The sequence below is a fragment of the Nonomuraea zeae genome, assembly GCF_005889725.1.
GTDB classification, from domain to species: Bacteria; Actinomycetota; Actinomycetes; order Streptosporangiales; family Streptosporangiaceae; genus Nonomuraea; species Nonomuraea zeae.
Genome location: NZ_VCKX01000023.1, coordinates 1 through 55,847, shown reverse-complemented (window position 1 = coordinate 55,847; position 55,847 = coordinate 1). Strand labels below are relative to the sequence as shown.

The following is a 55,847-nucleotide window of genomic DNA, read 5'->3' as shown; positions in this document are numbered from 1 at the left end:
CCGACCGCGATCAGGGCCATCAAAAAAGAGGACCCTTCCGGGCTTTTCGCGAAAAAGTGGGACCTGTCCGGGCTGCGGTACCTGTTCCTGGCCGGCGAGCGGCTCGACCCCGACACCTACCACTGGGCCTCCAGCCTGCTCGGCATCCCCGTCATCGACCACTGGTGGCAGACCGAGACCGGCTGGCCGATCGCCGCCGACTGCGTCGGCATCGAGTTCCTGCCGCTGAAGCCCGGCTCGCCCACCAAGGCCGTGCCCGGCTGGGACGTACGCGTGCTCGACCCCGACGGCCGCGAGTGCCCGCCGGGCGTCGAAGGCGCGGTCACCGTCAAGCTGCCCCTCCCGCCCGGCGCGCTGCCCACGCTCTACCGCGACGAGGCCCGCTTCGCCCGCTCCTACCTGGAGCGCTACCCCGGCCACTACCTCACGGGCGACGGCGGCCACGTGGACGCCGACGGCTACCTCTACGTCATGGGCCGCATCGACGACGTGATCAACGTCGCCGGGCACCGGCTCTCGACCGGCTCGATGGAGGAGGTCATCGCCTCCCACCCGGACGTGGCCGAGTGCGCCGTGATCGGCGTGGCCGACGAGCTCAAGGGCCAGCTCCCGGTCGGGTTCGTGGTGCTGAAGGCGGGCGCGGCACGCGACCCGGCGGACATCGAGCGCGAGCTGACCGCCCTGGTGCGCGAGCACGTGGGGCCCGTCGCCGCCTTCCGCCGGGCGGTGGTGGTCGACCGGCTGCCGAAGACCCGCTCGGGCAAGATCCTGCGGGCCACGATGCGGGACATCGCCGACGGGAAGCCGTACACCACGCCGTCCACGATCGAGGACCCGGCGGCGCTGCCGGAGATCGCCAGGGCTGTGGAGGGGCCGTGAAGGGAATCATGACGAGCAGGTAACGAAGCCGCCGGCGCCCAGATCGTCACAGGCAAGCCGCCTGCGCGATCGCGGCGTACAGCGCATGATGGGACATCCCCAGTCCCCGGGAGAAGGCCATGATCGAAACCCCGAGCTACGCCGACGCCCTGAGGATTCTCGGATGCAAGGACGCGAGACTCGTCAAGGTGGTCGGGTTCGCCTCGGCCGCGGCACGCACCGGCTGGGCGCTGGCGGGCGGCGGGCAGCTCGTGTCCGGCCTGTCCGACATGCGCGGCGACATCGTCCGCTACGGCGAGGACGTCGTACGCCGCCTGCCGGAGCTGAAGAACGGCGTGGACCGGTTCACCCGCACGCAGCGGCTGGCCGCCGCGCACGCCGTGGTGGTCGTCGCCGCCTACTTCGAGGCGCTCGGCGAGGCCAAGCTGCCGTTCACGCTGGAGCAGCTCGACCGCGCCGGCCAGAGCTCGCCGGGCCTCGCGAAGGGGACGCCCGGCCCCGAGCGGTTCGCCAGGCTCGTCGCGGGCCTGCTGCTCGAACGGCTGCCCACGCCCGAGCCGCACCTCCCGTACGCGGAGACCCGCCTGGCCGTGGAACGTGCCTATCTGCGCATGTCCGAGGCCATGGCGGGATACGTGGGCGGCCTGACGGTCTGGGACGAGCTGCCGGTCGACGACCAGCTCCTGCTGCCGCGCATGCTCGCCGAGGGGCCGCCCGCGCACGCGCTGCGCATCTACGACGAGGACTACCGGTCGCTGGCGCTCGACAGCCACGAGTTCGAGGTCCGCAGCCTGGTCACCGACAAGCCGTCGCCGGCCACGGCGCTGTCGCGGGTGGCGTGGCTGCTGGCCGAGCTGGCCCCGCCCCGCGTGGGCGACCGCCCCTTGATCCACCAGGCCAGGATGGCGGCCAACGCGCTCGACCAGCCGCTCCTGATCGCCGGCAAGTTACCCGAGGACGTCTACCTGCCTTTGCTCGGCGAGGGCTACCTCAGCCCCCGCTTCCGGGTCGCGGAGCTTACCCGCGAGTCCGCGCCCGCGCATCGGAGCTGGTGGGAGGAGCAGCGGGTGCTGCCCGACAGCGAGGCGTTCCTGGTGGGGCACCTCACCTCGCTGCGCGCCACCCAGGCGCCCCTGCTGGTGCTGGGCGAGCCCGGCTCGGGCAAGACCAAGCTGACCGAGGTGTTCGCCGCGCGGCTGGGCAGGTCGGAGTTCCTGCCGATCAGGGTGGAGCTGCGCGGCGTGGCGGCCAGGGCGGCCGTCACCGAGCAGATCGAGCAGGCCGTCGCCGGGGTGCTGGGCGAGGAGGTGAGCTACGCCGACCTGGTGACCGCCGGGGACGGTGCGATGCCGGTGATCCTGCTGGACGGGTTCGACGAGCTCGTCCAGGGCGGCGTCAACCGCTACGACTACCTCGAACACGTCCAGGAGTTCCAGCGCAGGGAGGCCGGGCTGGGGCGGCCCGTCGCGGTCCTCGTCACCAGCCGCACGGTGGTGGCCGACCGGATCAGGCTTCCCGCCGGGCTGCTGGCGCTGCAGCTCCAGCCGTTCGAGGACGAGCAGGTGCGGCAGTGGCTGGACATCTGGGACCACGCCAACCGTGCCCTGCTGGCCAGGCGCGACCTGAAGCCGCTGCCCGCCGACGCGGCGCTCGTGCACGGCGAGATGGCCAGGCAGCCGCTGCTCCTCCTGCTGCTGGCCCTCTACGACGCGGGCAGCAACGCCCTGCAGCGCGACCACGGCCCGCTCGGACGGGCCCGCCTGTACGAGGTGCTGCTGCGCGACTACACCGAACGCGAGACCGGCGGGGCGCACCGGATCGTGATCGACCAGGAGCTGGTGCTGCTCGGCGCGGTGGCGCTGTCCATGCAGGCCCGTGGCCGCCAGGTCATCACCGACGAGGACCTCGACCGGGACCTGCCCGCGCTGTGCCTCGGCGGCGAGGAGGAGCCGTGGGAGGAGACCGAGCCGGTCGACTGGGCGCGCAGGGCCACCGAGCGGTTCTTCTTCGTGCGCAGGAAGGGACACGCCTTCCTGCACTCCACGTTCGGCGAGTTCCTGGTGGCCTGGCTGGCCATGTACGCGCTGCGCGACCTTGACCGGCGCCGCCGCCTGGCGGGCGACGAGCCGCTGGCGCTCGTGCAGGCGGTGGACGACGACCTGCTGTACGCGGTCACGTCCCACTCCTGCCTGGCCGAGCGCGGGCCGACGGTCGGGTTCATCCTGGAGCTGCTGGAGGAGGTGCCCGCCGCGGTGCGGGCCCGGTGCGTGACGCTGCTGGCCGGGCTGCTGCGGCGCTCGCTGTACGAGCGGCCCAGACGCCACTTCACCGGCTTCCGGCCGGTACGGCACACGATGACCCGCCGCCTAGCCGCCTACTCCGCGAACCTCACCCTGCTCATCGTCGCCGCCTCCGAGGAGCCGGTCAGCGTCTCCTCCATCCTCCAGGGGCCCGACCACATGGAGCGCTGGTCCGCGCTCAGCCACCTGTGGAAGGGGCAGCTCGGGCAGGAGGGCTGGAGCGGGCTGGTCACCGCGCTGTCGGCGCACCGCGTGGTGGAAGGGGACCTGGAGGACGTCGTACTCGGGGGCGGGGAGACCAGCGGGATGGGCGACGTCGTGGTCGCGGTCGCCACCGGCCACACGCCGCGCCACCGCAGGCTGCTCGACCTGCTGCTGAGCGCGCTGGGGAAGGGCCGCGACCTGCCCTTCGGCGACCGGGCCGGCCTCGTCGGGGAGCTGCTGCGGACGGTGGGGGTCAGGTCGCCGGCCATGCACCGGGCGCTGGGGGCCCTGTGGGCGGAGGAGGGGGCCGACCACGCCGAGCTGCGGCCGCTCCTGGCCGTCATGCTCGCCGACCCCGGCGACCGGCGGGCCACCTGGGAGCAGCTCGTCAAGGCGGGCATCCCCGAAGCGGCCCTGCTGGAGATCCACCGGAACACGGGCCGCGCCGGCGGCGACTGACCGGCCCGGGGGAGGCGTCCGCTGCTCGGTCAGGGGACGGCCGGGTCGGCGGGCAGCTCCACCATGATCGTCAGCCCGCCCTCGTCCCGCGGCCTGGCCAGCACCGTGCCGCCGTGGGCCTCCGTGATCACCCGTACGATCGACAGCCCCAGCCCGCTGCCCCGATCGGAGCGCAGCCGGTCTCCGTGCAGCCGCCGGAACGGCTCGAAGATCGTCTCGATCTCGTACGGCGGCACCTGCAGCCCGGTGTTGGCCACGACCAGCTCGACGTGCGCGGCCCGCCGCCGCGTCGTCACCCACACCTCGCCCTTGGGGTGGTTGTGCCGCACGGCGTTCTCCACCAGGTTCTGCACCAGGCGCTCCACCAGCACCGCCTCGCCCGTCGTCGGAGCCGAGTCGAGCAGCCGGTGGATGGTCACCTCCCGCTCGGCCGCCTCGGCCGCCGCCTGGTCCAGCACGTGCTCGGCCACGTCCGTCAGGTCGAACGGCCGCCGGTCCAGCACCGCCTGCTCGCCCTCGGTCAGCGCCAGCAGGCCGTCGATGAGGCGTTCGTGGCGGGAGTTGACCAGCAGCAGCGACTCGCCGAGCCGCTTGACGTCGTCCGTCGCGTCCGGCCGCCGCACGGCCACGTCCACCAGCGTCCTGTTGATGGTGAGCGGCGTGCGCAGCTCGTGGGAGGCGTTCGCGACGAACCTGCGCTGCCCGTCGAACGAGCGCGCCAGCCGGCCCATCATGGTGTCGTAGATCTCGGTCAGCTCCTTGACCTCGTCGCGCGGGCCCTCGTAGCCGATGCGCTCGGTCAGGTCGCCGCTCTGCGCGATGCGGCGGGCGTTCTCGGTGACCCGCTTGACGGGCCGCAGCACCCAGCCCGCCGTCCGCCAGCCCAGCCCGAACGCCGCGGCCGTCGCGGCCAGCACCCCGATCCCGCCGATCGTGCGCACGCTGGACAGCGTGTCGCGCTGGTAGACGGCGCGGGCCTGCATCACCCGCGCCCGGGCGACCTCGTAGTGGTCGCTGTATCTCGGGAAGTAGCCCCGGCCGCGCACCTCGATGTAGTCGGGGGTGACGAGGCCGGGGCGGTATTCGAGGCTCTGCCGGACGACGAGGTAGACGCCCGCGAGGACGAGCCCGCCCATCACGAGCATCACCCCCGCGCAGGCCAGGGCGAAGCGCAGGCGCACGCTCATGGGATCCGGTATCCCGAGCCCGGCACGGTCTCGATGACCTGGGGCTCGCCGAGCTTCTTGCGCAGCTTCATCATCGTCGTGCGGACCGTGTTCGTGAACGGGTCGATGTGCTCGTCCCACACCTTCTCCAGCAGGCTCTCGGCCGAGACCACCGCCCCCTGGGCGCGCAGCAGCTCGGCCAGCACGCCGAACTCCTTGCGCGCCAGCGGCACGTACCGGCCGTCGCGGAACACCTGCCGGTGCGCCCAGTCCAGCCGGACGCCGGCCCGCTCCAGCATGGGCGGATCGGCCCGCCTGGCCCGCCGCCCGAGCGCGTGCACCCTGGCGACCAGCTCCTCGAACGCGAACGGCTTCGGCAGGTAGTCGTCGGCGCCCAGCGACAGGCCCGCCACCCGCGAGCGCACGTCGCTCGCGGCGGTCAGCATGAGGACCCGGACCAGCCAGCCGCGCTCGACCACGGTCCTGCACACCTCGTCGCCGTGCACCGACGGCAGATCCCGGTCGAGGACGAGCACGTCGTAGTCGTGCACGCCGAGCCGTTCGAGCGCCGCCTCCCCGTCATAGGCGACGTCCACCGCCAGCGCCTCGCCCCGTAACCCCTCGGCGATCGAGTCGGCGAGCATCCGCTCGTCCTCGGCGACCAAAACGCGCACGTTGCCCCCAGATGATCTTAGATGCCGGACAGTGTGCCCTGACCGGCATAACGCGCACATAACCACTTCCAGCGCCGTCCAGGCTATAGCCGCCCGTCCCGGCCACCCGGCCGCCTGAGCCCGGCTGCGGCGCGGCGCGTGCGTTCACCGGTCCGGCCGCCCGCCACGACCCCGGACGACCCCGGCCGTTCGTCCGCCGGGCCCGGAGGGTGGGCTCGCCGGGACCGCCGGGGTCATTACCTCCGCGGCTACGATCATGTTTTGCGGTCCGCCGCTTTCGGGGCGTCCGACGACCGCGCGCCGCGCGTCATGAGGGCGGGCCTGGCCGCTGCGGTGCTGGTGGACGCCACTGTGGTGCGCCTGATCCTGGTGTCTGCCGCCATGGAAGTGCTTGTTGAGCGGAACTGGTGGTTCCCTGCCCTGACCTTTAGGAGGCTGACACTCCGCCGGAATGTTACGTAATATCCACCCATCGCGAGCGTTGGGGGCGCCAGGGTGCCAGGACAGAGCGTGGGTGTGGTCGTCGATCCGGGAGTACCCCCGGAAGTTGCCGGACTGCTGCGTGCCAACGCTCCCTTATTGTCCAGAGTCCGGGCCGGCTGGGTGCCGCCGGCCGCCCCGCCCCTGCCGCGCCGCAAGAGCCCCTCCAGCACCGCGCTGCTGGCCGCCACGCCCGTGGTGATCGCGCTCATGGCCGTGCTGCTGGCCTCGCCGGCGGCGGCCGCCGGGTTCGTGCTGCTGGGCACGTACGTCTTCATCGTCCTGGTCAAGATCGCCTCCATGAACGAGGTACCCGACAACGACCGGCCGCACGAGCGCGGCGTGTACGAGCAGGCCCGCTGGTACGACGGCCGCTACCTGCTCGCCGAGGACTTCGACCAGGAGGCCAGGCTGGTCCTGCTGAGGGCGCAGCGGGCCATCGGGTCCGTGCTGCGCTCCCACGTCAACGCGGAAGGGCTGCTCGACGACGCGCGCAACGCCGTGATGCTGCCCGCCCAGGAGTGGGAGATCGCCCGCCTGCTGGCCAAGCTGTCCGCCCTGCGCCTGGAGCACAGGGAGCTGCTGGCCAGGGGGATCGCCCCGGAGGTGGCGGCGGTCATCCAGCCGCTCGAACGGGCGCTGGTCAACAGCGAGGCCGCCGTGGTCGCCCGCGTCGAGGCGCTGGAACGTTACGCCAAGCACGTCGCCGAGGCCGAGCGCGCCTACCACGCCCGCGGCCAGATCGAGGAGCTGCGCGCCAGGCTGCCGCGCTACGAGGAGCTGCTCGCCGAGTCGGGCGCGGACAAGCTGGCCGTGCCCGAGATCGAGCGGCTCACCGAGGACGCCGACGTGCTGGAGAACATGCTGCGGCGCAGCGTCAAGTCCGCTCACGAGGCGTTCAGGTATCTGGAAGGCTGACAGTCGGACAGACCGGCACATAGGATCAATAACGTGCCCGGACGTCAGGCGAAGGTGATAGTCGATCCGGCGGTGCCCGACGAAGTCGCGGCCCTCTTACGTGACAACCGCAAGGTCCTCGCCCGCATCCACGCCGGCTGGGCGCCCGCGTACAAGCGGCCCCGCCCCCTGGCCGGGACCCTGGCCAGGCTGGCGGCCACCGCGACGGCCGCGGCGGCGACCGTGTACGGCCTGGCGCTGTTCGTCGCGGAACGCTACCCGCCCTTCGTCGTGATCATGACGGGTGCCGCGCTGCTGATCGTCAGCGTCCTGCTCAGGCCCGCGCCGGACGCCGAGGCGGAGCGGCGGCGCGCGCTGGAGCAGGATGTCTACGACGCCGCCCGCCGTCATGACGGCCACTACGTCCTGCGCGAGGAGCTCGACGAGCCCGCCAGGAGCCTCATGTCCCGCGCCCAGGCGGCCATCGAGCAGGTCATGGACTCCGGAGTCAACGCCGAGGGCCTCCTGGACGACGTGCGCAACGCGGTGATGCTGCCCGCTCAGGAGTGGGAGATCGCCCGGCTGCTGGCCAAGCTGTCGCAGCTGCGCGCCGAGCATCAGGAGGTCGTCTCGGAAGGTGTCACGCCCGAGGTGGCCGCCGTGGCCGAGCCCCTGGCCCACGCCCTCGACGGCAGCCAGCGCGCGGTGCTGGCCCGCGTCGAGGCCCTGGAACGGTACGCCGGGCACGTCGCCGACGCCGAACGCGCCTACCGCGCCCGGCACCAGATCGAACGCCTCAGTGCCAAGCTGCCCCGCTACGAGGAGCTCCTCGCGGAGACCGGCGCGGACGGGGCCGCCGTGCCGGAGCTGAGCCGGCTGGCGGACGACGCCGACCGTCTCGAACAGGCCCTGCGCGACAGCGTCAGCTCGGCCCACGAGGCTTTTCGTCACCTAAAGGGCTGACTTCCCCTAGGATCCGGATTCGTGGCGGATGTGGTGGTAGACCCCGGGGTGCCGCCGGAAGACGCGCAGTTGCTCAGAGAGAGCCGCCAGGTGCTGATCAAGATGCGCCACGGCTGGGTTCCCGAGCCGCAGCGGGCCGCTTCTGGCCTGCGTCCCCGCCTGCATGCGGCCGTCGGCGCGGTCATGAGCCTCGGCGTCGTCGCGGGCGCGGGCCTGCTGGGCCGCGGCCTTCTCATGCTGGCCGTCATCCTGCTCGGCATCCCGCTGCTGGTCATGCTCTTCGTCCGTGACGACCCGCCCGGCGACGAGATGGAGTTCGAGCGGGAGGTCTACGAACAACTGCGCTGGTACGAGGGCCGCTACGTCCTCACCGACGACCTCGACGAGTCCGCGGCAAGACTGCTCGCCCGCGCCCGGCAGGCCGTGGCCACCGTGAGCGGCTCGCGGGTCAACGCCGACGGGCTGCTCGACGACGTGCGCAACGCGGTGATGCTGCCCGCCCAGGAGTGGGAGATCGCGCGGCTGCTGGCCAAGCTGTCGGCGCTGCGCGGCAAGCACAGGGAGACCGTCTCGCACGGGCTCACGCCCGAAGTGGAGGCCGTGGCCGCGCCGCTGGCCAGGGCGCTGGACAACAGCGAGGACGCGGTGCTGGCCCGGGTCGAGGCGCTGGAACGGTACGCCGCCAACGTCACCGACGCCGAGCGCGCCTACCTGGCCCACCACCAGATCGAGGAGCTGCGCGGCCGGGTGCACCAGTACGAGGAACTCGTGGCCGAGACCGGCGCGGACGGATTCGCCCTGCCGGAGCTGGAGCGGCTGGCGCAGGACGCCGACCGGCTCGACCAGGCGCTGAGACGGAGCCTGAGCTCCGCCCACGAGGCCTTCCGCCACCTCGAACCCTGAGCTCGGCCCACGACGGGGCCATCCGCCACGAATCCTGAGCCCTGCCCACGAGCCACAACCCTGAGCCCCGCCCGCGACGGCGCCTGCCGCCTCGGACGCCGAGCCCGGACGGGGCCGGCCCGGGACCCGCGTCCCGGGGAAGCGGCCCGCCCGCTAGTGCGCGCCCTGCGCCGTGTGCAGCAGCACGTCGCACAGGGCGTCGGCGGCGTCCACCCGGCCCAGCTTGCCCGCGGCCTGCCCCATCGCCTGCCGCAGCTCCGGATCCGCCAGCAGCGGCATCAGCTCGGCCAGCAGCTGCTCGGCCACCGGACGCGGCTCCAGCAGCGCCCGCGCAGCGCCCGCCGAGACCAGGTAGGAGGCGTTCTTGCGCTGCTCGTCACCACCCGTCGGGATCAGCGGGATCAGCACGGAGGGCTTGCCGATGGCGGTGAGCTCCGACACCGTCCCGGCCCCGCTGCGCGCGATCACCACGTCGGCCGCCGCGAACAGATCCGCCAGCTCGGCCCCGACGTAGGGCACCGGGTGGTAGCGGTCGGCCAGGTCGGGGGGCAGGGGCACGGCCCGCATCTGCTCGATCCAGGCGGGCCCGCACTGGTGCACGATCTGCGCGTGCGGCAGCAGCCGCGGCAGGACCTCGGCGATCAGCGTGTTGATCTGCTTGCTGCCCTGCGCACCGCCCGTCACGTAGATCAGCGGCACCTCGAACGTCAGCCCGAACAGGTCGTACGCCGCCGCCCTGTTGCCCTGCAGCAGCTCGGGCCTGATCGGGTTGCCCGTCACCACCGCCTTGCTCCTGGCGGAGGCGGGCAGGTATTCCAGCGACGACTCGTGCGACAGGGCGATCCTGGTCGCCAGCCTGGCCAGGATCCGGTTGGCCAGGCCGACCACGGTCGTCTGCTCGTGCATCACCAGCGGGCGGCGGATCAGCTTGGCCGCCACCCCGATGGGCACCGCGACGTAGCCTCCGGTCGACAGGACCACGTCGGGCAGGTAGCGGGCGGCGTGCCCGACCGCCTGGAAGACGCCGATCGGGATGCGGAACACGTCGGCGATGTTGGTGCCCAGCTCCTTGATGTTCGGGCGGCGACGCAGCTTTCCCGTCGTGATCGCCTTGAACGGGATGCCGTGCTCGGCCGTGATCCTGGCTTCGAGGCCGTTGGCCGTGCCCACCCAGAGCACGTCGTGCGGCACCTGACGTCGCTGAACGGCCGACAGGGTCGTCAGGGCAGGATAGGTGTGACCGCCGGTGCCGCCGCCGGTGATCAACAGTCGCAGGGTTCGTGACATGCGATCAGAGTATGGCCGCGCAGCGGAAACCGGTGTGCCCGGTCGAGGAGTCCGGCGTGTTCGAGGTGCGGGCGGCCACGCGGTAGCGGTTGCAGTAGGAGTCGTGGCACATGTAGGAGCCGCCGCGGATCACCTTCGCCGTGCCCTCCCCGGGCCCGGCGGGATTGTCGGCGTACGGCTCCCAGGTCGTGCCCCACCAGTCGGCCGTCCACTCCCAGACGTTGCCCGCCACGTTGTAGAGCCCGTAGCCGTTCGGCTGGAACGACTTCACCGGCATCGTGCCCCTGCTCGGCGAGGTCGGGAAGCGGCCCTGGAAGATGTTGCAGCGCTGGCGGCCCTTGGGCGCCAGCTCGTCGCCCCACGCGTACCGGGCCTGGACGAGCCCGCCGCGGGCGGCCATCTCCCATTCCGCCTCGGTGGGCAGCCGCTTGCCCGCCCAGGCGGCGTACGCGACGGCGTCGTTCCACGACACGTGCACGACGGGATGATTCTGCCGGTCGCCGGACGACGATCCCGGGCCCTCGGGGGAGCGCCACGTGGCCCCTTCGACCCCCGCCCACCAGGGCGCGCCCGGCACGCTCGCGTCCATCACCCCGGCCTTGGTGAACTGGTGGAACACGAACGACCAGCCGATCCGCTCGGCCTCGGTGACGTAGCCGGTCTCCTTCACGAACGTCGCGAACTGCGCGTTCGTCACGCACGTCGGATCGATCATGAACGGGTCGAGCCGCACCTCCCGCACGGGCCCCTCACCGTCCTCGGGGCGGCCGTCGGGGTCGTCGCCGCCCATGAGGAACGTGCCCCCGGGAATGCGGACCATCCCGCGCGGCACCGCCCGCCGCCCACCGGCCCCGGCGGCACTCCCCGCAGCGCTCCCGGGACCACTTCGGGCGGCACTTCCGGGCCCACTTCCGGGCCCACTTCCGGCGGCACTTCCGGCGGCGCCGGAAGGGATCCCGGCGGGCTCCAGGATCGGGCCGGCACCGGCTTCCCTGCTCGGACCACAGCAAGCGCTCAAAGATCCCCCCAAAGTGTCACGACACCAAGGAAGGGTAGTCCCTGGTACATGCCCACGATCACGCGGCTGCCCCGGGTGACGACCGCGCAGAGTCTGGCGCTGGCCTCCACACTCGCACTCCCGGCGCTCGCGCAGGGCGTCATCGTGCGCCGCCCGCTGGGCGTGCGCCTGGCCGCCGTCACCGGCGCCGACGACCGGGCGATCAGGCTGCTCACGCGGCTGCGGGCCGAGCACGGCGACGGCCCCCTCCTGGTACGCCTTCCCAGACGCGGCTGGGCGGTGCTGCCGCTGGCCGCGCGGGACGTGCGCGCGGTCCTGGACGACCGGGCGTTCACCCCGGCGAACAAGGAGAAGCGCGGCGCGCTCGGCCACTTCGAGCCCGACGCCGTGCTCATCACCCCGGAACAGGAGCTGCGCGACCGGCGCCGCGCGCTGAACGAGCAGGTGGTGCGCACCGGCTTCGAGCCCTTCACCCGGGTCGTGGAGGAGGAGAGCGCCACCCTGCCCCGCGACGGGGTGCTGACCTGGCCGCGCTTCCACGCCGCCCACTGGCGGATCGTGCGCCGCATCGTGCTGGGCGACGGCGCCCGCGACGACGTGCGGCTCACCAGGCAGCTCGACCGGCTGCGCCGTGACGCCAACTGGTCCTACCTGGTCGGCCGCCGTACCGACGTCCACAACGCCTTCAAGCGCCGGCTGGCCGGGCACCTGGCGCGGGCCGAGCCCGGCAGCCTGGCCGCCGTCCTCGCGCGCACCCACGCGGCGGCGGACGTGCACCCCGAAGGGCAGGTGCCGCACTGGCTGTTCGCCTACGACGCCGCCGCCATCGCCGCCTGGCGGGCGCTCGCGCTGCTCGCCGCGCACCCGGGGCCGCTCGACCACGCCCGGCTGCGGGCCGCGGTCCTGGAGTCGGTCCGGCTCTGGCCCACGACGCTGGCCATCCTGCGCGACACCACCGGCCCCACCGCGTGGGACGTCCCCGAGGGCACGGTGGTGGTGATCTACAGCCCGTACGTGAACCGGGCGGAGCCGGGCCACGGCTACCGGCCCGAGCTGTGGCGGGAGGGCGGGTCCGGCGGCTCCGGCGGCGAGGGGACCTGGGCCGGCGTGCCGTTCAGCGCCGGGTTCGCCCGCTGCCCCGGAGAGGACCTCGTCCTGTTCACCGCGACCACGCTGCTCGGCGCTCTCCTGCGTGGCCGCTCAGTCGAAGCCTCCGTGAGCTTGGCGGATCCGCTGCCGGCCACGCTCGACCACTTCCGGCTCAGTTTCACGATAAAAGCCGCAGAACGGTAGCGTTTTCCCATGCGACTCGGCGTGCTGGACATCGGCTCGAACACCGTCCATTTACTCGTCGTCGACGCCCACCGGGGCGCCCGGCCCATGCCCGCCTACTCCCACAAGGTGGACCTCCGCCTCACGCAGTACCTCGACGAGCACAACAGGCTGGCCGACGAGGGGATCGAGCGGCTCGGCGCGTTCGTCGAGGAGGCGGTCCACCTGGCGGAGGACAAGGGGGTGGAGGACCTGCTGGCCTTCGCCACCTCCGCCGTGCGCGAGGCGGCCAACGGCGAGCAGGTGCTCGCGCAGATCGACGACCGCTGCGGGGTCCACATCGAGGTGCTGTCCGGGCGCGACGAGGCCAGGCTGACGTTCCTCGCCGTGCGCAGGTGGTTCGGCTGGTCGTCGGGGCGGCTGCTGGCCTTCGACATAGGGGGCGGCTCGCTGGAGATCGCCGCGGGGGTGGACGAGGAGCCCGACGTGGCCGTCTCGCTGCCGCTGGGCGCGGGCCGGCTGACCCGCGACTGGTTCACCGGCGACCCGCCGTCCGCGGACGAGGTGCGCAAGCTGCGCAAACACGTACGCGCCGAGATCGCGCGCACGGTCGGCGGCGTCGTCAGGTTCGGCGAGCCCAACCGGGCGGTGGCCACCTCCAAGACCTTCAAGCAGCTGGCCAGGATCGCCGGGGCCGCGCCCTCCAGCGACGGCGAGTACGTCTCCCGCTCGCTGTCGAGGCAGGACATGGCCGACTGGGCGATCAAGCTGACCACGATGGGCTCGCAGGAGCGGGCCGAGCTCTCCGGCGTCTCCGAGGGGCGGGCGGCCCAGCTCGCGGCCGGGGCACTGGTCGCCGACGCGGCCATGGACCTGTTCGAGGTGCACCGGCTGGAGGTGTGCCCGTGGGCGCTGCGCGAGGGAGTGATACTGCGCAGGCTGGACGTCCTGCCCGGACGGCTCGATCAGTCCTCAACCTCAGCAGAGTAAGTTGATATATCCCCAAAAAAACGCATGAACCGCTGGTCCTGGGGCATCTTTCGCCAAATGTTGGCTGTGCTGGGCATCATCGGCTCCCTTGTGGTCATCGTCGTCCTCGTCCTCCTGGCCGTGCTTCTCATCTCCGTGGCCGTGCTGGTGGCGCTCGCCGTGCTGGCCGGATCGATGGCCGACTGGCGGGCGGCATGGCGGCGGCTGACGTACAGGCAGCGGCCGCTCACTCTGAAACTGAGCGGGAGCACCGTGCCCAAGCGGCGGCGCGCGGCGCTGAGCGGAAGCACGCCCCGGCTGCGCCGCCGCTTCCGGCTCGGCGGCGCGCCGCCGGGCGAGCGGCGGCCCGGGGGCGCGGAGCCGCATCGCGCGAGAATCCGCGAGCCCCGGCTGGTGGCACGACGCTCGAACCACTGAGCGAGCCGGGGGCCGTGTCCCCGGCGACAGGGCCGGGGACACGGCCTGGAACGCACGGCCCCGACACACGGCCTTGGAACACACTGCCCGGGACACACTGCCCGGGACACACGGCCCGGGACACACGGCCCGGGACACACGGCCCGGGACACACGGCCGGGGCCCCTGCGACGGTGTCGCAGGGGCCCCGGTTCGCCTTTCGGGCCGCCCGTGGGAGAGCCGAGCCGTTTCCAGGCCGCGTGGCGCGGACCCGGGGGCCCGGCCTCAGGTCGTCATGAGATGCGGGCCGGCTGCGCCTGGCGCGTATCGCAGCCGTTTCTCCAGACAGACCACCGCCCCGTTCTCGCGTCGATTGGTGAAGCGGATGTCGTCGGCGAGCGCGCGCATGATCTGCAGTCCGCGGCCGTGCTCGGCCCCGGGCTCCGGCTCGTGCACCTTGCGGGGGTCGAAGCCGCCCCCTGTGTCGATCACCTTGATGATGCACAGGTGATCGTAGACGGCGGCGGTGACGGTGTACTCGTCGCTCGGCGCCGCATGCCTGATGACGTTGGAACACGCCTCGGAGAGCATGAGCTCGATGTCGTCGCGGACCTGTGGCTCGACGCCGAGCGACCGCAGCGTGCCGTCCAGCATCTGCCTGATCAGCGGGACGCTCGCCGCATCCCTGGGCAGTCGGAGCGCTATCGTGGCCTCCACTTGCCTCCTCCTGGTTCCGGATGCGTGCCGAAGCTTCTGCCCACGATCCGGCGGTCCAATCGCGCACGACCGGGGCGGCCGGCTCCCGGAGCGGCCCGGCCCGGGCGCCGCTACGGCTCCAGCAGCCGCAGGGCCACCTCCATGGTGGCCTTGCTGATCTCCTCCTCGGTGAGGTCGCCCTGCTGCGTCAGCCACTTGCCCGCGTGCAGCGCGAACAGGGCCAGCGAGTGGCTGATGCGCTCGGTCGGAGTGGCGTCCGGCGGGCTCATCTCGCTCGTGAGCGCCAGCATGGTCTCGCGCATCCGGCTGATGTTCGGATGGTCGCGCAGCGCGGTCTGGTTGCGCTCCAGGAATCTGGTGACCTCCAGGTAGCGGGCCTGCTTGAGCCGCTCGGCGTAGCGTTCGAGCAGCTCGCGCCGCATCTCCGGGGTCTTGGGGCTGCTCCTGGCCCACTGGAGCAGCTCTTCGAGCTCGGCGACCCGGAGGTCGGCGAGGCTCGCCACGATGTCGTCCTTGGTCTTGAAGTGGTAGTAAAGGGCGGCCTTCGTCACGCCGAGCTCCTCCGCGATCTCTCGCAGCGAGGTCGCCTCGTAGCCCTGCTCCGTGAAGAGCCTCAGCGCGATCTCCTGGATCCGGGCCCGCGTGTCTTCCCGCACTCTGCACCAATTTCGACTTGACGGCCGACAAGTAAGTACTTAGCTTATTCTATGCTTGCCGGTCGGCAAGTAAGCAAGATCTGAACCATGGGGGTGCGTGGTGGCGGAGGCAGTCGGGCGGCGCCGCGAAGTAATGATCATCTTACCGGGGCTGCTGCTGGCGATGGCGCTGGCGATGCTGGACAACATGATCGTGGGCACGGCCATGCCGCGCATCCTGGTCGAGTTCGGCGGCCTGGCGCACATGTCGTGGGTCGTCACGGCGTACGTTCTGGGCACCACCGTCTCGACCCCGATCTGGGGCAAGATCGGCGACCTGTACGGCCGCAAGAGCATCTTCATCATCTCGATCGTGATCTTCATGATCGGCTCGGCGCTCTGCGGCATGGCGGGTTCGGCGATGCTCGGGGGGCCGGAGAACGGCATGGCCCAGCTGATCGCGTTCCGTGCCGTGCAGGGGCTCGGCGCGGGCGGCCTGATGGTCAACGTGATGGCGATCATCGGCGACCTGGTGCCGCCCCGCGAGCGCGGCCAGTACCAGGGCATCATGGCCGGCGTCATGTCGCTGACGATGATCGCGGGCCCGCTGGTCGGCGGGTTCATCACCGACAACCTGGACTGGCGCTGGGCCTTCTACGTGAACCTGCCGGTCGGCGCGATCGCGCTCGTCCTGCTGGTGCTGAAGCTGCACCTGCCGCCGCTGAGCCACTCCGGCAGGGTGCGCATCGACTGGCCGGGGGCCGTTCTGCTGTCGATCAGCATCACCTCGATGGTGCTCATCACGACGTGGGGCGGGAACGACTACGCGTGGGGCTCCTGGCAGATCCTCGGCCTGGCCGCGCTGGCGGTGGTCACGCTGGCCTGGTTCATCCAGGTCGAGCGCAAGGCGGCCGAGCCGATCATGCCGCTGCAGCTCTTCCGCAACCGCAACTTCACGCTGATCTCGGCGATCGGGTTCCTGCTCGGCTTCGCGATGTTCGGCGCGATCAACTTCCTGCCGGTCTTCCAGCAGCTCGTGCAGGGCGCCACGGCCACCAACTCGGGCCTGCTGCTGCTGCCGATGATGGCCGCCGCCATGGTCGTGTCGCTGTTCGTGGGCCGGGCCATCACCAGCACGGGCAAGTACAAGATCTATCCGGTGATCGGCGGCGTCGGGATGGCCGTCGGCATGTGGCTGCTGTCCACGATGGACGTCAGCACCCCCGCCTGGCTGACCGGCGTCTACATCGCGGTGCTGGGGCTCGGCATGGGCTTCCTCATGCAGACCACGATGCTGATCGCCCAGAACAGCGTCGAGCAGCGCGACCTCGGCGTGGCCAGCAGCGCGAGCACGTTCTTCAGGTCGATCGGCGGCTCGTTCGGCGTGTCGCTGTTCGGGGCCGTCTTCAACAACCAGTTCCTGTCGGAGCTGACCGCCAGGTTCGGCCCGGAGGCGGCGGAGAAGCTGGCCAAGGGCGGCGCCAGGATGGACGCCTCGGCGCTCGGCCAGATGCCGGCCCAGCAGCGCACGGGGCTGCTGGAGTCGCTGGCGACCTCGCTGTCCGGCGTCTTCTGGTGGGCGATCCTGTTCGCGGTGGTCGTGCCGGTGCTGGCGGCCTTCGTCAAGGAGATCCCGCTGCGCGGCGGGGCCCCGGCGGACGGCCCGGACGGTCAGGACGGCCCGGACATCCAGGACACCCAGGACGGCCCGGACGGCCCGGAGAAGGAGCGCGTCACACCGGCGGCAGGCTGAACAGCCGGTCGAGCGCGGTGATCTTCAGCAGCGTGCGCAGATAGGGCGTCAACGCCACCACGTGAACCACGGCGTTGGCGCCCTCGGCCTGCTGGTGGAGGCGGACGAGGGCGGCCAGGCCGGAGGAGTCGATGAAGCTGAGCGCGGACAGGTCGACGTCGAGCCGGCGGTAGCCGTCGGCGAAACTGAGTCCGGCCAGCTGCTCGGCCGTGTCGTAATCGAGATCGCCGCTGAGCGCGAGCGCGACCGTGGTCGCGTCGGGCGTGGCGATCTCGATGTGCAGCGGCGTCCTGTCGAGCACGCGTCCAGCTTAGCCACCCCAGCCCGGCAGCGCCGGGGCTGGGGTGGCATCAGTGGGCGAACCGGGCGATTCCCGGACGCTCGGCGGCAGGTGGGGGCGCGGAAAATGGGAGGCGCCGAGAGGCTCGTTTGTGGACAATCCTCACCATGCACAGCATCTCCCGGCCGCGCGTGGAAGACGCCGAGACCATCTTCGAGCTCGTCTCCGCCTACGGCACCTCGGTGCTCGGAGCGCCGGACATGACGCTAGAGGACGTCCAGGACGAGCTGGCCGAGCCTGACTTCGACCTCGGCGCGGACGGCTGGCTGGCCTACGACGCCGGCGGCCGGCTCGACGCCTCGGCGTGGGCGTGCAGCAACGGCGACAGCGACCTCGTGGACGTCGAGGTGATCGTCCGCCCCGGCGTCGAGGGCCTGGCGGAGAAGCTGTGGCCGATGGTGCTCGGCCGGGCCCGCGAGCTGGGCGCCGCGCGCGGCCACGACGCCGTCACCGCGCATGTCGGCATCTACCGCGCCGACCAGGCCAAGCAGGCGCTGGCCGGGGAGCTCGGCTTCGAGCCCGGCACCGGCTTCCACCGCATGCGGATCGACCACGAGGGGCCGGTGCCCGAGCCCGGCCGGCCGGCCGGGCTCACGCTGCGGACCGGCGAGAGCGAGGAGGCCCGGCGCGCGGCGCACCGCGTGCACCAGGAGGGCTTCGCCGAGCACTTCGGCTTCGTGCCGATCGACTACGACCTGTGGTACGCGCGCAGGCAGGCGCAGAGCTCGACCGACTGGAGCCAGCTCACGCTCGCCGAGCTCGACGGCCGCCCGGCGGGGCTGCTCATCGGCAACAACCAGTTCGTGCCCGACCAGGACTGCGGTTACGTGGCCACGCTGGCGGTGCTGCCCGAGTTCAGGGGGAGAGGGCTCGGCCGGTTCCTGCTGCGCCACGCCTTCGCCGCCGACGCCGCCCGCGGCCGCAAGGGCACGATCCTGCACGTCGACTCCAACAACACGACTCCGGCGCTGGGGCTCTACGAGTCGGCGGGGATGCGCCGGGTCATGGTGATCGACGTCTGGCGCCGCCGGCTCTGATCCCGCGCGTCAGACCAGCGCGTCAGACGCGGTGCCTGGACAGGTGCTCCAGCACCGACTGGTTGGCCTCCCACCCGTCGGGGAACTTCACCGGCACCCCCAGCTGCACCGGCTCGGCCGACGGATGGGCGTCCAGGAGCTCGGCGATGCCCGCCCTGGCCACCACCACGCACGCGTGCCGGTGCCGCGAGGCCAGCACGCACAGCCGTCCCGACTCCAGGTGGAAGGCCGTGGCGTCGCGCCGGCCCGACAGCGGGTGCAGCACGAACGTGACGTCGTACTCGCGGCCCTGCAGCCGGTTCGCGGTGTCCACGGTGATCTCCGGCGGCAGTCCCGCGTTCCTGATCGCGGCCACCTGGTCCCGGTGCGCCGCGCCGACCGCGATCCGGTCCGCCGTCACCGGCCGCTCGCCCTGCTCCGAGGTCGCCAGGGCGCCGCGTTGCAGCAGGCGGGCCGCCAGCAGGGCCACCGCCTGCACGGCCTCCCCGTCGGTACGGACGGTGTGCCGGTTCGGCAGCTCCAGCAGCGCCCACCCCGACCTGGCCGCCTCCTCCAGCGCCCGGTCGTGCACCGTGCCCATGCCGCCCGTGACGAGCTCCAGCCGCCTGTCCCCGTGATCGGTGCCGGAGCGGAACCCGGTGAACGGGTAGAACGCCCGCGACACCACGGGCGCGGCCGAGGCGGGCAGCCGCCACGACACCGGCAGCCGGTGCACGGGCAGGTCCGGGTTGTGCCGCAGCAGCACCGACACGGCACTCTGCAACGGATCCCAGGACAGCCCCGACCAGCGGTCGCCGTCCACGATCGAGAACGGGTCGAGCTGCCCGGGATCGCCCACGAACAGCGCCCGCTCGAACAGCCCCGCGATCCGCAGCAGCTTGTCCGAGCGCATCTGGTACGCCTCGTCCACGATCGCCCAGGGCCACACCCGGCCGCTGATCCACGCCCATTTGTCCGCCGTGGCGATGACGACGTCCGGATCGCCCAGGTCCTGGATCCGCGTCCCGACCCGTACGCCGGGCAGCTCCAGCAGCCGCAGCGGCGGCACGTACCCGCCGGCCGACAGGCGGCCCACGGTCAGCCGCGGATGCTTGGCGGAGATCCTGCTCACCAGGTCGTCGACCTGCTCGTTGGTCTGGGCGACGATCATCAGCGGCTCGCCGGTGGCCGCGATGTGCGCGGCGGCGCGTACGACCAGGGTGGACTTGCCCGCTCCGGGCGGGGAGTCGACCACCACGCCCCGATGCCGGGGCAGGTCGGCGAGGACGTCCCTGATGACCTGCTCCGGGCTCCTGGCTTCGGCTTCGGTCAGGGCGGTCACGACCACTCCTCCTGCGCGTCCTCGTCGTCGGGCACGTACTCTTGCGGCGGCCCGCCGTGGGTCCACGGCGTGGCCTCGGAGTCGGGCAGGTTCGGCGAGCCCTGGAAGTCGTCGGTCAGCGAGGTGTAGCAGACGCGCTCGCCCACCTCGGGCACGGCACCGGGCGCCGCCGTCTTGCCCCTGCCCATGCCTTTGGTGATCTTCAGGGTGACCAGCCCCTCGCCGGCCGACACGAGCTCGGCGCCCTGGGCGCGGCGTTGCGGGGTGCCGAGGGAGGTGCCGGGCGCCAGGCGTACGGGGTCGTCGGTCTTGACCACCACCAGCGGGCGGAGCTTGCGCGAGCGGCCCTCGCCCTCGGTGTTGCCCGGGTCGGTCTCGACGACCTCGCCCGCGAACGCCTCGCCGGTCAGCCGGTACTCGGCCATGACGAGCGGGTCGTCGTAGGCGCGCTGCACGTCGTAGGCGGCCTGGGCGCGTTCCATCCGGGCCAGCTTGGCCGCGGCGGTGACGGCGCCGTCGCGGCGGGCCTGCGGCGGCGCGCCCTCGGCGATGTGCGCCGCCATGGCGCTGAACGAGCCGCGGTCCTGCTCCCACCGCTGTGCCGCGCTCGGGCCCTCCTCAAGGCCCGCGAGCAGGTCGGCGGCCTGCCACATGAGCCGCCACGTGGGCTCGAGCTGCGTGCGCAGCGCCTCGGTGATGCGCTCGGGCGACTCGCTCTCGATCGCGGGCGCGAGCACCTCGGCGTCGAACCCCGGATCGGTCGCGGGCCCCGCGGGCGGCCAGATCAGCGGGTCCTCGGCGTCGTCGCCCGGCCCCGTCGTGATCCAGCCGAGCAGCGCGGCCAGGTTGGCGTCCTCCAGCGAGCTCTGCCCGCTGGCCCAGTGCCGGCCCAGCTCCTCGGTCGCCGACAGCAGCAGCGACGAGCCGGGGTAGGCGGCCCGTTCGGCGAGATAGGTCAGCCACCGCCCCAGCAGCGGCACCGACTCGGGCACCGGATAGGGGCCGTCGGCCCGGCGAAAACGCGTCGAGCGGCCGAGCAGCCTGGTGAAGGCCACGCCGGCCGGGTTCGGCACGAGGAGCTGCGGCGCGTCCAGCGTCCGCTCGTAGGGGTCGGAGTTCTTCCGCTCCACCGTCTCGGTGTCGGCCAGGAACCCCTCCAGGTACGGCAGCAGCACCCCGGCCAGCTCGGCGGCCCAGGCGAAGCGCAGGTCGCGGTTGCGCGGCTGGGTCACCACGAGCAGCCGCGGGCGCTCCCTGTCGGTGCCGAGCATCGCGGCCAGCGGCGCCGCGGCCTCGCCGGACAGCTTGAGCGGGATGAACATCATCGGCCGGTCCGCCAGATGGCAGTGCCGGACGGTCGCGACGGGCTGCGCGCGGCCCTCCTGCAGGGCCCGCAGCCGCGCGAGCGAGGTCAGCAGGCTCACGTCGGGCACTCCCCGCGCGGGGCGTTCGGCATCAGCGGGCTCAATTCAGGCACTCCCTGCGCAGGCGTTCGGCGTTGCGGAGCAGCCGGGCGATCTCCTCCTGCCCCTCGGCGGGGTCGCGGGCACCGTCAGCCAGGCCGAGCGCCTCCGCCACCGAGGCCACCCCGCCCAGCTCGTCGCGCACGTTGCGGCCCAGCAGGTCGGACGCGCCCTCCTGGCGGGCCTCGTCGCGGCAGAAGAAGCACATGTCGCACGCCGACAGGCAGTCGGGCGCGTAGCGGGCCGTCGCCCTGCGCAGCGCGTCGGCCAGCTCGGCGACGGGCCTGGTCGGCCGGCCGTCCTCGCCGGGCCGCAGGTCGAAGGTGAGATCGTCGGGCAGCTCCGCGAGCAGCCGGTCGAGCGTGGTCATCCTGGTGAGCTGGCGCCGCAGCACGGCGAGCTGCTTGCGCACGTCGACCAGGGTCGCGACCGGGCGGTTGGCGAAGTTCTCCGGGCAGACGAGGACCACGTCGTGCGAGACCTTCAGCGGGTCGTGGCCCAGCTCCTCCAGCAGGCCGCGCAGCGCGAGCACGTACACCGCCGCCTGCCGGGCCGCCGCGGCCACCGCCGCGGGGTCGGCCTGCCCGTCGATCACCGCGAAGGACTTGATCTCCACGATGTGGAAGCGGCCGCCGAGCTGGAAGGCCACCACGTCGGGCTCCAGGTACGCGGTATGGCCGGCGATCTCCAGGCTCAGCAGCGGATGGTCGTACAGGGTGCCCGAGTCCTGGCCGTCGGCCGCCGCGCGGTCGATCAGCGCCCTGGTGTGGGCGTGGCGCAGGTGGGCGCCGACGTTCTCCACGTCGTGGTAGGCCACCTCGGCGACCGGCAGGCCGAGCAGCTCGCGCAGCATCCGCAGCAGCTCCGCGCAGCCGTCGGCCTTGACCAGCGACTCGAACACGTTGCCGCGCGTGATCGCGAACGGCGACTGCCCGAACGGCGCGGGGAAGCCCAGGTGCCGGGCCGCCGCGTCCTTGTCAAGGCCGGCCCCGTCGAGCAGGGCGCGGCGGGTGCAGCCGGGGTTGGCGGCCAGCGCCGCGATGGCGCGGGCGTCATGCGGCTTCTGTGGCGTGGTGCCGCGCAACGCGTCGAGCCGGTGCACAGGGTCGCCTTCGCGCTTCAAGCCGCTCACTTCGCCTTCTCCTTCTTGATCGTGCTCAGCGTAGCGGCGCCGAACAGCCGGGCGGCGTCACCGAGCTGCGCCACGGCGCGTCCGGCCAGCTCGGCGCGGTCCCGCGTGTCGCGTTCGGCGTGCACGGCCAGCTCGGCGCGGGCCGCCTCGATCACCCGGGCGGGGTCCGGCGGCCCGAACGTGGCGTCGGTGGCGCCGGGGATGTTCCTGGCCATCCTGACCAGTAAGCGGGCCGCCCGCCCGTCGTCGCTCTCGTGCTCGGCCACCGCGATGGCGCAGGTCAGGAAGTCGACGCGAGGGCTGAGCGGGCCGACCACGCGCCGCTCGATCGGCCAGGAGCTGAGCGTCAGCAGGCCGCGGGCGGGGGAGAGGCGGTCCGTTAGCGCGGCGCACAGATAGTACGGCCGCCCGAACGGCGAGGACCTGAACGAGCGCTCCTCGTCCCTGCGCAGGCTGGTGAGCTGGCTGCTGCGGATCGTGCCGCCGAAGAACGCGTCGCTGACGGCCACGACCAGCCTCGGCTGGGCGGACGCCCCCAGGAGCCGCAGCCCCTGGTGCACCTGCTCGCGCACGGTGACCAGGCGCGGCGGCTCGGGCTTGGGCCTGGCCGGCTCGCCGCTCACCAGGGCGTCCCAGGCGCGCTCGGCCGAGCGCAGCTCGGCGCGCAGGGTGCGGGCGGTCGCGCTGTCCCTGACCCGCATCGCCGTGCGCACCCCGGCCCGCAGCTCGTCGATCCGTCGCTCAAGATCGTCCAGCTGGTCACTCATGGCGCGAGCGTACCAACAGTCCCAGCATTTTCCAGTAATTTTCGCGACATCGAGGCGATTATGTGATCTACAACGTAAAGGCGCTCACGCGGGCACCGCCAGCAGCCACATGCGGTCCTCGGTCAGGAACCGCTCCAGCCGCAACCCGGCCCCGGCCAGCTCCGCCGCCAGCTCCTCGTCGGTGAGCCGCTTGGAGGCGAACGACTGCGTCCACACGCTGCCGCCGGCGTCGCCGGGGCCCTCGTGGGCGTACCGCATCGTCGCGTGGAAGATCCCCGGGGACGTCTCCTCGACCGCCGTCATCGTGATCGTCACGGCGCCGTCCTGCCGGCCGGTCCCCGCGCGCCACCTGTCGTGCCCGTCGGCGGAGATCCACTGGATCAGCACCGCGCCGCCGGGTTTGACGTGCCGCGCGCAGGCGGCCAGGAAGTCGCGCCTGAGCGTGTCGTCCACGGTGTTCACGAGCTGGGAGGCCAGCATGACCGTGTCGAAGCGCTCGTCCAGCCGCAGCTCCTGGACCCGGCCGAGGACCGTCCGCGCGCCGCGGACGCGGGCCAGCATCTCGGGGGACTCGTCCACGGCCACCACGTCGAAACCGCGCTCGACGAGCGCGTGCGTGACCCGGCCTGCGCCCGCGCCCAGCTCCAGGATCGTGCCGCCGGAGGGGGTCACCCGGGCGGCGATCTCCGGCTCGGCGCCGGGTTCGAGCAGGCTGTAGAAGTCGACAGGGGAGCCGTCAGGAGTGATGGGGCCTGGCCCCGTACCGCTGTTCGTCATGGAACGACGCTAACGCCATGATCCGTTTGCCGCGTGGATAGGTATTTTGACATAGCTATGTTTACATACCTATTCTGGACGGCGTGCCCGCTCCCGCCCCTGACGGCCCGGCCGTCACCGCCTCCCCCGAGGTCGTGTCCCGGCTGGGCGCGCTGCTGCCGCGCCTGGCGCGGGCCGTGGAGCGGCGCGTGCGCCTCGAATTCCCGCATCCCCTCCTTCCGGAAGGCCAGCTCGCGCTGGTGCGGCTGGTGAAGGAGCGGCCGGGGATCACCGTGCGCGAGGCGGCGGAGGAGCTGCTGATGAAGCCCAACAACCTCAGCGCCCTGGTGACGCAGCTCGTCGCCCAGGGCGAGCTCGAACGGGTTCCCGACCCGGCCGACCGCCGCCTGGCCCACCTGCACACCACCGAGGAGGCCGACCGGCGGTTCGCGGTCGCCGACGCGCTGACCTCCGGCGTCCTCGGCGACGGCCTGAACGGTTTGAGCGACGACGAGGTCGCGGCCATCGGGCAGGCCCTGCCCGCACTCGACGCCCTGCTCCGCAGGGTGCACCCCGCCGCCGGATGACGCCTCCGGCGGCAGTCAGCTCGTGAGAGCCGTACCGAAGAACAAGGATCTCCCCTTTCATGACACCTCCATCCGTGGACCGTCATAGTGCTCCCTCCACGGACGGCGCGGCCCCCGCCGCGCACCCCGCACGCGTCAATCCCTGGCTCACCCTCGCCGCCGTCTGCTTCGGGCTGTTCATGGTCAGCCTCGACAGCAGCGTGGTGTCCATCGCCAACCCGTACATCAGCGCCGACCTGAACGCGTCGCTGTCGCAGCTGCAGTGGGTGACCAACTCCTACCTGCTGGCGCTCGCCGCGCTGCTGATCCTCGGCGGCAAGCTGGGCGACCGGTTCGGCCGGCGCACCTTCTTCCTCGCCGGCATGGCCGGCTTCGTCCTGTCCTCGGTCGCCATCGGGCTGGTCGGCTCGATCGGCGGGGTCATCGCCTTCCGCGCCGCCCAGGGTGTGTTCGCCGCGCTGATGATGCCCAACACCCTGGGCCTGATCCGCGCGGTCTTCGCGCCGCGGAAGTTCGGGATGGCGGTGGGCCTCTGGGCGATGGTCTCCTCCGTCTCCACCGCGCTGGGCCCCATCGTCGGCGGGCTGCTCGTCGAGCGCGTGGGCTGGGAGTGGGTCTTCTACATCAACGCACCGATCGGCCTGGCCGGCCTCGTCTTCGGCCTGCGCGTGCTGCCCAGGACCAAGCCGGCCGGCGGACGGGAGCGCTTCGATGTCACGGGCGTGATCCTGCTCGCCCTCGGCATGCTCATCCTGGTCTTCGGCGTGGTCAAGGGCGAGACCTGGGGCTGGGGCTCGGCCGCCACGCTCGGCTGCCTGGCGCTCGGCCTCCTGGTCCTCGCCGGGTTCGGCCTCTTCGAGGCCCGGCGCCGGCACCCGCTGCTGCCCATGCGGCTGTTCAGGAACCCGTCGCTGACGGCCGGCACGATCATCACCGCGCTGAACTTCTTCGTGCTGCTCGGCGTGATCTTCCTGCTCATGCTCTACCTGCAGAACGTGCGCGGATACAGCGCGGTGATGACCGGCGTCTACACGCTGCCGCTCAGCCTCGCCTCCATCGTCGCGCCGCCCATCGGCGCCAAGCTCACCGAGCGCTTCGGCCCCCGGCTGACCATGCCGCTGGGCATGGCGTCGCAGGCCGTGGCCGCGTTCTCGCTCCTGGGGGCGGGGACGAGCTCGTCCTACCACTCCCTGTGGCCCGGGTTCGTCCTGCTGGGGCTGGGGGTCGGGCTGGTGATGTCCGCCTCGTCCGAGGCCGTCGTCGGCAACGCGCCGGTCCGTGACGCGGGCGTCGCGGGCGGCCTGCAGACCACGGCGCTGCAGCTGGGCGGCGCGCTGGGCACCTCCGTGCTGGCCTCGATCCTGGCGGGCAAGGCGGGCGCCACCCTGTTCGGCGCGCTCACCGGCGCGGGCACCCCCGCCGCCACCGCCCGCGAGCTGGAGGGGGCCGTGAGCGCGGTCGCCCAGGGCGTCGCCCCGGTCACCGCCGCCATGCCGCAGGCGCTGAAGGCCGCCGTCATCGAGGGCAGCCACCAGGCGTTCGTGGCCGGGTTCCACACCGCGCTGACCGTCACCGGCGTGCTGTGCGTCGCGGGCGCGGTCGCGGCGGCGCTGACCGTCCGGCGCGGCCAGGCCCCCGCCGACGTCCCGGCCGCCCACTGACAGTCCCTCTCGTACGGGCCGGCCCGGTTGACAGCGGGCCGGTCCTGGCACGAGAGTCGGGCGCCATGATCGGACGAAGAGCCTTATTCGGCGGCACGGCGGCGATGCTGGCCGGGCACGCGTTCACCCGGCCCTCGGCACTGCCCGCCTACGTGGCCGGCTCCAAGATCCAGCAACTGCTGAACGCCGCGAGAGACGGCCAGGGGACCAAGGACGCGGCCGGCCGGTACGTGGCCAAGGTCCCCAAGGCCACCTACCTCCTCACCCAGCCGCTGATCGTCTACCGCAACACCCACCTGGACGCCACGGACGCCAGGATCGTGGCCAGGTTCCCCGCCACCGGCGTCAAGCACACCATGGTGCTCAACGCGGTCGGCGCCACCACCGGCGGCTACGCGGCCGCCGGCAACATCGCCGTCACCGGCGGCAGCTGGGACCCCGTGTGGGACTTCGTCCAGCGCGGCGTGCCCGGCCAGGCGCCCGCCATGAACGGGATCACCTTCGTGCACGCCAGCGACGTGCTCATCCAGGACGTCACCATGTGGAACGTCAAATGGTGGCACGGGATCGAGCTCAACGCCGTACGCCGCGGCACGGTGCGCGGATGCGCGCTCAAAGGCTGGATCGCCGACCCCGGCCAGGGGCTGTGGCACGGCGAGGCCGTCCAGCTCGACCTGCCCGCGGGCGGCAACACCTGGGGCGGCGCCAGCGACCTGACCCCCTGCACCGACATCCTGCTGAGCGGCAACACCTGCGACACCTCCGGCTCGCAGGCGGGGTGGGGCCAGTTCACCGGCTCCCACACCTCCGACCCCGCCCATCCGCACACCCGCGTGCGGATCGAGGGCAACGTCGTGCGCAACACCCGCTGGGACGGCATCGCCACGCTCAACGCCCAGAACGTGCGCATCGCCGACAACGAGCTGGACTCCTGCGCCGGCGGCGTCTACGTCAAGTCCGTCGACGGCGCCGCCCTGCGCACGGTGGAGATCACCGGCAACCGCGTGAGCAACACCGGGGCGCGCGACGCCATCGCCGTCCGCGCCGACGCCGCGCCCATCACCGACGTGGTGGTGACCGGCAACGTCGTCACCGGCGGCCAGGACCCGTGCGGCAAGGTCCGCTACTACGGCGCGGTCACCGCCCGGCCGGGCACCCAGCTCGACTGCCAACCCTGACGCGATCCACCCGCGCACCCGGCCCGCGCACCCGGCCCGCGCACCCGGCCCGCGCACCCGGCCCGGGGACGCGAACCGCCCCGCGCGCCGCGCACGATCCGGGCGAGGGGCGGCCGGCCACCCGGCCGCGCCGCCCTTCCTCACCGGACCGGCGTGCCGCCCTTCCCCCGGATCGGCGTGCCGCCTGTGCTCACCGGACCGGCGGCCGTGCCGCCTTCTGAGCGCCGAAGAAGCCGGCCAGGGCGGCGGCGAGCTCGTCCGGAGCCTCCTCGGCCATGTGGTGCCCGGAGTCGATGCCGTGCCCGCGCACGTCCTCCGCCCAGTCCCGCCAGATCCGCAGCGGGTCCCCGTACAGCTCCTCGAGATCGTCCTTGAGCGACCACAGGATCAACGCGGGACAGCGCAGCCGCGCGCCGGCCGCCCGGTCGTCCTCCTCGTGGCGCCGGTCGACGGTGAGCCCGGCCCGGTAGTCCTCCAGCATGGCCCGCACCACCTCGGGGTTCCTGGTGGCCGCGCGCCATTCGTCGTAGTTCTCCTGCCCCATGCTCAGCGGGTCGCCGTGGTACCAGCCGTCGGGGTCGGCGTTGATGACGCGTTCGGGGATGCCGGGCTGGGCGAAGAAGAACCAGTGCCACCACCGCGTCGCGAACGACGGGGTGATGCGCGAGAGGTGCTCGCTGATCGGGATGGAGTCCAGGAGCGCGACGCGCGAGACGCTCTCCGGGTGGTCCAGGGCGAGCCGCAGCGCGACGTAGCTGCCCCGGTCGTGCCCGGCGAGCGCGAAACGCCGGTGGCCGAGCGCGCGCATCACCGCCATCAGGTCACCCGCGACGGCCCGTTTGGAGTGCGCCGAGTGGTCCGGGGCGGGCGCCGGGCCGCGGGAGCGGCCGTATCCCCTCAGGTCGGGGCACACGACGGTGAAGCCCTCGGCCACCAGCCGGGGGGCGACCCGGTGCCACGTGGCCGAGGTCCGGGGGTGGCCGTGGAGCAGCAGCACGGGCGGCCCCTCGCCGCCGTGGCGGGTGAAGACGTCCGCGCCCTCGACCCGGATCAGCTCGGCCTCGAAGTCCTCGAACAACGTCTCAGCCCCTTACCGGGGTCGCGCGGCGCGATGGCCCGATCCTCATGATGACCTTCTCCTCACTGCGGGCCGCACGGAGCGGCCGCACGCGGGCCACTTCCCCGTCCGGCCCGGTGAATGCCTCCCCGCCCGGCGCGCCGGAGGCCCGGGCTCATGGGGACGGCGGCGTCCGGCGGGCGGCGGCCTCGAAGAGCAGGTGCTCGCGGCCGGGGCGGCAGATGAGCTGCAGCCCCACCGGCAGGCCGTCCACGGTCCCGGACGGCACGGTCAGGGCGGGGCGTCCGGTCAGGTTCCACGGGCTGGTCAGCGCGAGCAGGGCGGCGCGCACGGCGACGATCTCGCCGTCCAGCTCGATCTCCCGCACCTGGAGCAGGGGCGCGGTGATCGGCACGGCGGGCAGCGCGATCACGTCATGGTGCTCGAACAGCGCGGCGACGGCCGCGGCCAGCCGCGGCCGCGCCTCCATGGCCTGGACGTACTTCCAGCCGGGCACCTCGGCGGCGGCGCGCAGCCGCTCGGCCACCTCGGGGTCGAACAGCTCCGGCGCCCCTGCCAGCCGCGGCCCGTGCACGGCCGCCGTCTCGCAGCTCTGGATCACCGTGTACGCCTCCCTGAACGCCTCGGCGGTCCCCGGAAGCAGCCGGACCTCCTCCCGCGCCCCCGACGCCGCGCGCACCACGCTCGCCACCCGCGCGGCGGCCGCGGAGAGCCCGGCGGGCAGTCCGGCGAGCAGCCCGGCGGGGTCCAGCCACGCCACGCGCACGGCGCAGGCGTCCTGGGCCGGCTCGGGGAGGGCGTCCTCCGGGATCCCGGCCAGGCAGCGGTAGGCGATCAGGCAGTCGCGCTCGTCGCCCGCGAGGACGCCGACGTGGTCGAGGCTGCGCGACAGGGGGAAGACGCCCTCCTCGGGGATCGCCCCGTAGGCCGGCTTGAACCCGGCGACCCCGCACAGAGCGGCCGGGATGCGGACGGAGCCGCCCGTGTCCGTGCCGAGCGCCAGCGGCACCATGCCCGCCGCCACGGCCGCGGCGCTGCCGCCGCTGGAGCCGCCCGACATGCGGGCCGGATCCCAGGGGTTGCGCGACGGGCCGTTCGCGGAGCGGTCGCCGGTGGGGCCGTAAGCGAACTCGTGGGTCGTGGTCTTGCCGACGACCACCGCCCCGGCGCGGCGCAGGCGCGTGACGCACACGGCGTCGGCGTCCGGGACGTGACCGGCGAAGTGCCGCGAACCCCTGGCCGACGGCAGCCCCGCGACGTCGATGAGATCCTTCACCCCGACGGGCACGCCGTGCAGCGGGCCCCGGTCGGTGCCGGCGGCCAGCTCGTCGTCCGCCCGCCGCGCCGCGGCCCGCGCGCCGTCGGCGTCCACGGTGACGAACGCGTTGAGCGGCGGATCGAGCTTGGCGACGGCGTCGAGCGCCTGCTCGACCAGCTCGGCCGAGCTGGTCCGCCCTTCGCGCAGGTCCTGGGCGAGGCCGGTGACGGTACGGCCGGTGAACGGGCCGGGGGAGACGGGCATGGAGTCCTTTCCCTGCCTTCACGACGTTCGGAACAGGTCCACTGATATCACTACGGCGGCCGGTGGGGTCGGCCGCCCCGGCCCCGCCCGCACCGCCCGGCCGCGCGGCGGGCGGCTCCCGGGCGGGCCCGAGAACCTCGGGCGAACCGGCTCTCCGGCCGCCGCCTTCGCATTACTGTGGACGGTGAACGGCACCATGACATCGCAGTCCGGCCGGACTCCACGGGGGACACCATGCTCGTGATCGTCGCGCAGCGTCACGGCCCGCTGCGCGCCGTAGCGAGGGTGATATGTCCCCCTTGAGTGTGGACGAGCGCCGGCTGGTCACCGGCGTCCTGGTCACCGTGGCCGGTGAGGCCGACTCCACGAACGCCGACTGGCTGGAGTCCTCCGTCGAGAGCGCCCGCAGGCCGGGGGAGCCGCTGGTGCTCGATCTGAGCGGGCTGACGTTCATGGACAGCAGCGGCCTTCAGGTGCTGCTCCGGCTCAACGCCGCCACCCGCGTGCAGGGCGGCGTCCTGCACCTGGCGGCCGTCCAGGATCTGCCGGCCCGCGTGCTGCAGATCTCCGGCGTCTGGGACGCCCTGAACATCCACACCGGCGTCGAGGAGGCCGTCGCCGTGGTGTTGCACGATCACGAAACCCGTCTTCAGGAGCGCCAGTGATCCTCACCAGCCGCCATCTCGCCGGCGCGACGCTGATCTCCGTGTCCGGCGAGGTCGACACCACCACCTCCGCCGAGCTGGAGTGCTACATCGACCAGGTGCGCCGCCGGCTCGACGAGCACCTGATCGTGGATGTGAGCCGGCTGACCTTCATGGACAGCTCCGGCCTGGCCGTCCTGCTCGCCGCCGCCGCGCTGGCCCGCGTCCACGGTGTCGCCCTGCACGTGGCCGGGCTGCAGCCGAGCCCGGCCCGGCTGCTGGAGATCACCGGCGCGAGGCAGGCCATGGTCGTGCACGACGACGTGGAGCAGGCGATCGCCGCCGCCCAGCGCGCCGCGGCGTTCCCGGCCCGGCTGATCGCGCCGCCGGGCGACGGGTCCTTCCTGCGCGAGGGATGACCCGGCCGCACCACGTGCCGTGACCGTTCCCGGGCTGCTACAGCCGGGCGGCGCGGTCGAGGAGCGCGCGGCGCTCGGAGCCGGCGGAGCTGAGGCCGGCGGCCCGCCGGAAGAGGGCGGCGGCGCGGGCGCGGTCGCCGAGCCGGGCGGTGAGATCGGCCTCGGCGGCGACCGCGTGGGGGTGGTCGTCGAGCGTGCCGCCGGTGCGGGCCGCGGCGAGCAGTGCCAGCCCCGCCGCCGGTCCGTGCGCGTAGCCGTGTGCCACGGCCCGGTTCAGCTCGATCACGGGGGAGCGCTGGAGTCGGGCGAGCCCGTCGTACCATCGCGCGATCGCCGCCCAGTCGGTGGCCTCGGCGGACGCGGCGGTGGCGTGGCAGGCCGCGATCCTGGCCTGCAGCGCGTACGGGCCGTCCGGCGTCGTCCTGGCCAGCACGCCGAGCCCTTCGGCGATCGCGGCGTGATCCCAGCGGGACCGGTCCTGCCGGTCGAGGGTGAGCAGGTCGCCGGCGTCGTCGCGGCGGGAGTCGCGCCGCGAGTGCTGGAACAGGAACAGGGCCAGCAGCCCGGAGACCTCGGACCGGCCGGGCAGGAGCCGGTCCAGCAGCCGCGCCAGGCGGATGGCCTCCTCGGCGAACGCGGGCTGCCCGTCGGCGTCGTACCCGCGGGTGAACAGCAGGTACAGCACGGCGAGCACCCCGGGCAGGCGCTCGGCGAGCGCCGGGCCGGCCGGCACCCGGTACGGGATGCCGGCATCGGCGATCTTCGTCTTGGCGCGGGTCAGGCGGCGGGTCATGGCCGATTCGCTGACCAGCAGGGCCCGCGCTATGTCGGCGGTCGGCACCCCGCAGACCGTCCGCAACGTCAGGCCCACGCGCGCCTCCAGCGGGAGCGCCGGGTGGCAGCAGGTGAAGATCAGCCGCAGCCGGTCGTCCACGACGTCCTCCTTCGCCGGCGCGGGGGCCGGATCGCCCGGATCGGTGAGCGAGAGCAGCGCCACCTCCCGCAGCTTGCGCCGCTCGGTGGAGGCGCGCCGCAGCACGTCGATCGCACGGTTGCGGGCCACGGTCATGAGCCAGCCCCCGGGGTTGGCGGGCACGCCGTCCTCGGGCCAGCGTTCGAGGGCGAGCGCCAGCGCCTCCTGGGCGCAGTCCTCGGCCAGCGTCCAGTCGCCGGTGACCCGGATCAGCGCGGCGGCGATCCGGGCGAAGGTTTCCCGGCCGGCGGCGGCGACGGCCCGCGCCGCGTCGCCGTCGGCCGGGGTCGCCTCAGTCACGCGGCGCAGCGTCCTCGACGTGGAACGGGCGCAGCTCCAGCCGCCCCGCGCGGGCCATCGGGTGGGCGCGGGCCACCTCGATCGCCTCGTCCAGATCGGCGCACTCGAGCACGTCGTAGCCCACGATCACCTCCTTGACCTCGGCGAACGGGCCATCGGATACCAGCAGCTCACCCTCGCGCACCCGGACGGTGGTGGCCGCCGACGTGGGGGCCAGCCGGTCGCCGTGCAGGCGGCGGCCACGGGCGTCGTTCTCGGCCACCCACACCTCGATGTCGGGCCAGCCTGCGGTGTCGGTGTCCGGCGCGGTGTCGGTGCAGACGAACATCATGTACTTCATTCCTGTGCCCCTTCTGTCGGAGTGTCATCAGGATGACGAACGGGCGCGGCCGTTCCGGACACGGGCCCGGCGGGAATGTCTCCGGTCGTCCTGGGGGCGGGGCGCGGGGCCGCCAGGTCGGTGACGGTCCCGGCCGTGCTGGTGGCCGCCAGCGCGGTGGCCAGCAGGATGAGCTGATTGAGCACCTTGAGGAACAGCAGCATCCCGGCGGCCCCCGCGACGACCTGGTAGGCGGGGTTGGCCACGGTGAGGTTGACGTAGGCCTGGCCGAGGGACTTGAGGATCTCCAGGCCGACGGTGATGACGAGCGCCGGGCCGATCACGCGGCGCAGCGGCAGCCGCAGCCGGGGCGGCGCGGTCAGCAGCGCCATGGCCAGGAGGGTGTTGACGCCCAGCCCGAGCACGATCCCGGCCGCGGTGAGCACCCACTGGGCCGGCAGGGCCTCCGGGCCCACGGTGAGCACGGCCAGCCAGGTGAGCAGCCGCTCGGCGGCGAACGCGACGGCGAGCGACAGGGCGAGCAGCAGCCCGAGACCGGCCACCACGCCCAGGTCGATGAGCTGGCGCAGGAAGAAGTTGCCTGGATACTGCTCCACCCGCCAGATCGCCCGGGTGGCCGAGCGCAGGCTGTCCATCCAGAACAGGCCGGTGAGCGGCAGCGCGACGAACGCCACCGCGCCCGCCGTGCCCCGCGCGTCCCGCAGGGCCTGGACGTCGAGACGCGGGAAGTTCTCGCTGAGGTACTGCTGGACCGTGGCCAGCACCGTCGGGTCGTCCAGGACCCGGCCGAGGATCGCGAAGGCCAGCAGGGCCAGCGAGAACGTGGCGAAGAAGGTGTAATAGGTGAGCGCGGCCGATAACCGGCCGGCGTCGGCCTCGTCGTAGCGGACCACGGCGCGTACCAGGTGGTCCAGCCAGCCGTGGCGGTCGCGGGCGCGCCGCCAGCCTGCCGCCAGCCCCTTGGCCGATCGCCGGATCGGCCCGGTGGCGTTCATGATGGATGGTCCTTCCGCGGGGCTCGCGTGAATGCCGGCAAACGGATGCCGTCGTGACGTCACGGTTCACCGTATCGCTCCGCTTGAACCACATGCATGATCGTTTAAGGCATTGTGCCGGACATGTCGGATCCAGCGGGGTTCCGCGTCAGCGGGCTCTTTCGCAGGCGGGTGCCGGAGGCGCCCCGGGGCCGCCCGCCGTACCGGAGATGGCGCCGCATCCGGCGGCGAGGAGCACGGCGAGAGCGGCGGCCAGGACGAGGGTCCGGAGTCCGAGGAGAGCTCCGCGTGGTGTCAGTGGTGTCATGCGTTCACCTTCGCGCCGGAAGCGAAGGGTTTGCTCCCCCGAAAGAGGCACGGCTCGGCGCTCATCGGGGGACCGCTTCGCCCATAGACCGGGCACGCGGGCGGCGAGCCGCTACGCTCCACATGGCCACGCACAGTGACCATCAGGCGCCAATCCCGGGTCTCCCCCCGAGACCGGCCGGGAGAGATCGTGGGGAGACCGGCGACGCCGGCCGAACCGGAGTCCGCCCGGCACCACTGATCACCCTGGGAGGCAGAGATCAACGAGCGCGTACACCAAGCGATGAGATGGGCCCGCACCCGCCGCCGCCTGCCCCGCGAGGCCCGCCGGCTGCTGGGCGCGGTCGCCGGCCTCGGGGCACTGCTCCCCGTCTACTACCTGACCGAGGCCGCGGCCAGGGCCCTGCGCACCGGCAACGCCGCGTTCGGCCCCGCGCCGGCGGGCCTCGGCTACCTGCTGGGCGCGGCCGTCCTCGTCACGCTCCTGACCGCCTGGCCCCCGGCGGCGCTCGCCTGCGGCCTGCCGCTGGCCGCCGCGGGCGTGCTGTTCGCACTCGACCTGGACGCCGCGCTCGGCGTGGCGGCCAAGCTGCCCTGGTCGGCGGCCGGCGGCCTGCCGTGGTCGCAGCCGGACGGCCTGGCGTGGGCCGAGCTGGGCGAGCCCCCGGGCACGCTGGCCGGGATGACCGGGCTCTACACGATCATCGGTGTGGTGCTGGTGCTCTCGGCGCTGCTGCCCGGCCGCCTGCGATCTATCCTTGACCCGTGAGTGGACGGGATCCGGATCGGCGCAGGACGCTGCTCGACGCGGCCGACCGGGTCATCCTCAGCGAGGGCCCCGAGGTGTCGATGGCGGCCATCGCCGCGGAGGCCGGCATCACCAAGCCGATCCTCTACCGTCACTTCGGCGACAAGAGCGGCCTGCTCCAGGCGCTGGCCGACCGGCATGTCCGCACGGTCATCGCCCAGCTGCGGCCCAAGCTCGCCGAGACGGACGCCGACCTGCGCAGCAGGGCCAGGTCGGCGATCGCCGCCTACCTCGACCTGATCTCGGCCAACCTCAATCTCTACCGGTTCCTGTTCCACCGGGCCAGCGCCGAGGACACCAGGATCCGCTCCCACATGACCTCGCTCGTGCGCAGCCTGGGCGAGGAGCTCGGCGCGATGCTGGCCGCCGAGCGCGTGGTCCCGGACCCGGTGCGGGCGCAGGTGCTCGGGCACGCGTTCGTGGGCATGGTGCAGACGACCGGCGACTGGTGGCTGGAGCATCCGGAAGTGGACCGGGCGCAGGTGGTGGAGGGCCTGGTCGACGTGATCGCCGCGGCGATCAGTCCCCGAACCTCGAGAGCCTCCCACACCGCCGGGCGTGGCTGAGCGCCCAGGCGAACAGCCCGAGCGTCGCGGCCAGATAGCCGGCGTCGAGCGCGGCGGCCCAGGCGAGCCGGTCCCACGGCACCGCGCCGCCCGCCATGACCGTGCGCATGCCCTCGAAGACGTGCGAGGCCGGCAGGAGCCACGACACGGCCTGCAGCGGCGCGGGCAGCACCGAGACCGGGTAGAAGATCCCGGCCAGCGGTTGCACCACGAACACCAGCGACCAGGCGATCACCTGCGCGTTCTCGCCGAAGCGGAGCACCGCCGCGATGCCGACCAGCCCCAGCGACCAGCCGAGCACGAGCAGCACCGCCATGAACGGCACCAGCCCAACGCCGAGGCTCGTCACCCCGAACCCGTAGAGGGCCAGGGCCAGCCCGGCCATCACCGTGACCGCGAACGCCACCTTGCCCAGCGAGAACAGCACGAGCCCGACCAGGTATTCGACGCTGGACAGCGGGCTGACCTGCACGTTGAGCAGATTGCGCGACCAGATGTCCTCCAGGAAGGCCAGCGAGATCTCGTTGCTCGCCTTCTGCAGCACCTGCCACAGCAGCACGGCGCCGAGCAGGAACGACACCACGAACGGCACCCGCTGCGTCTGCAGGAAGACCGTGAGGAACCCCCACAGCACCAGCTCCACGGTCGGCCAGAACAGGATCTCGAACGTCCGGATGGGGCTGCGGCGCAGCGCCGCGAAGTCGCGCCGGACGACGCCGAGCACCCGGGCGCGCCGCGCCGCCAGGCTCAGGGGCGGCAGGAGCAGAGAAGCAGGGGGAGTCGTCATCCGCGTGCCACCTTCAGGAAGACCTCTTCCAGGTCCTCGGCCTCGTAGCGCCCGGCCAGCTCCTCGGCGCTGCCGGTCGCCACGACCAGGCCGTCGGCCATGAAGTGGATCCGGTCGCACATGCGCTCGACCTCGCGCATGTTGTGCGAGGTGATCAGCATGGCGCTGCCGTTCTCCCTGGCCAGCCTGGACAGCAGGCCGCGGATGCGGTCGCCCGCGTCGGGGTCGAGGTTGGCCGTGGGCTCGTCGAGCACCAGCAGCCTGGGCGCGTTGAGCAGCGCCTTGGCGAGCTGCACGCGGGTGCGCTGGCCGGACGACAGGCCCAGCACCCGCCGTCTGGCGATCGCGCCCAGCTCGAACAGCTCGATGACCTCGGCCACCCGCTCGCGGGGGCGGCGCAGGGCGTAGAGCCGGGCGAACACGTCGAGCACCTCGTGCACGCGCAGCACCCCGGGCAGGTCCACGTAGCTGGCGGCGAAGTTGACCTGGCTCAGCGCCTCGGTCCGGTGCCTGGCCAGCTCCAGCCCGAACAGCTCGATGCCGCCCGCGTCGGGGGTGATCAGGCCGAGCAGCATGTGCAGCGTGGTCGACTTGCCCGCGCCGTTGGGGCCGAGCAGCCCGACGACCTCGCCCTCGCGCACGGTCAGGCTCAGGTCGCGGACCGCGGTGACCGCTCCGAACCGCTTCACCAGATGGGACGCCTCGAGGATGGCCACCGGTCAAGAGTGCGTTCACAGGGGACGCTGAGGCAACGGGTTTTCCGCGCGCTCGCGCAGCATCCCGAGCAGGTCCCATTCGTTCTCGCACACCCGGCGGCCGATCGCCGCCAGCTCCACGGAGGAGGCGCCGCCGCGCAGGTGCCGCATGGTCTGCATGACGCAGATGATCCCCCACTTGAGCACCCCGAAGGTCTCCCACCAGCGCAGCGCGTCCCGGTCGACCGGCTGCCCGGCGGCCCGCTCGTAGGCGCCGACGAGGTCGTCGTAGCCGCCGAAACCGCCCACCGGCAGCGGCGAGCCGAACCGCCACGCCTTCACGCACAGCCACCCGAGGTCCTCCAGCGGGTCGCCGAGGTGGGCCAGCTCCCAGTCGAGCACCGCCCTGATCCCCTCGGGCCCGACGATCAGGTTGCCGTTGCGGAAGTCGCCGTGCACGACCGTACGCCGAGTGCCGGGCGGCCGGCAGGCCGCCAGCCGCCGCAGCGCCAGCTCGAACACCGGGTGCGGCTCGCCGAGCAGGTCGAGCACGTCCCGCCAGCGCTCCAGGGGATCCTCCGCCGCCTCCCCGGGCACGCAGGAGAGCGGCATCCGGTGGATCGCGGCCAGCGCCTGCCCGCACTGCGCGGCCAGCAGCGGCCGGGCCGCCGCGTACGCCTCGTCCCTGAGGATCTTGCGCGGGATCGTCTCGCCGGGGACGCGGGTCATCAGGATGTGCGACTCGCCGCACGCGACGATCCGCGGCACCGGCACGCCGGCGTCGTATGCGGCCCGCATCAGCGTGGCCTCGGCGGCCAGCCCGGCGCCGGTCTCCGGAGCGGCGCCGGGGGAGTCGAGCCGCAGGACGAGCTCGTGCGTGCGCCCGTCGGGGGTGACGACGTCCAGGGCCCACGTCTCCCGGGACGCGCCGCCCGGCAGCCGCACGCTGGACGTGACCACCGCGCCGGCGCCGAAGGCCGCGCCGGCGATCGCGTGGGGATCCGTCATCGCAGGCCGAACTCCCAGGTGCCGCCCGCCGCGTACGTGCCGAGGATCCGCCGGCCCACGGAGTCGATGTGCACCTCGTCGGGACCGTCGTAGATCCGGCCGGCCCGCGCGTGCCGGTACATGCGATCCAGCGGCGTGTCCGGGGTCAGGCCGGCGGCGCCGTACACCTGGATGGCCCGGTCGATCACGTTGTGCAGCATGCGCGCGCCCACCACCTTGATGGCGCCGATTTCGACCCTGGCCTGCGAGCCCGCGTCGATGGCCTCGGCGGCGTGCAGCGTCAGCAGCCTGGCGGCCTGGATCTCGGTGTAGGAGTCGAACACGTGCTGGCGCATGAGCTGCTTGGCCGCCAGCGGCTCGCCGAACGCGGTCCGCTCGTGCAGCCTGCGGCACATCAGGTCGAACGCCCGCTGCGCCTGCCCCAGCCAGCGCATGCAGTGGAAGATCCGGCCGGGCCCGAGCCGCTTCTGCGCGATGACGAACCCCTGGCCCCGGCCGCCGAGCAGGTTCGAGGCGGGCACGCGGACGTCCTCGTAGCGGACCTCGCAATGCGCCCCGCCGAGCCCCAGGACGGGCGTCTCGCGGACGATCGTGTAGCCGGGGGTGTCCGTCGGCACCAGGATCATCGAGAAGGCCAGGTGCGGCGGCGCGTCCTGCTCGGTCCGGCACATCACGGTCGTGTACGCGGCCAGGGACGCCCCGGTCGTGAACCACTTGTGCCCGTTGATCACCCATTCGTCGCCGTCCAGCACCGCGGACGTCGTGATCTGGGTGGGGTCGCTGCTCGACACCGCCGGCTCGGTCATCGCGAAGCTCGGCGAGATGTCACCCCGTACCAGGGGCTCCAGATACCGTTCGCGCTGCCCGGGCGAGGCGTGCTCGTAGAGCATCAGCGAGTCCTGCAACGTGAACGTGCCCAGCGCGAGCTGCCCGAACTCGCTGCGCCCCTGCACCTCGTTGACGTAGACGTAGTCGAGGAACGGCAGCCCGCCGCCGCCCAGCTCGCGCGGGTGGCCGAGAGCCCACAGGCCCTCCTTCTTCGCCTCGGCCCGCAGCTCCTCCATGGCCGCCGCGGCGGGCGCGCCGCCCTCGTGCAGCACCGGCTCGGCGGGCTCGACCCGCTCGGTCATGAACGCGTGTACGGCGTCGCGAACCGGTCGGACGCTGTCAGGCACGGCGAAGCTCATGAAGCGATCTCAACCCCAAACCGTTGTCCAGTCAACGGTTTCAGGGCAGCCAGCTCACCCGACCGTGCAGGAAGGCGTACCCGACGAAGGCGACGGAGTCGATCAGCGTGTGCGCCACCACCAGCGGCGTGGTCCGGCCCCACCGCTGGTACAGCCGCCCGAACACCAGCCCCATCACCACGTTCCCGACGAACCCGCCGAACCCCTGATACAGGTGGTACGACCCGCGCAGCAGCGACGAGACGACCACCGCCCGCCACGGCGACCAGCCGGCCTGCCCCAGCCGGTGCAGCAGATATCCGGCGACGAGGACCTCCTCCAGCACGCCGTTCTGCGCCGCGGCGAGCAGCAGCACCGGCACCTGCCACCACACCTGCGGCAGCGCGCCGGGGACGACGGTCAGGTTCACCCCCGCCGCCCACACCGCGAGGTAGAAGGCCAGCCCGGAGCCGCCGATCGCGGCCGCGAGCAGCGCCCCGCGCAGCAGGTCGCGGCCCGGCTCCCTGGCGTCGGCGCCGATCGTCCGCAGCGACTCGCCCGAGCGCACCATCAGGTACGCCACCAGCGCGACCGGCGCCAGCGAGATCGCGATCTCGACGAGTTGCAGCGTCAGGTCCAGCCAGGGCCGCCCCGGCGCCATCGACCCGACCAGCACGGCCTGCTGGCCCTTCAGCTCCTTGGGCGCCGTGAGCGCTCCGATCAGCCGCACGAACGCCACCAGGCCGCTGGCGCCGAGCGAGACCGACATCACGACGAGGACCTCGGCCCGGATGAGCCTGGGCCCGAGCACCGGGACCGGCGCGGGAGGAGACTGTGTCGTCATGGCCGCAGATTAGCTCCTCGATGATCGGACCCGGATAAAGCCCCCACGGCGTCGCGGATGGCACAGTAGACGCCACGGGGAGGCCACCGGCAGCAGAGCGAGGATGGTATGACGACAACCGACCCGCACGACGTCCCGACGGCGGCGCAGCTCGTGGCCGCCGTCCGCGACTTCCTCCAGACCGACGTGCTGCCCGGGGTGGAGGGCCGGGTGCGCTTCCACACCCGGGTGGCGATCAACGTGCTCGGCATGGTGGAGCGGGAGATCGAGCTCGGCCCCGCGCAGGCGGCGGAGCACGCGCGGCGGCTGGCGGACCTGGGCGTGGCGGACGACGCCGAGCTGGCCGCGGCGATCCGCGACGGCCGCCTCCAGGACGGCGCCGCGCTCACGGCGGCCCTGGAGGCGGCCGTCCGGGCGAAGCTCGAAGTGGCCAACCCGGGCTACCTCACGTCCGGCTGAGACCGCCGGCGCGGGACCTGGCGGACCTGAACGAAGGCACGGCCCGCCCTCTCACCACGGAAGGGCGGGCCGCGCCGGAACTTGGAGCTCAGTGCGAGCCGGCCAGGTCCAGGTCCTTGACGTCCGGGTCGCCCTCGTCGGCGAAGTAGTCGTGACGAGCGGTCGCGTCGTCCCCGTCGGCCACCTTGGCCGCCCGGAACGCCAGCGTGCCGAGCACCGCGACGATCAGGTTGACGGCCAGCGCCAGGAACCCGGCGTAGATCGTCATCTTGGTGTCGAAGCCGAGGTTCGACAGCCCGAACGCCGAGCCGCCGAAGTGCAGCTTGCCGTTGGCCGGGTTCGGGATCAGGTACAGCATCCACATGCCCGCCGCCAGACCGGTCGCCCAGCCGGCGATCAGGCCGCCCTTGTGGAACCAGCGCGTGTACAGGCCGAGCGCCACCGACGGCAGCGTCTGCAGGATGATCACGCCGCCGATGAGCTGCAGGTCGATCGAGAACTGCGGGTCGAGCAGCAGGATGCACAGCACCGCGCCCACCTTGACGACCAGCGACGTCACCTTGGAGACCCTGGCCTCCTGGGCGTCGGTGGCGTTCTTGTTGAAGTACTCGCGGTAGATGTTGCGGGTGAACAGGTTCGCCGCCGCGATCGACATGATCGCCGCCGGCACGAGCGCGCCGATGCCGATGGCCGCGTACGCGACACCGGTGAACCAGTCGGGGAACATCTGGTCGAACAGCATCGGCACGACCGTGTTCGTATCGGCCTTGCCGTTCATCGTGACCGGCTTGGTGCCCGCCGCGATGGCCATGAAGCCGAGCAGCGCGATCAGGCCGAGCACGAAGCTGTAGGCGGGCAGCGCCGACATGTTCCGCTTGATGACGTTGCGGTTCTTGGAGGCCAGCACGCCGGTGAGGCTGTGCGGGTAGAGGAACAGCGCCAGCGCCGAGCCGAAGGCCAGCGTGATGTACTGCAGCTGGTTGTTGGCGTTGAGAATGATGCCGTCGTTCGGCGCCGGCGTGGCGTCGAACTTGGCCTTGGCCGCGTCGAAGATCGAGCCCCAGCCGCCCAGCTTGGCCGGGATGTAGATGACGGCCGCGAGGATCACGATGTAGATGAGCGCGTCCTTCACGAACGCGATCAGCGCGGGCGCCCGCAGCCCCGACTGGTAGGTGTACGCCGCCAGGATCGCGAACGCGATGATGATCGGCAGGTGCCCGGTGATGCCCATCGACTTCAGCACCGCCTCGATGCCGACGAGCTGCAGGGCGATGTACGGCATCGTCGCCACCAGCCCGGTGATCGCGATCACCAGCGCCAGCGTCGGCGACCCGAACCGGGCCCGGACGAAGTCGGCGGGCGTGACGAACCCGTGCACGTGCGACACCGACCACATCCGGGCCAGCACCAGGAACACCAGCGGATAGACCACCACGGTGTACGGCAGCGCGTAGAAGCCCAGCGCGCCGGAGCTGAAGACCAGCGCGGGCACCGCGACGAACGTGTAGGCGGTGTAGAGGTCGCCGCCGACCAGGAACCAGGTGATCCACGAGCCGAAGCTGCGCCCGCCCAGACCCCACTCGTTGAGGCTGGCCAGGTCGGTGGGCCTCCGCCAGCGGGCGGCCACGAAGCCCATGCCGCTGACCAGGGCGAACAGCAGGATGAAGACGACCAGCTCGGTCGTGTGAGCGCTCACTTGGTCATCCTGTAGACGATGGTCGTGGACGCGACGCCCACCACGATGAAGGCGAGCTGCAGCCAGTAGAAGAGCGGGAAGCCCAGCAGGCGCGGCTCGTCGGCGTTGAACAGGAACGTCAGCAACGGCAGCACGATAGGCAGGACCAGCAGCCAGTTCCAGGGGCTGCGGTCGGTGCGTGGCTGCCCGGGTTCCCCGGTAGTCATCGACCCTCCGATGAATGGATCAGCAGCCGGCTGTCACCGGCCCCTGACGGTTCGTCAATGGAGGGAGAGTAACTTTGCGGCGGTATTAAACCCAATGTCGGCAATGTTACGGTTTGGCCTAAATGTTGAGATGACTGCCCGTCAGGTGAGACCGCATACCGAAGAAAACCCTAACGACGGCTGTGGCCCATGGTGAGTACTGGATCGCCGAATGGTCGGTAGCCCGCGGCGAACGGTCATCCGGCCAGTAAGGCCCGGTCAGGCCCGGTCGGACTGGTCAGGCCCGGTCGGACTGGTCAGGCCCGGTCGGACTGGTCAGGTCAGCTCGTCGGCGATGTCCCGGGTGCCGTACCCCTCGGGCGCCGGCACCTCCACGATCGGATCGGGCCGGTCGTCGAACTCCAGCCGCAGCGCCCGCGCCATCGTCGCGTGCATCTCGTACAGGCATGTCACGTACGTCAGCTCCAGGATCTGCTCGTCCGGCAGCCGCCCGGAGAGCGCCGCGAACACCTCGTCGTGCACCCGGCCGCCGTCCAGCACCAGCGCGTCGGTGTAGGCCAGCACCGCCCGCTCCAGCTCGTCGAACTGGTCGCTGACCGGCCAGCAGGCGACGGCCCGCACCTTCTCCTCGGGCACGCCGAGCGCCCGCAGCTGCTTGCAGTGCTGCGAGAACACGAACTGGCTCTGCCGCGACCATCCAGCCCTGGTCTGCGCCAGCTCGCGCAGCACCGGGTCCAGCGCCGACTCCCGGTAGAGCTGGAAGCCCTTGACGCAGTGCCGGAAGATCTTCGGGTCGAGCGCGAACACCGTCCACCAGTCGCCCGGCGATCCGGTGGCGGTGCCCTCCCTGCCGTCGGCGAACAGGTGGTCGTAGAAGAACTGCACGACCGGGTCGGTCATCTCCTCGCGCGGGACCTGCCGCAGCCGCGGCATCAGACGGTCCGGTCGGCCGCGGTCTTGGGCTCGTGCCGCACGTCGCCGGGCTGCCCGACCTGGCGCGTCCACGCGGCGAACTCGACCAGCACGCCGTCGGGGTCCTTGAAGTAGATGGACCTGACGAACACGCCGTCGTGCAGCTCCGACGCCACGCCGAACTCGCTGTCGTCGTGGTTGAGCAGCACGCCCACGTCGATGCCCTTGGCCACGAGCCGGTCGCGGTACTCCTCGATCTTCTCCGGCGGCACGTCGAAGGCGATGTGGTTCATCGAACCGACGGCCGAGAGCAGCTCGCCGCGGTCCGGCAGGTTCTTCGGCGCCGACACCCCGGGCACGCCGTCCGGCGCGTCGGGGAACCAGAAGAAGGCCAGCGCGTTGCCGCCGCCGCAGTCGAAGAAGAAGTGCTGGCCCCAGCCCATGGGCAGCTCGATCGTCTTGATCAGCGGCATGCCCAGCACGCCGGAGTAGAAGTCGACGGTCTGCTTCATGTCCGAGCAGACCAGCGCGACGTGGTTGACCCCGCGGAGCTCGAATTCGCTGTTCATAGTAACTCCCTACTTATCACAGGGTTTCGGGTAAAAACATGACAACAGGTGTCGGGTATTCGCGACACGATCGCCGCATGATTGCTTTGGTGGCGGGGGCGACCCGCGGAACGGGACGCGGCATCGCGGTCGCGCTGGGCGCGGCCGGCGCGACGGTCTACTGCACGGGCAGGAGCACGAGGGAGAGCCGCTCGGAGATGAACCGGCCGGAGACCATCGAGGAGACGGCGGAGCTGGTCACGGCGGCCGGCGGCACGGGCATCGCGGTCCGGGCCGACCACCTGGACCCGGCCGCGGTCGCGGACCTGGCCGGACGCGTACGCCGCGAGCAGGGCCGGCTCGACGTGCTGGTCAACGACATCTGGGGCGGCGACCACCTGTGGGAGTGGGACACGCCCGTCTGGAAGCACGACATGGACAAGGGGCTGCGGCTGCTCAGGCTGGCGATCGACACCCACATCATCACCAGCCGCCACCTGCTCCCGCTGCTGATCGAGCACGAGGGCGGGCTGGTCGTGGAGGTCACCGACGGCACCTGGGCCTACAACGAGACCCGCTACCGGGAGAACGTCTACTACGACCTGGCCAAGATGTCGGTGAACCGGCTGGCCTTCGCCTGGTCGAACGAGCTGCGCCCGTACGGCGGCACGGCCGTGGCGATCACGCCCGGGTTCCTGCGCTCGGAGGCCATGCTGGACAACTTCGGCGTCACCGAGGAGAACTGGCGGGAGGCCAAGGCCGACAGCGCGTGGATGGTCTCCGAGACCCCCGCCTACGTCGGCCGCGGCGTCGCCGCCATCGCCCAGGACCCGGACCGGAGCCGCTGGTCGGGCCGGTCGGTCGACAGCGGCGAGGTGGCCGAGGCGTACGGGCTCACCGACGTGGACGGCAGCCGCCCGCAGGTGTGGCGCTACCTCACCGAGGTCGGCGAGAACGGCAGGGACACCGGCTGGGAGGCCTACCGGTAGACCGGCTCACCCGTGCAACCGGGACAACGGCTCTCACGAGCAGACCGGCTCACTCGTACAACCGGGACATGCGGGCGGCGGCCTCGGCGACCAGGGCCCGCAGCCGTGGCGGTTCGAGCACCTCGGCCTCCGGCCCGAACCGCAGCACCTGGGAGAAGGCCACCTCCACCGACTCCACCGCGAGCCGCACGACCCCGCCGGGCTGGAGCGAGGCGAGCGCGTCGTCCAGCGCGGCCGGGTCGGCGATGTGCCGCAGCATCCGCAGGCCGCGCTCGCTGAGCCGCAGCGTGATCACCTCGCGCAGCAGCGAGCGGGTGAACGCCGCCGACTGCTCGCTCCAGAAGGCGGCCAGGTCGAAGTCCTGGTCCCGGTCGAAGGACTGCGCGAGCACGGTGACCTCGCCGAAGCGGTGCACCCGGAAGATCAGGAACCGGGTCCCGAGCCGGGCCGCCAGATACCAGGCGCCCGCCTTGAGCACCAGCCCGTAGGGCTCCAGCGTCCGCGTGCTGTCCTTGTAGACGGCCTGGACGCGCAGGTCGTTCCAGACGGCCCTGGCCAGCGGCGCGAGCGCGGCGGGCGGCGGGTCGCCGCCGGCGAACCAGCCCGGCGCGTCCAGATGGAAGCGCTGCGCCGCGACCGACGGCGCGTCGCGCAGGCCGGGGGAGAGCGCGGCGGCGGCCTTCAGCCGGGCCGTCGCCGCCACCTCCTCCAGCCCCATCTCCCGCAGCGCGGCCGGCACCCCCGACAGGAACAGCGCCTCGGCCTCGGCCCGGTCCAGCCCCGTCAGCCGCGTGCGGTAGCCGTCGAGCAGCCGGTATCCGCCGCCCCGCCCGCGATCGGCGTAGACGGGCACGCCCGCCTCCGCCAGCGCCAGCACGTCGCGGTGCACCGTGCGCTCGGAGACCTCCAGCTCCCTGGCCAGCTCCGCCGCCGTCATCCCGCCCCGGCCCTGCAGCAGCAGGACCAGGGACATCAGCCGCGCGGCGCGCACAGCGGCAGCACCACGGCGGAGGGCCGGGCGGGGGAGTGGAACACCTCGACGTCGGCGGGCACCATCGCGCCGGGCGAGCCGAGCGGATCGCCGGTGCCCGGGTTGCGGGCGATCGTCGGGTACGCCCCGGCGGCCACGTGCACCCTGATCCGGTGGCCGCGCCGGAACCTGTGGCCCATCGGCCACAGATCCACCTCCACCCGGCGGACGCCGTCACACGCACCCTTGCCCGCCTGGCGCGCCGCTTCCGCGGCGGGCGGCCCGAGCCGGCGCACGCCCTCGCACACGTTCAGCGAGCGTCCGTCCGGCCGCACGTCGCACACCCGCACCACCACGTCCACGTGCGGCGTGCTCGACCGCACGAACAGCTCCGCCCGCACGGGCCCGATCGCCTCCACCGGCGACTCCAGCGCGGCCGAGCTGTAGACCAGCACGTCGCGGCGCTGCTCCAGCCGCCGCTGGTCCCGCGGCCTGGAGTCGCCGAGCAGCACGGGACCGCCGATCACCGGCGTCGGATGGGCGGGGTGGTAGCGGAAGCGGTCGGGCCCGTCCTCCTCCGGCGGCCCGGTGCCGAGCCCGAACCCGCGCTGCAGGTGCCAGCGCTGCTCCCGGGTGCCGGGCACCGGCCAGTCGGGGTAGTCGCGCCACTCCTCCGCCCCGGTCACGTAGAGCCGCACGGGGTCGGGCCGCAGCCTGGAGAAGTCGCCGAGCAGGTGCGCGCGGAACCAGGCCGTCGCCTCGGCCATCGAGGGCCGGCCGTGCCGGCTGTCCACGTGGTACCACGGCCCGATCGTCAGGTACGGCCGCCGCCCCGCCGCCCGCATCGCCGTGTAGTCCTTGAGCTGCCACGGCAGGAACACGTCGTACCAGCCGCCCAGCATGGTCACCGCCGCCTCGACCTCGCCCACCTTCGGCGAGAAGTCGCGCTTGATCCAGTACGGGACGGCCGGGTCGGCGTGGTGCGCGAGCAGGTCCTGGTAGAAGCGCAGCTGCCGGCCCGCCGAGGCCCGGTCGAGCTCGGCCACCGGGCGGCCCGACAGGACCGCGCGGCGGGTGAGCCTGGGCGCGGTCAGCACCGAGGTGCCGCCGAAGCGGCGGGACATGCCGTCGGTGAGCGTGGTCCAGCTCAGCGCCGACTCCAGCGCGAACGCGCCGCCCACGTAGGCCGCGTCCCTGAATTGCGAGGCGGTGATCTGCGTGGCCATCGCCTTCAGCTCGGGACCGGCGTAGGGCGCGATCGCCCACTGCGTGTAGCCGAGGTAGGAGGGCCCGAACATGGCGAACGAGCCGCCGTACCACGGCTGCTCGCGCAGCCAGGCGACGGTGGCCAGCCCGTCGTCGTGCTCGTCGCCGAGCGGGTCGAGCAGGCCGCCGGAGCCGAAGCCGCCGCGGCAGCTCTGGATCACGACGTGGAAGCCCTGCCGGGCGAAGCCCCGGCCGAAGACCCAGCCGAGCAGGCCGCGCCGGCCGTACGGCGAGCGCATCAGGACGACGGGGGCCGGCTCGCCGCCGGGCGGTGCGTAGTGGTCGGCCAGCAGCGTCACGCCGTCGGGCATCCGCACCGGCAGATCGCGCTGGAGCCGAACGCGTTTCATGTACTTACCAGTAACAGATGCCGCCCGGTGTGCGGTAGCCCGGGGGCACCCCTTGCGCAATCAGCCGAGCTGAACGGCGATGTCGCTCACCTGGCGGTTCGACGGGAACGTTCCAACGACCTCCGCGTTGCCGGTCAGCCCGTTCACCGTGTAGAAGCGGTAGACGCCGCCGGACTTCAGCGTGGCGTAGGCCGTGTTCGAGACCGTCACGCCCTTGCTGAGCCGGCTGTAGACGTCGAATCCGGCGTCGAGGTCGGCGTCCAGGCCCAGCTTGCCGGTCGGGGCCAGGCTGCCCGCGTTCGCGGGGGACTGCAGCGAGACCTGGTCGGCCGTGGTGTCCAGGTCGAACAGGGTCGTCGCGGTGGCCGGGTCGAGGTCGTTGTTGGTGTAGCCGGCGCCGGTCACGCCGAGCGCGGTCGCCCCGGCGGTGGCCGGCGGCACGGGGGGGTTGGTCAGCGTGCCGTCGGCGGCGGTGGTGCCCGCCGCGGGCGCGCCGTTCGGGTCGTCGAGGTTGTGCCGCAGGTTCTGGCCCGCGTCGCTGATGACGCGCAGCCGGTTCGCGGCGGGGTTGAAGTCGACGCCGAACGTCTTGCCGCTGAGCGCCACGGTGAGCTGGGACACCTTCGTGGCCCTCGCCCTGCCGTCCACGGTGTAGATGCCGCCCTTGTCGCCGACGGCGTACAGCTTGCCGTTCTGGACGCGGTAGTCGATGCCGACGACCTTCATGTCGTTCCTGAGCCCGCTGATCCGGCCGAGCCGGTCGACGTTCCTGGGATTGCCGGCGTCGAAGACGACCAGGTCGCCCATGGTCGTCAGGCCGGTCACGCGCGGGCCGTCGTACCGGTGGGCCTGCGCGGGCGAGGCCAGGACCGCGCCCGCGCCGAGCACCGCCGCGGCGAGCGCCAGTTGCTTACGCATCAGATCTCCTTGTGTGGGTGTTGCCTTGCCCCTTTCTTCGCTGGAACGCCGCCGGCGGATGGTACGGGGCTCCGGGCCCGCCCCTGAGCGGGGCGGGCCCGGGCCGTTTACGGGGTGACCTTGTCGGGGCGCTCGGAGATGCGCAGCCCGTTGACGATCGTCGCGCCCTGGCGGGTCGCGAAGCGCACGTTGAGCTGGCCGTCGGTGACCTTCACCGTGTACTGCCTGCTCACGGCCGTGTACGTGCCCGACTCCAGGGCCAGGTCGAGCGCCGGTATGGCCAGCTGCCCCTCGACGAGCACGTCGAAGACCCGCTTGCCCATCTGCGTGTTCTTGATCTCGGCGAAGTCCAGCTCGACGGTGTACGTCCCGTTCGGGACGTTGTCGAAGCGGTACTCCAGCATGCTCTCCCTGGCCGTCCTGAACAGCGCCTGGTCGGTGGTGCCGCTGATGGTCCTGGAGGTGCTCGACGTCCGGTTCTGGCCGGCGAGGTAGCCGTAGGAGCCCGCGGCGTACTTCTTGTCCGGCGTCCAGGTGTCACCGGCGCTGTCGGTCAGGCTCTTCGAGCCGCCCACGTCGATGGCCACCTGGTGCTTGGGCACCACGACCGTCACCTTGATCTCGATGGTCGGCTGCCGGCCGCTGGCCGACTTGACGACCAGCTTGCCCTCGCGCAGCGTCCCCGGTGCGACGCCGGCGCTGGAGACCGCGATCTTCAGCGTCACCGACTGGCCCTTGGCCAGCTCGCCCGCCGCCGGCGTGACGACCGCCCAGGGCTCGCCCGCCACCGTGTACGCCGTGGGCGAGCCCAGGTTCGACAGCTCCAGCGTCCTGGTGCGGGAGGACTCGCCCGGCATGACCACGGTCACCTCCGCGGCCGAGGCGCTCACCCGGCCGGTGATCAGGGCCGTGTCCAGCCGCGTCACCGAGGCCGGCGCGATCGTGACCGCCTGGGTGAACGTGCCGTAGTGCTCCTTGGAGACCACGACCTCGTAGTCGCCGGCCAGCACCTGCCCGTAGAAGGCGCCGTTCTCGCCGGTCGTGAAGGTGGCCACGTCGCCCACCTTCACCGTCGCCCCCGCCAGCGGCTTGCCGTCGTTGGCGTCGGTGACCGCGCCGGTCAGCAGGCCGTGCCTGCTGGCCGTGAACGCCAGGCTCTGCCCGCTGGACAGCGCCGCCTCCTCGTAGGAGTACAGCAGCGCGTCGGTGCCGCCGGCGTTCTCGATGCCGATCGTGGCGCTGGTGCCCCGGTCGCGCTCGCTCTCGATGTCCTTGTAGCGGAAGGCGATCGAGCCGTCCTCACCGAGCAGCGCCTCGAACGACACCCGCTGGTCGGCCTCGCTGTAGAAGGAGACGTTGCGCCACTCGACCACGTACTGGCGGTGCGGCGCGGTGCCCGTCACCGCCGTGTAGATCCCGGCCTCGGCGTCCACCTTGAGGTCGTCCCAGTACGGGTAGAGCGCGTTGTTGGGCGTGCTCGTGGTCGGGAGCCTGCCGTTGCTGGCGGTGACGATCCGGTCGGCGGCGAACGTGATGAACCCGTTCGTGCCGATCCACGCCCTGCTCTGGCCGGTGCCGTAGAACGGGACCGGGAAGGGCAGCGTGACCTGCGCGGCCTCGTCGTCGCCCGTCAGGGCCAGCTTCTCGGTGCCCGGCACGTACGCCTCGGCGCCGCTCTTGCAGGTGTAGCCGAAGTTGTCGCCGCGCAGCGGCAGCTCGACGTCCTTGACCAGGTCGCCGGCCACCGTGACGGCCGCCGTGGCGGCGCTGGAGCAGCGGGAGACCGGCGTGATCCGCAGCTCGTAGTCGCCGTGCGGCAGCGTCAGGCTGTAGCGGCCGGCGGCGTCGGTCACGCCGCTGACCGGGGTGCCGGCGGCCGCCACCGTCGCGCCCGGCTCGGGCGTGCCCGCCGTGGTGACCGTGCCGGACACCACGCCGGTGGCCAGCTTGGTCATGGGCACGTCCGCGGTGGTGGACTGCTCGGCGGTGATCGTGGCGGTCGCGGTGGCGCGCTCGTAGCCGAACTTCGCCGCGCTGAGCTCGTAGTCGCCGGGCAGCAGGCGTGGGACGGCGTACGTGCCGTCCTGGCCGGTGGTCACGGTGCGGCTCAGCGGGCCCGTCAGCGTGATCGTCACCCCGGGCACCGGCGCGCCGCCCGCGGTGACCGTGCCGGCGAGGTCGCCGAGCCCCTCGGCGGGCGCGGCCTGCACGGCGGCGTAGGTGTCGAGCCGGCCCTCGCCCCATATGTTGTTGTCGGCCGCGGTGCCGCCGCAACTGGTGTCGGAGACGTCGATCGCGGTGCTGTCGAGCAGCGGCCTGGTCGCCTCGACCTTGCCCTGCAGCCCCGGCGAGCCCGACCAGATGAGCGCCACCGTGCCCGCCACGTGCGGCGAGGCCATGGACGTGCCGGTGTAGCTGCTGTAGGTGTTGCCGGGGGTCGAGGAGCGCACGTTGACGCCGGGGGCGGCGATGTTCGGCTTGGTCTCGCCGTTCTCGCCCTCACCCTTGCTCGACCTGGCGTACAGCGCGTTGTTGATGTCGAAGCCGCCCGCGCTGTAGCTGATCACGTACTGGCCGGGGGAGCCGGAGGTGTCGCAGGCGGGGCCCTCGTTGCCGTTGGAGAAGGCGGGGAAGATCCCGGCCGCGACCCAGGCCTCGACCGTCTCCTTGTACCAGGGGTCGTACCCGTCGCCGCCCCAGGAGTTGTTGACGATGTCCGGCGCCAGGTCGGGGCGCGGGTTGCCGCCCGACAGGTCGGTCGGCGCGAGGACCCACTGGCCCGCGGCCAGCAGCGAGGCGTCGGTGCAGGTGTTGATCTCGCAGCCCTTGGCGGCGATCCACTTGGCGCCGGGCGCGACGCCGATGCCGTTGGCGCCGACCATGGTGCCCATGGTGTGCGTGCCGTGGCCGTTGTTGTCGCACGGCGCGGCCGTCGGGCAGACGTGGGCGGGGTCGAACCAGTTGTAGTCGTGGCTGACCGAGCCGTCCGGGTTCCTGCCCCGGTAGGCGGCGGCCAGCTCGGGGTGGTCGAACTGGGCGCCGGTGTCGATGTTGGCCACCACGATGCCCTCGCCGCGGTTGCCCAGCTCGCTCCAGACGCGCGGGGCGTTGACGCGGTCGATGTTCCACTCGTTGGCGTTCACCTTGGCCTCGGCCTTGCCGGGCACCGGCTTGGGCACCGAGACCGTGCGGACCGGCTCGATGCGGTCCACCTCGGTCAGCTTGGCGATCTCGCCCGCCAGCTTCTCGTCGGTGGTGACCCGGACGGCGTTGACGATCCAGTACGAGGTGTAGTCGGCGCCCTGCGAGTCGAGAAGCTTGCGCAGGCCCTCCTGGGAGGACTCGGCGCGTTCGGTCTTGGCCTCGAAGACCAGCTCGGCCTTCGCGTCCTTGGAGACGGCCCGGCGGGCGCCGCTCAGGTCGGCGCTGCCCTTCATCCGGACCCAGAAGGTGGCCTTGTCGTCCTGGGCGAGCTGCGCCTGGACGGTTGTGTCGATCTTGCCCGGGTCGGGCGCCGCGGCGGCGGCGGCCTGCGGGACGAGTAAGCCGGCGGCGGTGACGATCCCGGTCAGGATCGCACGCCAGCGGGGGGTGTACGGCACGCGGTCTCTCCTTCGCGACAACTGGGAGAGGTGATCTTTACGCCTCTGTCGAGAAGGGTGAAGAGATCTTGTTCGGAAAGCAATACTTGTCGTAAAACGTTACTTAACGAACAGAAATGTAATCTGGTCAGCTGAAATGCCGCCACAAAGGCCAGGTAGCGGCCCAGGGCCGGTCGAGTCCCCTGCACACGTAGACCGGCAGGCCCTGCTCCTCGTTGCCGACGCCGGCGCCGTTGTCGATCCTGGCCCGCTCCTCGCAGGCGCCGAACAGGTCCCGGCCGCCGGGGCCGATGTTCACCAGGATCGCGGTGGTGCCGGTCTCGGGCGGAGGGCCGTACTCCCAGAGCTGGTTGTGGCCCGAGTAGACGCGCGGGACCCCGGCCTGCGCCAGCGCGCCGTGCTCGCCGTAGCTGCCGGTCACCACCACCGCCCGCGCCCGCTCCTCGGCCGGCAGCGCGTTCCTGACCCCTTCCACCGCCGCGACGAACTGCGGCCAGCCGACCGATTCGCGGGCCACCTCGTTGATCGCCGGCACCGGGCTCTCCGCCAGCGCGGAGACCGGCAGCAGCGGCAGCGCGATCACCGCGGAGCCCGCCGCGCCCGCCGCCAGGGCCCACGCCGCCACCCGCACCCGCCCGGCGCTCGCCGCGCTCACGCAGCCCGCGGCGAACAGCAGCAGGATCAGCCCGGCCGCGTAGTCGAAGCGCCCGCCGCTGATCAGCGTCAGCGCCGCCGCCACGGGATAGGCGATCGCCAGCGCCCGCACCCGCCGGTCCCGCCACAGCCGGACGAACCCGAACGCGGCGATCACCGACACCACCGGGCCGAACAGCGTCAGCTGCATCGGCACGAACAGCAGGCGCATCTCCGCGCCCTTGTTCGCGCTGAGCGCCGCCGCCATCTTCAGCTGCGGCCAGTCACCGGCCACCTGGTAGAGCAGGTTCGGCACGGCGATCGCCGCCGCGAGCAGCGCGCCGCCCCACAGCCACGGGCTCGCCAGCAGCCGCCGCGGCCCGGCCAGCAGCAGCCCGGCCGCCAGGCCCAGCACCAGCAGCGCGATGAGGTGCTTGTTGTAGGTGGCCAGGCCGATGACCGCGCCCGCCGCGAGCCACCAGCGCGGCCGCTCGCGCAGCAGCGCCTTCAGCATGAACAGGATGGCCGCCGCCCACAGCGGCAGATCGAAGCTGAGCGTCAGCATCGAGTGCCCGGCGATCAGCGTGTACGCGCCCGTCGCCGTGCCCGCGGCGGCCAGCACCTGCGCCGCCCGGCTGCCGTCCAGCTCCCGGGCGATCAGGGCCATCAGCACGACCAGGATCGCCACGGACAGCGCGGGGAAGACCCTGATCCCCGTGACCGTGTCGCCGAACAGCGCGATCCCGGCCCTGGCCAGCATCGGCGTCAGCGGCGGCTGGTCGACGTAGCCCCAGGCGGGATGCTCCGACAGCACGCGGAAGTACAGCTCGTCGCGGTGATAGCCGTAGCCGGGGCTCAGCGCGAGGAGGATCACGAACAGCAGGACCGCGATCGACGTGACCGACCGCCACGCCAGGGGCCGTTCCATGGACGCTAAAACTAGATCCTTCAACGCTTCCTTGTCACGGGCGGCCGGTGACCGAGCTGCCGCATGATCTCCATGAAATACCGCTTGACCGTCTCGGCGCTCTCGCCGTCGCGATGGGTGCCGAGATGGTTGAGCACCGCGCCGCTGAGCAGCTCGCTCACCACGTCCACATCGATGTCCGGCGGGAGCAGCCCGAGATCGCGGGTGCGGGTCAGCATCTCGCGCACCAGCGCCGCCCTGCGCCCGCCGTTGACGCTGCGGTAGGTGGTGATCAGCTCGGGATAGTCGTCGACGCTGCCGTACAGCCGGCGCAGCAGGCGGCGGTTGCGCGGATCGGCCAGATGCTCCGCCCAGTCGCCGAACATGTGGTCGAGGTCGCGCCAGCCGGTGAAGTCGGGGTCGTGGTCGTGGTTGGCCCACTCCAGGGCGCGTACCAGCAGCTCGGTCTTGTCGGCGAACCTGCGGTAGACCGTCGCCCTGGTCACCCCGGCCCGCCTGGCCACCTGCTCGATGCTCGTCTGCGCGGCGCCCAGCTCGATGAGCAGGTCGAGCGCGGCGGTCAGGATGGCGGTGTCGGCCTCCTGGCTGCGCGGCCGGCCCGCCGGGCGCTGCGCGGGCGTGGCGCCGGTCATGCCGGCCGTCCCCAGGTCGTCTGCTTCATGCTCGTCGGGTCACCAGTTTGTCGTAGAGGCGGTCCGGCAGGAGTCTATTGACCCACAGCAGCAGGTCGGCGAGGTAGCCGACGGAATAGCGCGGCTTCGGGTCGGCCGCCGCGACGACGTCACTGACGCATCTGGCCACCACGGCGGGGTCGGAGCCCTTGGAGCCGGGGCCGGTCGCCTCCTCGGCCCGCCGGGCCATCCACTCCGCCGTCTCCGCGTACGGCCCCCGCCCCGAGATCTCGCGCAGGTCGCGCGGCGTGTCGTCCTCGAACCCGGTCCTGATGATCCCCGGCTGGACCACCACCACGCGCACCCCGAACCGCCGGACCTCCTGCCGCAGCGTGTCGGAGTACGCCTCCAGCGCGTGCTTGGAGGCGTAGTACCAGGCGCCCATGGGCAGGGTGATCTCGCCGCCGATCGAGGAGATGTTGACGATCGTGCCCGAGCGGCGCGCCCGCATGCCCGGCAGGACGCGGTGGGTGAGCGCGGCCAGGCCGAACAGGTTGACCTCGAACACCCGCCTGGCCCGATCGAGCGGCACCTCCTCGGTGGCGCCGTGCACGGCGGTGCCGGCGTTGTTCACCAGGACGTCGATGCGGCCCCGCTCGGCCAGGACCGTCCGGACGACCCGGTCGAGGTCGCCCTCCCGGGTGACGTCCATCCCGATCGGATGGCCGCCGGCCGCGCGGATCTCCTCCATCCTCTCCACCCTGCGCGCCAGGCCGTACACGGTGTGGCCGGCCCGCAGCAGCTCCAGGGCGATGGCCCGGCCGATGCCCGCCGACGCTCCCGTGACCAGGCACACCTTGCCCGGCATGTCCGTCATATCTGTCGTGCCCGTCGTGCCCGTCATGGCCGTCCGCCCGGTGTCGGCGCGGCGTCCCAGGTGACCGGGAGGCTGTGCACCCCGTAGATCAGCATGTCGGTGCGCAGCGGCACGTCGCCCGGGTCCGCGGCCAGGCGCAGGGACGGGAACCTGGCGAACAGGGCGGGGTAGGCCGCCTGCATCTCCACCCTGGCCAGCTGCTGCCCGAGGCACTGGTGCACGCCGTGACCGAAGCCCAGGTGGCCGCCGCTCGCCCGGTGCGGGTCGAGCGTGTCGGGGTCGGGGAAGCGCTCCGGGTCACGGTTGGCCGCCGGGATCGAGACGGTGACCGCCTCCCCGGCCTTCACCAGCTCGCCGCCCAGCTCGACGTCCTCCAGCGCGGTGCGGACGAGGAAGGGGATGATGCTCAGATAGCGCAGCAGCTCCTCGACCACCTGGCCGGCCTTGTCCGGCTCGGCGCGCAGCACGGCGATCCGGTCCGGGTGGCGCAGCAGCGCGAAGGTGCCCAGGGCGAGCATGTTGGCGGTGGTGTCGAGCCCGGCGCCGAGGAGCATGAAGCCGATGTTGGCCAGCTCCTCGTCGGTGAGGTCGCTCCCGGTCAGGCCGCTGAGCAGGTCGTCGGTCGGCCGGGCGCGCTTGGCCCGCACCAGCTCCTTCATGTGGGCCTGGAGGGCGGTGAAGGCGGCGTACTTCTCCTCCGGCGGGGTGTCGGCCCGCATCAGCTTGCCGCTCCGGGACTGGAAGCGCTCGCGCTCCTCATCTGGGACGCCGAGCAGCTCGCAGATCACCAGGGCGGGGATCGGCGCCGCGAACGCCGCCACCAGGTCGGCGGGCGGGCCCTGGCGCTCCATGGCGTCAAGGTGCGCGGTCGTGATCTCCTCGATGCGCTCGGCCAGCCGGCGCATCCTGCGCACGGTGAACTCGCCGGTGAGCAGGTGGCGGTAGCGCGTGTGCACGGGCGGGTCGGTGGAGATGAACATGCCGGGCGGGGCCGGCTGCCTGGGCTGCCCGGCGGGCTGCTCGATGGGGATGTGCCGCAGCTCGGAGCGCGCGCTGAAGCGCCGGTCGGCCAGGACCTCGCGGACGAGGGCGTATCCGGTCACCAGCCAGCCCTGGTGGCCGTCGGGGTAGGACAGCCGGGCGATGGGCCGCGTCTCGCGCAGCTTGGCCAGGTCGGCGGGCGGGTCGAACGGGGT

53 protein-coding genes (1 of these 53 running past the window's edge) are annotated in these 55,847 nt (G+C 72.5%); 19 read left to right on the top strand and 34 right to left on the bottom strand.

Annotated features, from left to right (window positions below):
• Positions 1–879 carry the end of a propionyl-CoA synthetase gene (locus ETD85_RS10470; RefSeq protein ID WP_138689437.1) on the top strand. 987 nt of this gene lie to the left of the window's left edge, so the window shows 879 of its 1,866 coding nt (coding positions 988–1,866); the start codon falls outside the window, past its left edge; the stop codon is at positions 877–879.
• A gap of 119 nt (positions 880–998) precedes the next feature.
• A complete protein-coding gene (locus ETD85_RS10465; RefSeq protein ID WP_138689436.1) occupies positions 999–3,842 on the top strand; it encodes an NACHT domain-containing protein in 2,844 nt (947 codons plus the stop codon).
• A 29-nt stretch (positions 3,843–3,871) separates the two neighbouring features.
• Here the strand turns inward: ETD85_RS10465 and ETD85_RS10460 are convergent, their stop codons facing one another.
• Together ETD85_RS10460 and ETD85_RS10455 are read right to left on the bottom strand one after the other, a co-directional pair.
• The gene (locus ETD85_RS10460; protein WP_138689435.1) at positions 3,872–5,029 is read right to left on the bottom strand and encodes a sensor histidine kinase; all 1,158 of its coding nucleotides are present in this window, start codon (positions 5,027–5,029) and stop codon (positions 3,872–3,874) included.
• Positions 5,026–5,682 (bottom strand): response regulator transcription factor, encoded by a 657-nt coding sequence (locus tag ETD85_RS10455; protein ID WP_138689434.1) that lies wholly within the window; start codon positions 5,680–5,682, stop codon positions 5,026–5,028. Before ETD85_RS10455 ends, ETD85_RS10460 begins: the two co-directional genes overlap by 4 nt.
• Positions 5,683–6,261: 579 nt before the next feature.
• Here ETD85_RS10455 and ETD85_RS10450 point away from each other — a divergent pair.
• From ETD85_RS10450 to ETD85_RS10440, 3 genes are read left to right on the top strand one after another with little or no spacing between them, the layout of a single operon-like run.
• Positions 6,262–7,080 carry a hypothetical protein gene (locus ETD85_RS10450; protein ID WP_240779069.1) on the top strand — a complete coding sequence of 273 codons (819 nt, stop codon included), beginning with the start codon at positions 6,262–6,264 and terminating at the stop codon, positions 7,078–7,080.
• A gap of 33 nt (positions 7,081–7,113) precedes the next feature.
• On the top strand, positions 7,114–8,022 hold the full coding sequence (locus ETD85_RS10445; RefSeq protein WP_240779068.1) for a hypothetical protein: 909 nt from the start codon (positions 7,114–7,116) through the stop codon (positions 8,020–8,022).
• Positions 8,023–8,043: 21 nt separating this feature from the next.
• Complete coding sequence (locus ETD85_RS10440; RefSeq protein ID WP_240779067.1) at positions 8,044–8,925, top strand: hypothetical protein; 882 nt, start codon at positions 8,044–8,046, stop codon at positions 8,923–8,925.
• Positions 8,926–9,078: 153 nt separating this feature from the next.
• Here ETD85_RS10440 and ETD85_RS10435 read toward each other — a convergent pair whose 3' ends face one another.
• Positions 9,079–10,212, bottom strand: coding sequence for a UDP-N-acetylglucosamine--N-acetylmuramyl-(pentapeptide) pyrophosphoryl-undecaprenol N-acetylglucosamine transferase (locus ETD85_RS10435; RefSeq protein WP_138689433.1), 1,134 nt, complete (start codon positions 10,210–10,212; stop codon positions 9,079–9,081).
• A gap of 4 nt (positions 10,213–10,216) precedes the next feature.
• Positions 10,217–11,032, bottom strand: coding sequence for a formylglycine-generating enzyme family protein (locus tag ETD85_RS10430; protein WP_138689432.1), 816 nt, complete (start codon positions 11,030–11,032; stop codon positions 10,217–10,219).
• A gap of 246 nt (positions 11,033–11,278) precedes the next feature.
• Between ETD85_RS10430 and ETD85_RS10425 the strand changes: the two genes are divergently transcribed.
• From ETD85_RS10425 to ETD85_RS10415, 3 genes are read left to right on the top strand one after another with little or no spacing between them, the layout of a single operon-like run.
• Positions 11,279–12,523 (top strand): cytochrome P450 family protein, encoded by a 1,245-nt coding sequence (locus tag ETD85_RS10425; RefSeq protein WP_138689431.1) that lies wholly within the window; start codon positions 11,279–11,281, stop codon positions 12,521–12,523.
• 9 nt (positions 12,524–12,532) lie between these two features.
• Complete coding sequence (locus tag ETD85_RS10420; protein ID WP_138689430.1) at positions 12,533–13,492, top strand: Ppx/GppA family phosphatase; 960 nt, start codon at positions 12,533–12,535, stop codon at positions 13,490–13,492.
• 57 nt (positions 13,493–13,549) lie between these two features.
• Positions 13,550–13,909: a hypothetical protein gene (locus tag ETD85_RS10415; protein WP_138689429.1), complete on the top strand. Its 360-nt coding sequence runs from the start codon at positions 13,550–13,552 to the stop codon at positions 13,907–13,909.
• A 264-nt stretch (positions 13,910–14,173) separates the two neighbouring features.
• On the opposite strand, the gene ETD85_RS10410 is transcribed toward ETD85_RS10415, so the two are convergent.
• Together ETD85_RS10410 and ETD85_RS66745 are read right to left on the bottom strand one after the other, a co-directional pair.
• On the bottom strand, positions 14,174–14,605 hold the full coding sequence (locus tag ETD85_RS10410; protein ID WP_138689428.1) for an ATP-binding protein: 432 nt from the start codon (positions 14,603–14,605) through the stop codon (positions 14,174–14,176).
• 110 nt (positions 14,606–14,715) lie between these two features.
• The gene (locus ETD85_RS66745; RefSeq protein ID WP_138689427.1) at positions 14,716–15,261 is read right to left on the bottom strand and encodes a TetR/AcrR family transcriptional regulator; all 546 of its coding nucleotides are present in this window, start codon (positions 15,259–15,261) and stop codon (positions 14,716–14,718) included.
• A 97-nt stretch (positions 15,262–15,358) separates the two neighbouring features.
• On the opposite strand from ETD85_RS66745, the gene ETD85_RS10400 reads away from it, so the two are divergent.
• Positions 15,359–16,993, top strand: a complete 1,635-nt coding sequence (locus tag ETD85_RS10400) for an MDR family MFS transporter (protein WP_338087133.1) — start codon at positions 15,359–15,361, stop codon at positions 16,991–16,993.
• Here ETD85_RS10400 and ETD85_RS10395 read toward each other — a convergent pair.
• Complete coding sequence (locus tag ETD85_RS10395; protein ID WP_138689425.1) at positions 16,974–17,294, bottom strand: STAS domain-containing protein; 321 nt, start codon at positions 17,292–17,294, stop codon at positions 16,974–16,976. The two genes, ETD85_RS10400 and ETD85_RS10395, sit on opposite strands and share 20 nt — an antisense overlap.
• 146 nt (positions 17,295–17,440) lie before the next feature.
• Between ETD85_RS10395 and ETD85_RS10390 the strand changes: the two genes are divergently transcribed.
• A complete protein-coding gene (locus tag ETD85_RS10390) occupies positions 17,441–18,370 on the top strand; it encodes a GNAT family N-acetyltransferase (RefSeq protein ID WP_138689424.1) in 930 nt (309 codons plus the stop codon).
• A gap of 22 nt (positions 18,371–18,392) precedes the next feature.
• Here ETD85_RS10390 and ETD85_RS10385 read toward each other — a convergent pair whose 3' ends face one another.
• From ETD85_RS10385 to ETD85_RS10365, 5 genes are all read right to left on the bottom strand, one after another.
• Positions 18,393–19,691 (bottom strand): AAA family ATPase, encoded by a 1,299-nt coding sequence (locus ETD85_RS10385; protein WP_240779065.1) that lies wholly within the window; start codon positions 19,689–19,691, stop codon positions 18,393–18,395.
• A complete protein-coding gene (locus tag ETD85_RS10380) occupies positions 19,688–21,115 on the bottom strand; it encodes a hypothetical protein (protein ID WP_138689423.1) in 1,428 nt (475 codons plus the stop codon). The genes ETD85_RS10385 and ETD85_RS10380 overlap by 4 nt, the downstream gene beginning before the upstream one ends.
• Before the next feature lie 40 nt (positions 21,116–21,155).
• The gene (locus tag ETD85_RS10375) at positions 21,156–22,286 is read right to left on the bottom strand and encodes a hypothetical protein (protein WP_138689422.1); all 1,131 of its coding nucleotides are present in this window, start codon (positions 22,284–22,286) and stop codon (positions 21,156–21,158) included.
• A complete protein-coding gene (locus ETD85_RS10370) occupies positions 22,283–23,053 on the bottom strand; it encodes a hypothetical protein (RefSeq protein ID WP_138689421.1) in 771 nt (256 codons plus the stop codon). Before ETD85_RS10370 ends, ETD85_RS10375 begins: the two co-directional genes overlap by 4 nt.
• 84 nt (positions 23,054–23,137) lie before the next feature.
• Positions 23,138–23,830 carry a class I SAM-dependent methyltransferase gene (locus ETD85_RS10365; RefSeq protein ID WP_138689420.1) on the bottom strand — a complete coding sequence of 231 codons (693 nt, stop codon included), beginning with the start codon at positions 23,828–23,830 and terminating at the stop codon, positions 23,138–23,140.
• An 83-nt stretch (positions 23,831–23,913) separates the two neighbouring features.
• Between ETD85_RS10365 and ETD85_RS10360 the strand changes: the two genes are divergently transcribed.
• From ETD85_RS10360 to ETD85_RS10350, 3 genes are all read left to right on the top strand, one after another.
• Positions 23,914–24,396: a MarR family winged helix-turn-helix transcriptional regulator gene (locus ETD85_RS10360; RefSeq protein WP_138689419.1), complete on the top strand. Its 483-nt coding sequence runs from the start codon at positions 23,914–23,916 to the stop codon at positions 24,394–24,396.
• Between the two features lie 59 nt (positions 24,397–24,455).
• A complete protein-coding gene (locus ETD85_RS10355; protein WP_138689418.1) occupies positions 24,456–26,057 on the top strand; it encodes an MFS transporter in 1,602 nt (533 codons plus the stop codon).
• A 65-nt stretch (positions 26,058–26,122) separates the two neighbouring features.
• Entirely contained in the window at positions 26,123–27,235 is a 1,113-nt protein-coding gene (locus tag ETD85_RS10350) for a right-handed parallel beta-helix repeat-containing protein (RefSeq protein WP_138689417.1), read from the top strand.
• A gap of 190 nt (positions 27,236–27,425) precedes the next feature.
• Here ETD85_RS10350 and ETD85_RS10345 read toward each other — a convergent pair whose 3' ends face one another.
• Together ETD85_RS10345 and ETD85_RS10340 are read right to left on the bottom strand one after the other, a co-directional pair.
• Entirely contained in the window at positions 27,426–28,313 is an 888-nt protein-coding gene (locus tag ETD85_RS10345; protein ID WP_138689416.1) for an alpha/beta fold hydrolase, read from the bottom strand.
• Positions 28,314–28,467: 154 nt separating this feature from the next.
• Complete coding sequence (locus ETD85_RS10340; protein WP_138689415.1) at positions 28,468–29,835, bottom strand: amidase; 1,368 nt, start codon at positions 29,833–29,835, stop codon at positions 28,468–28,470.
• Positions 29,836–30,125: 290 nt separating this feature from the next.
• On the opposite strand from ETD85_RS10340, the gene ETD85_RS10335 reads away from it, so the two are divergent.
• Together ETD85_RS10335 and ETD85_RS10330 are read left to right on the top strand one after the other, a co-directional pair.
• Complete coding sequence (locus ETD85_RS10335; RefSeq protein WP_138689414.1) at positions 30,126–30,500, top strand: STAS domain-containing protein; 375 nt, start codon at positions 30,126–30,128, stop codon at positions 30,498–30,500.
• A complete protein-coding gene (locus ETD85_RS10330) occupies positions 30,497–30,898 on the top strand; it encodes an STAS domain-containing protein (RefSeq protein WP_170246615.1) in 402 nt (133 codons plus the stop codon). Before ETD85_RS10335 ends, ETD85_RS10330 begins: the two co-directional genes overlap by 4 nt.
• Before the next feature lie 37 nt (positions 30,899–30,935).
• On the opposite strand, the gene ETD85_RS10325 is transcribed toward ETD85_RS10330, so the two are convergent.
• Genes ETD85_RS10325 through ETD85_RS10315 form a run of 3 tightly spaced genes read right to left on the bottom strand, consistent with a single transcriptional unit; the run spans position 30,936 to position 33,506 of the window.
• On the bottom strand, positions 30,936–32,171 hold the full coding sequence (locus ETD85_RS10325) for an RNA polymerase sigma factor (RefSeq protein ID WP_138689412.1): 1,236 nt from the start codon (positions 32,169–32,171) through the stop codon (positions 30,936–30,938).
• Entirely contained in the window at positions 32,164–32,511 is a 348-nt protein-coding gene (locus ETD85_RS10320) for a YciI family protein (protein ID WP_138689411.1), read from the bottom strand. The genes ETD85_RS10325 and ETD85_RS10320 overlap by 8 nt, the downstream gene beginning before the upstream one ends.
• Positions 32,508–33,506 (bottom strand): YihY/virulence factor BrkB family protein, encoded by a 999-nt coding sequence (locus tag ETD85_RS10315; RefSeq protein WP_138689410.1) that lies wholly within the window; start codon positions 33,504–33,506, stop codon positions 32,508–32,510. The genes ETD85_RS10320 and ETD85_RS10315 overlap by 4 nt, the downstream gene beginning before the upstream one ends.
• Positions 33,507–34,095: 589 nt before the next feature.
• Between ETD85_RS10315 and ETD85_RS10310 the strand changes: the two genes are divergently transcribed.
• Together ETD85_RS10310 and ETD85_RS10305 are read left to right on the top strand one after the other, a co-directional pair.
• A complete protein-coding gene (locus ETD85_RS10310) occupies positions 34,096–34,581 on the top strand; it encodes a hypothetical protein (RefSeq protein WP_138689409.1) in 486 nt (161 codons plus the stop codon).
• Positions 34,578–35,186 carry a TetR/AcrR family transcriptional regulator gene (locus ETD85_RS10305; RefSeq protein WP_138689408.1) on the top strand — a complete coding sequence of 203 codons (609 nt, stop codon included), beginning with the start codon at positions 34,578–34,580 and terminating at the stop codon, positions 35,184–35,186. Before ETD85_RS10310 ends, ETD85_RS10305 begins: the two co-directional genes overlap by 4 nt.
• Here the strand turns inward: ETD85_RS10305 and ETD85_RS10300 are convergent.
• The 5 genes from ETD85_RS10300 to ETD85_RS10280 are packed head-to-tail and all read right to left on the bottom strand — an operon-like array spanning position 35,140 to position 39,686.
• A complete protein-coding gene (locus tag ETD85_RS10300; protein ID WP_138689407.1) occupies positions 35,140–35,973 on the bottom strand; it encodes an ABC transporter permease in 834 nt (277 codons plus the stop codon). The genes ETD85_RS10305 and ETD85_RS10300 overlap by 47 nt on opposite strands.
• Entirely contained in the window at positions 35,970–36,689 is a 720-nt protein-coding gene (locus ETD85_RS10295; RefSeq protein WP_138689406.1) for an ABC transporter ATP-binding protein, read from the bottom strand. The genes ETD85_RS10300 and ETD85_RS10295 overlap by 4 nt, the downstream gene beginning before the upstream one ends.
• A gap of 15 nt (positions 36,690–36,704) precedes the next feature.
• Positions 36,705–37,676 (bottom strand): phosphotransferase family protein, encoded by a 972-nt coding sequence (locus ETD85_RS10290; RefSeq protein ID WP_138689405.1) that lies wholly within the window; start codon positions 37,674–37,676, stop codon positions 36,705–36,707.
• Positions 37,673–38,863 (bottom strand): acyl-CoA dehydrogenase family protein, encoded by a 1,191-nt coding sequence (locus tag ETD85_RS10285; protein ID WP_138689404.1) that lies wholly within the window; start codon positions 38,861–38,863, stop codon positions 37,673–37,675. The genes ETD85_RS10290 and ETD85_RS10285 overlap by 4 nt, the downstream gene beginning before the upstream one ends.
• 40 nt (positions 38,864–38,903) lie before the next feature.
• Complete coding sequence (locus tag ETD85_RS10280) at positions 38,904–39,686, bottom strand: CPBP family intramembrane glutamic endopeptidase (protein ID WP_138689403.1); 783 nt, start codon at positions 39,684–39,686, stop codon at positions 38,904–38,906.
• 108 nt (positions 39,687–39,794) lie between these two features.
• Here ETD85_RS10280 and ETD85_RS10275 point away from each other — a divergent pair, with 108 nt between their 5' ends.
• Entirely contained in the window at positions 39,795–40,145 is a 351-nt protein-coding gene (locus ETD85_RS10275; protein ID WP_138689402.1) for a DUF6285 domain-containing protein, read from the top strand.
• 88 nt (positions 40,146–40,233) lie between these two features.
• On the opposite strand, the gene mctP is transcribed toward ETD85_RS10275, so the two are convergent.
• The 4 genes from mctP to ETD85_RS10255 form a co-directional block, all read right to left on the bottom strand.
• The gene (mctP, locus tag ETD85_RS10270; protein ID WP_276617211.1) at positions 40,234–41,841 is read right to left on the bottom strand and encodes a monocarboxylate uptake permease MctP; all 1,608 of its coding nucleotides are present in this window, start codon (positions 41,839–41,841) and stop codon (positions 40,234–40,236) included.
• Positions 41,838–42,047, bottom strand: coding sequence for a DUF3311 domain-containing protein (locus ETD85_RS10265; RefSeq protein ID WP_138689401.1), 210 nt, complete (start codon positions 42,045–42,047; stop codon positions 41,838–41,840). The genes mctP and ETD85_RS10265 overlap by 4 nt, the downstream gene beginning before the upstream one ends.
• A gap of 315 nt (positions 42,048–42,362) precedes the next feature.
• Positions 42,363–42,980 carry a carboxymuconolactone decarboxylase family protein gene (locus ETD85_RS10260; protein ID WP_138689400.1) on the bottom strand — a complete coding sequence of 206 codons (618 nt, stop codon included), beginning with the start codon at positions 42,978–42,980 and terminating at the stop codon, positions 42,363–42,365.
• Complete coding sequence (locus ETD85_RS10255; protein ID WP_138689399.1) at positions 42,980–43,528, bottom strand: VOC family protein; 549 nt, start codon at positions 43,526–43,528, stop codon at positions 42,980–42,982. The genes ETD85_RS10260 and ETD85_RS10255 overlap by 1 nt, the downstream gene beginning before the upstream one ends.
• A 77-nt stretch (positions 43,529–43,605) precedes the next feature.
• On the opposite strand from ETD85_RS10255, the gene ETD85_RS10250 reads away from it, so the two are divergent.
• Positions 43,606–44,496 (top strand): SDR family oxidoreductase, encoded by an 891-nt coding sequence (locus ETD85_RS10250; RefSeq protein WP_138689398.1) that lies wholly within the window; start codon positions 43,606–43,608, stop codon positions 44,494–44,496.
• A gap of 49 nt (positions 44,497–44,545) precedes the next feature.
• Here ETD85_RS10250 and ETD85_RS10245 read toward each other — a convergent pair whose 3' ends face one another.
• The 8 genes from ETD85_RS10245 to ETD85_RS10210 form a co-directional block, all read right to left on the bottom strand.
• A complete protein-coding gene (locus tag ETD85_RS10245) occupies positions 44,546–45,487 on the bottom strand; it encodes a helix-turn-helix transcriptional regulator (RefSeq protein ID WP_206058224.1) in 942 nt (313 codons plus the stop codon).
• Complete coding sequence (locus ETD85_RS10240; protein ID WP_206058223.1) at positions 45,469–47,082, bottom strand: CocE/NonD family hydrolase; 1,614 nt, start codon at positions 47,080–47,082, stop codon at positions 45,469–45,471. The genes ETD85_RS10245 and ETD85_RS10240 overlap by 19 nt, the downstream gene beginning before the upstream one ends.
• A gap of 60 nt (positions 47,083–47,142) precedes the next feature.
• On the bottom strand, positions 47,143–48,000 hold the full coding sequence (locus ETD85_RS10235; RefSeq protein WP_138689397.1) for a DUF4394 domain-containing protein: 858 nt from the start codon (positions 47,998–48,000) through the stop codon (positions 47,143–47,145).
• 107 nt (positions 48,001–48,107) lie between these two features.
• Complete coding sequence (locus tag ETD85_RS10230; protein ID WP_138689396.1) at positions 48,108–51,602, bottom strand: S8 family serine peptidase; 3,495 nt, start codon at positions 51,600–51,602, stop codon at positions 48,108–48,110.
• 127 nt (positions 51,603–51,729) lie between these two features.
• Entirely contained in the window at positions 51,730–53,163 is a 1,434-nt protein-coding gene (locus ETD85_RS10225) for a glycosyltransferase family 39 protein (protein ID WP_138689395.1), read from the bottom strand.
• 20 nt (positions 53,164–53,183) lie between these two features.
• A complete protein-coding gene (locus tag ETD85_RS10220) occupies positions 53,184–53,795 on the bottom strand; it encodes a TetR/AcrR family transcriptional regulator (protein WP_138689394.1) in 612 nt (203 codons plus the stop codon).
• A gap of 25 nt (positions 53,796–53,820) precedes the next feature.
• The gene (locus tag ETD85_RS10215) at positions 53,821–54,678 is read right to left on the bottom strand and encodes an oxidoreductase (RefSeq protein WP_206058222.1); all 858 of its coding nucleotides are present in this window, start codon (positions 54,676–54,678) and stop codon (positions 53,821–53,823) included.
• The coding region (locus ETD85_RS10210) for a cytochrome P450 (RefSeq protein ID WP_138689393.1) at positions 54,675–55,847 on the bottom strand (1,173 nt) is incomplete at its 5' end. The genes ETD85_RS10215 and ETD85_RS10210, both read right to left, overlap by 4 nt.

Bases quoted from the DNA above. Each gene is read 5' to 3' on its own strand.
- ETD85_RS10250 (WP_138689398.1), top strand. From the start codon at position 43,606: ATGATTGCTTTGGTGGCGGGGGCGACCCGCGGAACGGGACGCGGCATC.
- ETD85_RS10390 (WP_138689424.1), top strand. From the start codon at position 17,441: ATGCACAGCATCTCCCGGCCGCGCGTGGAAGACGCCGAGACCATCTTC.
- ETD85_RS10260 (WP_138689400.1), bottom strand. From the start codon at position 42,980: ATGCCGCGGCTGCGGCAGGTCCCGCGCGAGGAGATGACCGACCCGGTC.
- ETD85_RS10225 (WP_138689395.1), bottom strand. From the start codon at position 53,163: ATGGAACGGCCCCTGGCGTGGCGGTCGGTCACGTCGATCGCGGTCCTG.
- ETD85_RS10460 (WP_138689435.1), bottom strand. From the start codon at position 5,029: ATGAGCGTGCGCCTGCGCTTCGCCCTGGCCTGCGCGGGGGTGATGCTC.
- ETD85_RS10215 (WP_206058222.1), bottom strand. From the start codon at position 54,678: ATGACGGGCACGACGGGCACGACAGATATGACGGACATGCCGGGCAAG.
- ETD85_RS10365 (WP_138689420.1), bottom strand. From the start codon at position 23,830: ATGACGAACAGCGGTACGGGGCCAGGCCCCATCACTCCTGACGGCTCC.
- ETD85_RS10320 (WP_138689411.1), bottom strand. From the start codon at position 32,511: ATGAAGTACATGATGTTCGTCTGCACCGACACCGCGCCGGACACCGAC.
- ETD85_RS10290 (WP_138689405.1), bottom strand. From the start codon at position 37,676: ATGACGGATCCCCACGCGATCGCCGGCGCGGCCTTCGGCGCCGGCGCG.
- ETD85_RS10285 (WP_138689404.1), bottom strand. From the start codon at position 38,863: ATGAGCTTCGCCGTGCCTGACAGCGTCCGACCGGTTCGCGACGCCGTA.
- ETD85_RS10235 (WP_138689397.1), bottom strand. From the start codon at position 48,000: ATGCGTAAGCAACTGGCGCTCGCCGCGGCGGTGCTCGGCGCGGGCGCG.
- ETD85_RS10335 (WP_138689414.1), top strand. From the start codon at position 30,126: ATGTCCCCCTTGAGTGTGGACGAGCGCCGGCTGGTCACCGGCGTCCTG.
- ETD85_RS10430 (WP_138689432.1), bottom strand. From the start codon at position 11,032: ATGGTCCGCATTCCCGGGGGCACGTTCCTCATGGGCGGCGACGACCCC.
- ETD85_RS10370 (WP_138689421.1), bottom strand. From the start codon at position 23,053: ATGAGTGACCAGCTGGACGATCTTGAGCGACGGATCGACGAGCTGCGG.
- ETD85_RS10465 (WP_138689436.1), top strand. From the start codon at position 999: ATGATCGAAACCCCGAGCTACGCCGACGCCCTGAGGATTCTCGGATGC.
- ETD85_RS10255 (WP_138689399.1), bottom strand. From the start codon at position 43,528: ATGAACAGCGAATTCGAGCTCCGCGGGGTCAACCACGTCGCGCTGGTC.
- ETD85_RS10425 (WP_138689431.1), top strand. From the start codon at position 11,279: ATGCCCACGATCACGCGGCTGCCCCGGGTGACGACCGCGCAGAGTCTG.
- ETD85_RS10340 (WP_138689415.1), bottom strand. From the start codon at position 29,835: ATGCCCGTCTCCCCCGGCCCGTTCACCGGCCGTACCGTCACCGGCCTC.
- ETD85_RS10280 (WP_138689403.1), bottom strand. From the start codon at position 39,686: ATGACGACACAGTCTCCTCCCGCGCCGGTCCCGGTGCTCGGGCCCAGG.
- ETD85_RS10300 (WP_138689407.1), bottom strand. From the start codon at position 35,973: ATGACGACTCCCCCTGCTTCTCTGCTCCTGCCGCCCCTGAGCCTGGCG.
- ETD85_RS10415 (WP_138689429.1), top strand. From the start codon at position 13,550: ATGTTGGCTGTGCTGGGCATCATCGGCTCCCTTGTGGTCATCGTCGTC.
- ETD85_RS10240 (WP_206058223.1), bottom strand. From the start codon at position 47,082: ATGAAACGCGTTCGGCTCCAGCGCGATCTGCCGGTGCGGATGCCCGAC.
- ETD85_RS10265 (WP_138689401.1), bottom strand. From the start codon at position 42,047: ATGACTACCGGGGAACCCGGGCAGCCACGCACCGACCGCAGCCCCTGG.
- ETD85_RS10310 (WP_138689409.1), top strand. From the start codon at position 34,096: ATGAGATGGGCCCGCACCCGCCGCCGCCTGCCCCGCGAGGCCCGCCGG.
- ETD85_RS10355 (WP_138689418.1), top strand. From the start codon at position 24,456: ATGACACCTCCATCCGTGGACCGTCATAGTGCTCCCTCCACGGACGGC.
- ETD85_RS10220 (WP_138689394.1), bottom strand. From the start codon at position 53,795: ATGACCGGCGCCACGCCCGCGCAGCGCCCGGCGGGCCGGCCGCGCAGC.
- ETD85_RS10350 (WP_138689417.1), top strand. From the start codon at position 26,123: ATGATCGGACGAAGAGCCTTATTCGGCGGCACGGCGGCGATGCTGGCC.
- ETD85_RS10275 (WP_138689402.1), top strand. From the start codon at position 39,795: ATGACGACAACCGACCCGCACGACGTCCCGACGGCGGCGCAGCTCGTG.
- ETD85_RS10435 (WP_138689433.1), bottom strand. From the start codon at position 10,212: ATGTCACGAACCCTGCGACTGTTGATCACCGGCGGCGGCACCGGCGGT.
- ETD85_RS10420 (WP_138689430.1), top strand. From the start codon at position 12,533: ATGCGACTCGGCGTGCTGGACATCGGCTCGAACACCGTCCATTTACTC.
- ETD85_RS10315 (WP_138689410.1), bottom strand. From the start codon at position 33,506: ATGAACGCCACCGGGCCGATCCGGCGATCGGCCAAGGGGCTGGCGGCA.